Source organism: Streptomyces sp. NPDC048473 (genome assembly GCF_043200155.1).
Lineage (GTDB): Bacteria > Actinomycetota > Actinomycetes > Streptomycetales > Streptomycetaceae > Streptomyces.
In genome coordinates this window covers 1-57,671 of the sequence record NZ_JBICXE010000007.1, presented here as the reverse complement: position 1 = coordinate 57,671, position 57,671 = coordinate 1, and the positions used below count along the sequence as shown (strand labels likewise).

Here is a 57,671-nt window from a genome sequence, read left to right as displayed (position 1 = left end):
CCGCGATGATCGCCTGGACACCGATCATGAGCCCGCCGCCGCCGATGCCCTGGACGGCACGGAAGGCGATCAGTTCATCCATGGTGCGGGACCAGCCGGCCAGCGCGGAGCCGACGACGAAGACGACGATCGCGAACTGGAAGACGCCCTTGCGGCCGAAGAGGTCGCCGAGCTTCCCGTAGATCGGCAGGCCGATGGTGGAGGCGAGGAGGTACGCGGTGACGGCCCAGGACATCTTCTCCAGGCCGTGCAGCTCACCGACGATCTTCGGCAGTGCGGTGGCGACGATCATCTGGTCGAGCGCCGCGAGCAGAAGCGTGAGCATCAGCCCGAGGAAGACCAGCCGGATGCGGCGGGGGCTGGTATCCGGTACGGGGGCCGCCTCCTCTGCGACGGGAAGCGGCGAAGACGGTGGAATCGGCAGCCTGGTCGCCGCCTCGGCGGCCCCCGCACCGCTCGGCTCGTCCTCCAACAGAGTGATCCCACCCACCACGTGCCGCTCCCCTCGTCGCATCTGCGCCGCCCATTTCTCGCATTGCGCGATAAGGGAGGGCAAACGCCACGGGGGGCGCTGACGGCGCACTCAGGGGGCTTAGTCCCCGGTGGGAGCCACTACGGCGCACAACCGACGGGCCGAGAAAACCACCCGAACCGGTGAGGCCGGTCAAGAGAGCGTGGAGCTACTTCTCGACCTCGGTGGCGAGGTTCTGCAGCAGCTCGTCATAGATCCGCCCAAGTCCCTTGGGCGCAAAGGTCTTCTCGAAGAATCCGCCGATGCCGCCTGCTCCGTTCCAGACGGTCGACACGACCGCCTTCGACTTGCCCTCACCGGCCGGAGTGACGGTCCAGGTGGTGACCATCGAGGAGTTGCGGTCCTTCTCCACGAGCTGGCCGTCGGTGGGCTCGGTGACCTCCAGCAGGCAGTCGCGCACCCGCTTGCTCGTGGCCTGGAGCCTCCAGTGGACGAGGGTGCCCTCGCCGTCACCGCCCTCGCGCACCTCGTATTCGCTGAAGTGTCCGGGCAGCACCTTGCCCCGGGTCTCCTTGTAGTCGGCCAGCGCGTCGAACACCGTCTCCGCGTCCGCTGCGATGACTCGCTCTGTCGTGGCCTCGACCTGCGCCATGGCTGTTCCTCCAGCACTCGGTTGTTCGGGGGTGTGCTGAGCCAACCACCTCCGGGACGCCGCTCAAAATCCGGGGCGGGACGAAGGGGAGAAAACGATCAAGGGAACAAGTGTTCTATTCTCTGTCCAGTGCTACCGAGGAGGCGTCCATGCGCTGGGACAATCTGGTCGAGAACACCCGAGAGGCCGGGACCGGCGCGCTCTTCGCCGCGGACGCGGTGACCACGCGCACCTTTGACACCCCCGAATTCCGGGGGATCACCTTCCATGAGATCCGGGCCCGTTCGATCGTGAACCGGGTGCCGGGCGCATCGCGGATGCCGTTCGAGTGGACGGTCAATCCGTACCGGGGCTGTACGCACGCCTGCGTCTACTGCTTCGCCCGCAAGACCCACAGCTATCTGGACCTCGACACCGGAATCGGCTTCGACTCCCAGATCGTCGTCAAGATCAACGCCCCGGAGCTGCTGCGCAGCCAGCTCGCGTCCAGCCGCTGGCACGGCGCACATATCGCGATGGGGACCAATGTCGACTGTTATCAGCGTGCAGAAGGCCGCTACCGGTTGATGCCCGGCATCATCTCGGCCCTGCGCGATCACGCGAACCCGTTCTCGATCCTGACCAAGGGGACGCTGATCCTGCGCGATCTGGAGCTGCTGCGGCAGGCGGCCGAGGTCACCGATGTCGGCATCTCCGTCTCGGTCGGCTTCGTCGACGACGGGCTGTGGCGCACCGTGGAGCCCGGCACGCCCTCCCCCGAGCGCCGCCTCGACGCCGTGCGCACCCTGAGCGAGCACGGCATCGACTGCGGCGTGCTGATGGCGCCCGTCATTCCGTTCCTCGGCGACCACCCGGACCAGTTGCGCGCCACGGTCCGGGCGATCGCCGCCGCCGGGGCGACCTCGGTGACGCCGCTCGTCCTCCATCTGCGGCCCGGCGCCAGGGAGTGGTACATGCAGTGGCTCGGGCAGCACCACCCCCATCTGGTGCGGCGGTACGAGCGGTTGTACGCCGAAGGGGCCTATGCGCCCAAGTGGTACCAGCGGCGCATCACGCGATACGTCCACGAGCTGGCGACCGAGTTCGGCATCGGCCCCTCGCACCACGGCCCGGCCCGCCGGCTGCCCATGCGCCAGCAGCAGCGGTCACCGGTCGACGACCCCGCGGCCACCCAGCTGACCCTGCTCTGACCCGGCAGATCCCGAGGCGAAGGGCTCGACGCATCCGAGGCGAAGGGCTCAACGGATCCAAGGCGGAGGGCTCAGCTCATCCAACACGGGCAAATGGGTCAACTCTCAACAGAACATGTCCTACCGGGCGTGAATGTGGGGAGCATGCGGCGGGGGCTGCGCCACGCGCAGCCGAGTTTCCCCCACCACGGGAGGCCATATGACGAATCGTCCAGGAATTCTGTTTGCCGTCGGTGCGACGGTCGCCGGTCTGGTGACCGCCGCACCGTCCCCGGCAACCGCCGACACCGGTGCGCAGCGCACCGCAGCTCAGCTCCGATGGACCGACTGCGGCACCAAGTCGTACCCGACGCTGCAGTGCTCATCGGTCAGTACGCCGCTCGATCATGACGATCCGTCGGGTCGGCGGATCACTCTCGCCCTGTCCCGGATCCCGCACACCGCGAAGACCTTCCAGGGCCCCCTTTTCGTCAACCCGGGCGGCCCCGGGGGCAGCGGCCTCCCGATGGCCGGCTTCGTGGCGTCGTCGCTGCCGAAGACGGTTGCCGCGCAGTACGACGTGATCGGGTTCGACCCGCGCGGCGTCGGCAAGAGCGAGCCGGCGCTGAACTGCGTACCGAAGTACTTCCAGCCGCTGCGCCCCGACTCGGTGCCGGACTCGCTCGAAGTGGAGCAGGCCAACCGGGACCGGGCCCGTTCGTTCGCCAAGGCATGCGGGGAGAAATACCCGGATCTGCTGCCGTACATGGACACCGTCAGCGCCGCCAAGGACCTCGATGTGATCCGGCAGGCGACGGGCTCCCAGCAGCTCAACTACTTCGGGTACTCGTACGGCACCTACCTCGGCGCGGTGTACGCCAAGCTGTTCCCGGAGCGGGTGCGGCGTCTGGTGCTCGACTCGAACGTCGACCCGGACGGCGTCTGGTACGACGACAACATCGGCCAGAACTACGCCTTCGACGCCCGCCACAAGGCGTTCGCCGCCTGGGTGGCGCAGCACGACACCGCGTACCGGCTCGGCAGCGACCCGGCGAAGGTCGAGGGTGCCTGGTACGCGATGCGTGCCGCCGTCAAGGCGCACCCCGCGGGCGGGGAGGTCGGGGCGAGCGAGCTTGAGGACACCTTCCTGCCGGGCGGCTACTACAACGGCTACTGGCCCTATCTGGCCGATGCGTTCGCGGCGTATGTGAACGACCGGGACCAGGACGCGCTCGTGAAGGCGTACAAGAAGTTCGGCGCGGTCAACGCCGAGGGCGACAACGGATACTCGGTCTACTCGGCCGTGCAATGCCGCGACACCCAGTGGCCCCGCCCATGGAACACCTGGCGCAACGACAGCTGGAACGTACGGGCCAAGGCGCCCTTCTTCACCTGGAACAACACCTGGTACAACGCCCCGTGCGCCGACTGGCCGGTGGAGCCGCTGAACCCGGTACGGGTCTCCAACAGCAGCCTGCCGCCGGTGCTGCTCTTCCAGGCCACCGAGGACGCGGCCACGCCGTACGAGGGTGGTGTCACATTGCACCGCAAGCTGCACGGCTCCAGCCTGGTCGTCGAGCAGGGCGGCGGCAATCACGGCGTCACACTGAGCGGCAACGACTGCCTGGACACCTATCTGGCGGACTATCTCGCCAAGGGCACCGTCCCGCGCGGTACGGGCAGCCGGGCCGACGCGGACGCCATCTGCGCCAAGTCCCCCGACCCGGAGCCGCTGACCGCCGAGGCGGCGGCGAAGGCGGCCCGGGGAACGGATTCCGGCACCAGGGGCAGCATCCTGCACCGTCTGCTCGGCTTCCGCAGCTGACAGCCCACGGCCCCGGCCGGATTCACGTACGGGCCATCCTGACGCATGCATCAGGATGGCCCGTATGACGCCACGGACCACGCCCGCCCACACCCCCGATGTGCTCATACGGGACATGACCGTCGACGACTGCGAGGCGGTCGCGAGAGTCCGGGTGCGCGGCTGGCAGGCCGCGTACGCCGGACTGATGCCGCAGTCGCATCTGGACGCCATGGACATCGCCGAGGAAGCGGAACGGCGCCGTGAATTCTTCGCCGAGGGCAACCCGGTCGTGAATGTGGTGGCCGAACGGGCGGACCTCGGTGTGATCGGCTGGGCCTGCTACGGCCCGTACCGCGAGAACGGCAGGCGGACGGCGCGGCGCGGCGAGCTGTACGCGATCCATGTGCTGCCCGAGCGGATCGGGACCGGGGCGGGCCTCGCCCTGATGACCCAGATGCTCACCCGCGCCACCGCGGACGGCTTCCCGGACCTGGCGCTCTGGGTGCTGAAGGAGAACGCCCCCGCCCGCCGCTTCTACGAACGCGCGGGTTTCCTCCCCGACGGCGCAGAGGAGTCCTTCGATGTGGACGGCGTGCTCGTGCCCGAGATGCGGTACGTACGCGTCCTCGGCACCCCTTGAGCGCGTACGTGCCGGACCGGCGGGCAGGGATCCGCGCTCTCAGGCCCCCCGCAACCGGCTGAGCGCATCCTGTGCCGCGCCGCCCAGTCTCGGGTGCGGCAGCGCCGCTTCCAGGAGCGGGCGGGCCTGTTCGTCCCCGAGCTGCCCGAGCCCTTCCACACAGGCGAGCGCCACCCGCCAGTGCGGATCCTCCGGGGCCAGCAGCCGCTCCAGGGTGCTCATCAGCGCCGGTACGGACTCCGGGGCCCGAAGCGCGGTGAGCAGCCGCACCGGATGCAGGGCGTACGCGGTGCGCAGGGTGTTCGTTGCCAGGGCGGCGGCGGCCCGGGGCGTGCGGGGGTCGCCGAGGCGTACCAGGGCGTGGGCGGCACAGACGCAGCGCTCCGGGTCGCGGTGGTTGAGCAGCAGGACCAGCGCTTCGAAGGCCCGTCGGTCACCGCCGCAGCCGAGCCGGAACGCGGCGATCTCTCTTGCCCAGAGCGGTCGTTCGCGTTCGACGAGGACGCGGGCCAGTTCCTCGTCGTCGTCGGTGGTGAGCAGTCTGCGGTACGCCGCCGACTCCCCAGCCTCGTCCGCCAGCCGGTCCGTCAGCGACCGGAACTCCTCGTCCATGACCGTCAGCGTATCGGCGATGACAGTGAGTGTGAGCCGGACCACAGCAACTCGGGGCTGGCGCGCTCGTTACCCACCGGTTAAGCTCATGTGAGCGGGACACACTCCCCGCCGGCTCCGGTGGCCTGGTGACGCAGCCACCCGGAGTGCTTGTCGGTTCGGCAGCTTTGCGAGACGTGACTCCGGGACAGAGTCCGTCGCCCCTTTCCCGGTCCGGGCGTGCTCATCGCGCCTCGGCCTTGAGCACCACGACACGCAATTTCCGCACGCCCTGCGCCAGTTCGCCCTTTCAGCGCGCGCCGTGCTCCTCACAGTCGTCACTCATTCTCTGGAGTCCCGTGATGGACACCCCGCTCAGCACCATCGCCGTCGTCGGTCTCGGCACCATGGGCACCGGCATTGCCGAGGTCCTGGCCCGCGCCGGCCACGAGGTCATCGGTATCGACATCAGCGACGCGGCCGCCCGTCAGGCCGTCGCCGCCCTGGAAGCCGCAACCGCCCGCGCAGTGCGGCGCGAGCGGATCACGGAGGAGGAGCGGAGCGACGTCCTCGCCCGGTTCCGTACCTTCGGTGACCTCCAGGCCGCCGCGGAGGCGGAGCTGGTCATCGAGGTCGTGCCCGAGTCTTACGAGATCAAGCAGCAGCTCTTCCGGGAGCTCGACGCGGTCGTCTCCCCCACCGCGATCCTGGCGACCGGCACCAACGCCCTGTCGGTCACCCGGCTCGCCGCCGAATCGCTGCACCCCGAGCGCGTGCTCGGCCTGCACTTCTTCAACCCGGCGCCGGCGATGAAACTGGTCGAGGTGGTCTCCTCGGTGCTGACCGCGCCGCCGGCCGTAGAGGCGGTCACCGCGCTCGCCCGCAGCCTGGGCAAGGAGCCGGTCGCGGTCGGCGACCGGCCGGGATTCGTCGCCGACGGGCTGCTGTTCGGGTACCTCAACCAGGCCGCCGCGATGTACGAGGCGCGCTACGCCTCCCGTGAGGACATCGACGCGGCGATGAAGCTGGGCTGCGGCCTGCCGATGGGCCCGCTCGCCCTGCTCGACCTGATCGGGATCGACACCGCCCGTACCGTCCTGGAGGCGATGTACTCCGCGTCGCACGACCGGCTGCACGCCCCGGCCCCCATCCTCAGGCAGCTCAGCGAGGCGGGGCTGACCGGCCGCAAGTCGGGCCGCGGCTTCTACACGTACGAGGGGTCCGGCAGCCAGACCGTGGTGCCGGACGCGCTGACCCCGCAGGAGAGCGCGTCGGCGGCCGGCGGGCGCACGGTGCGGTCGGTGGGGGTCGCGGGCTCCGGGACGATGGCCTCGGGGATCGCCGAGGTCTTCGCGAAGGCCGGCTACGACGTGGTGCTCGCCGCCCGCAGCCAGGAGAAGGCGGACATCGCGAAGGGCCGGATCGCCAAGTCCCTGGAGCGTTCCGTCACCAAGGGACGGCTGACGGCCGGGGCGCGGGACGAGACCCTGGCCCGGATCACCGCGGCCGGTTCGCTGGACGCCTTCGCCGATGTCGATCTCGCGGTCGAGGCGGTCGCCGAGGACCTGCTGGTCAAGCAGCAGCTGTTCGGGACGATGGACAAGGTCTGCAAGCCGGGTGCGGTGCTCGCGACCACCACCTCGTCGCTGCCGGTCGTGGCGATCGCGCGGGCCACCTCTCGTCCGCAGGACGTCATCGGGATGCACTTCTTCAACCCGGCGCCCGCGATGAAGCTGGTCGAGGTGGTCCGTACGGTGCTCACCGACGACGATGTCCACGCCACCGTCCGCGAGGTGTGCGTCAAGGTCCGCAAGCACCCGGTGGACTGCGGGGACCGGGCCGGCTTCATCGTGAACGCGCTGCTGTTCCCCTACCTCAACAACGCGATCAAGATGGTCGAGGAGCACTACGCGACCCTCGACGACATCGACGCCGCGATGAGGCTGGGCGGCGGCTACCCGATGGGCCCGTTCGAGCTCCTCGACGTCGTCGGGCTCGATGTCTCGCTCGCCATCGAGAAGGTGCTGCACGGCGAGTTCCGCGACCCGGGCCTGGCCCCGGCGCCGCTGCTGGAGCATCTGGTGGCCGCCGGCTGCCTCGGTCGCAAGACGGGGCGCGGCTTCCGCGAATATGCCCGGCGCTGATCCGGGAGCCGGGTGGGGAGGGCTGCTCGATCCTTCGGACGGCCCTCCCCCACAGGCGCATTCCCCTGCACCGATGCAGTACGTTCACACCATGTCCCAGCCCGCCAGGTCCCCCCGTGTCTCCGCCGCGTCCGACACCCAGGAGAGTGCCGCAGGCACCCGCGCCGCCGCCCAGCGGCTCAAAATGCGCCGCGAACTGGCCGCCGCGGCAATGGAACTCTTCGCCACGAAGGGGTACGAGGCGACGACGGTCGACGAGATCGCGGGCGCCGCGGGCGTCGCCCGGCGGACCTTCTTCCGGCACTTCCGCTCCAAGGAAGAGGCGATCTTCCCGGACCACGACGACACCCTCGTCAGGGCCGAGGCCGTCCTCAATGCCGCCCCCGCGCACGAGCACCCGCTCGACACCGTCTGCCGCGGCATCAAGGAAGTCATGAAGATGTACGCGGCAAAGCCCGCGGTCTCCGTGGCCCGCTACAAGCTGACCCGTGAGGTCCCCACACTGCGCGAGGCCGAGATCGCCTCGGTGGCCCGCTACGAGCGGCTGTTCACGCGCTATCTGCTGGGCCATTTCGACGAGCGCGACCACCATGTCGGCAATGACGACCCGCTGCTCGCGGAGGTCGCGGCATCCGCCGTCGTCACCGCGCACAACCATGTGCTGCGCCGCTGGCTGCGGGCGGGCGGCGAGGGCGATGTGGAGGCACAGCTCGACCACGCCTTCTCGATCGTCCGCGACACGTTCGGGACCGGCATCGGCGCGGGCCGGATCGCCGGCACCGAACCGGCCAAGCAGCCGGCCGCTTCGGTGGCCTCCCAGGGCGAGGTACTGGTCACGGTGGCGCGGACGGACGCGCCGCTCGACGAAGTGATGCGCACGATCCAGCAGGCGCTCAAGAACCGCTGAACGGGGGTGTGTCGGCCGGGGCCGCCCGGCCGGCTGTCCCTGTGCCCGCTCGCCTGAGGGGCCCGGTTCCCGGCCCGCTCCGGAAACCTGGTTGCCGCGCCCGCGCCCCGGTGCTGTGGTGTGCGGATGAATCATGATCGCGACACACTTCTGACCCTCTTCGACCGCGAGATGCGCGAGCACGCCCGCCCCGACGGCCCCGGTGTCCGGGTCGAGCGCACCGGTGATGTCGTACGGCAGGTCGGCGCGGCCGACGACTGGAACGGCGTCGTCTGGTCGGCCCCGCACCTGGATCCCGTACGGGCGGACGCCGCGATCGCGGCACAGGTGGCGCACTACACGGCGCTCGGGCACGACGAGTTCGAGTGGAAGCTGTACGCGCACGACCGGCCGGCCGATCTGGCGGAGCGGCTCCTGGCGGCCGGCTTCGAGGCGGAGGAGCCCGAAACCCTGCTCGTCGCCCCGGTGGCGGACCTCTCGACGACGGTGGAGCTCCCCGAGGGTGTCCGGCTGTGTACCGTGAGTGACGCGGACGGTGTGGAGCTGATGGCCCGCGCCCATGAGCAGGCGTTCGGTTCGGACTGGTCGCGGCTGCGGCATCAGGTGCTGACCAGGCTGACCGAGGCCCCGGACGGCTTCGTCGGCGTCCTCGCCATGGTGGGCGACGAGCCGGTGAGCTCGGCCAGGATGGAGCTGTACCCGGGTACGGGCTTCGCGGGGCTCTGGGGCGGCGGAACGGTCGAGGCGTGGCGCGGGAGGGGCATCTACCGGGCACTGGTCGCCTTCCGGGCCCGGATCGCGGCGGAGCGCGGCTACGGCTACGTTCAGGTCGACGCCTCCGACCAGAGCAGCCCGATCCTTCAGCGACTCGGATTCCTGGCCCTGAGCACCACGACTCCGTACGTGTACCGGCCCTCTCACTGACCGGGCGACCCTCAGGACAGATCCACGCGAAACACCCCTCAGGTTGCTCATGCGTGCCCTGCGGGTGACAAGTGAGAGAAATTGTTGGCACCGAGTGCCTTGCCAGGTGTCACGGAGTGCCATACGTTGAAGTTGTCCGGGCGGCCGGCGTGCTGAGACCTCACGTACGCCGGCTGTCCCCGCAAGCAATATGCCTGCGCGCCCGGACGCCTGCGTCACAGGCAAACCCTTCTGCTCCACAGAGCAAGCCGAAGCTTTACCAGCCGAACCGACGGCAGCACCTCCACACCACACTGCTCCCCTCTGCTTGCAGGGACCCTCAAGCGTTCCCTCAGCGCCCCCATCTGCCGGAGGCACACCGTGAAGGAAATCCTGGACGCGATCCAATCGCAGGACAGCACAGCCGCAGACTTCGCGGCCCTGTCCATCCCTGAGTCGTACCGCGCGGTGACCGTGCACAAGGACGAGACGGAGATGTTCGCCGGGCTCGACACCCGCGACAAGGACCCCCGCAAGTCGCTGCACCTCGACGACGTCCCGGTGCCCGAGCTCGGGCCCGGTGAGGCACTGGTCGCCGTCATGGCCAGCTCGGTGAATTACAACTCGGTCTGGACCTCGATCTTCGAGCCGATGTCCACCTTCGGCTTCCTCGAGCGCTACGGAAGGCTCAGCGAGCTCACCAAGCGCCACGACCTGCCGTACCACGTCATCGGCTCCGACCTGGCGGGCGTCGTCCTGCGCACCGGCCCCGGCGTCAACGCCTGGCACCCCGGCGACGAGGTCGTCGCACACTGCCTCTCGGTCGAACTGGAGTCCTCGGACGGCCACAACGACACGATGCTCGACCCCGAGCAGCGGATCTGGGGCTTCGAGACCAACTTCGGCGGCCTCGCCGAGATCGCGCTCGTCAAGTCCAACCAGCTGATGCCGAAGCCGCAGCACCTCAGCTGGGAGGAGGCCGCCGCTCCGGGCCTGGTCAACTCCACCGCGTACCGCCAGCTCGTCTCGCGCAACGGCGCGGGCATGAAGCAGGGCGACAACGTGCTGATCTGGGGCGCCAGCGGCGGACTCGGTTCATACGCCACGCAGTTCGCCCTGGCGGGTGGCGCCAACCCGATCTGTGTCGTCTCCAGCGACCAGAAGGCGGACATCTGCCGGAAGATGGGCGCCGAGGCGATCATCGACCGCAACGCCGAGGGCTACAAGTTCTGGAAGGACGAGCACAACCAGGACCCGCGCGAGTGGAAGCGGTTCGGCAAGCGCATCCGTGAACTCACCGGCGGCGAGGACGTGGACATCGTCTTCGAGCACCCGGGCCGCGAGACGTTCGGCGCCTCGGTCTACGTGACACGCAAGGGCGGCACGATCGTCACCTGCGCCTCGACGTCCGGCTACAACCACGAATACGACAACCGCTACCTGTGGATGTCGCTGAAGAAGATCGTGGGCTCGCACTTCGCCAACTACCGCGAGGCGTGGGAGGCCAACCGCCTGGTGGCCAAGGGCAAGATCCACCCGACGCTGTCGAAGGTCTACTCCCTGGAGGAGACCGGCCAGGCCGCGTACGACGTGCACCGCAACCTCCACCAGGGCAAGGTCGGCGTGCTGGCGCTGGCGCCGCGCGAGGGTCTGGGCGTGCGCAACGAGGAGCTGCGCGAGCAGCACATCGACGCCATCAACCGCTTCCGGAACGTCTGAGGTTCACCAATGAGCGAACGTCAGAAGGACCGCCCCTGGCTCATGCGGACGTACGCCGGTCACTCGACCGCCGAGGCGTCCAACGAGCTCTACCGGCGCAACCTCGCCAAGGGGCAGACGGGCCTGTCGGTCGCCTTCGACCTGCCGACGCAGACCGGGTACGACCCCGACCACATCCTCGCCCGCGGCGAGGTCGGCCGGGTCGGCGTGCCCGTGTCGCACCTCGGTGACATGCGCCGGCTGTTCCAGGACATCCCCCTGGACCAGATGAACACCTCGATGACGATCAACGCCACCGCGATGTGGCTGCTGGCGCTCTACCAGGTGGTCGCCGAGGAACAGGGCGCCGACGCCACCAGGCTCCAGGGCACGACGCAGAACGACATCGTCAAGGAGTACCTCTCGCGCGGGACGCATGTCTTCCCGCCCGGTCCCTCGCTGCGGCTGACCACCGACATGATCACGTACACGGTCGGCCACATCCCGAAGTGGAACCCGATCAACATCTGCAGCTACCACCTGCAGGAGGCGGGAGCCACTCCGGTCCAGGAGATCGCGTACGCCATGTCGACGGCGATCGCCGTGCTCGACGCGGTCCGTGACTCCGGGCAGGTGCCCGAGGAGAAGTTCGGTGATGTGGTCGCCCGGATCTCCTTCTTCGTGAACGCGGGCGTCCGCTTCATCGAGGAGATGTGCAAGATGCGCGCCTTCGGCCGCATCTGGGACCAGGTCACCCGCGAGCGGTACGGCATCACCGATGCCAAGCAGCGCCGCTTCCGCTACGGCGTCCAGGTCAACTCGCTCGGCCTGACCGAGGCGCAGCCGGAGAACAACGTCCAGCGCATCGTCCTGGAGATGCTGGCCGTCACCCTCTCCAAGGACGCCCGCGCCCGGGCCGTCCAGCTGCCGGCCTGGAACGAGGCGCTGGGTCTCCCCCGGCCCTGGGACCAGCAGTGGTCGCTCCGTATCCAGCAGGTCCTCGCGCACGAGAGCGATCTGCTGGAGTACGAGGACATCTTCGCCGGATCGCATGTCATCGAGGCCAAGGTGGACGAGCTGGTCACCGAGTCGCTCGCCGAGATCGACCGGATCCAGCAGATGGGCGGCGCCATGGCGGCCGTCGAGTCCGGCTATCTGAAGTCCGAGCTGGTCTCCTCGCACGCCGCCCGCCGGGCCCGGATCGAGGGCGGCGAGGAGAAGATCGTCGGCGTCAACATCTATGAGACGACGGAACCGAACCCGCTCACCGCGGACCTCGACGGGGCGATCATGACGGTCGACCCCGCCAATGAGGCCAGGGTCGTCGCCGCCCTCCAGGAGTGGCGCGACAACCGCGACGAGGCCCGTGCCACCGACGCGCTGGCCGCGCTGAAGAAGGCCGCCGCGGGCACCGAGAACATGATGGAAGCGACCGTGGAGTGCGCCCGTGCGGGTGTCACCACCGGCGAGTGGTCCTGGGCGCTGCGCGATGTCTTCGGCGAGTTCCGGGCTCCGACCGGCGTCTCGTCCGCCCCGGTCGCGGTGACCGCGGAGGCCGGCACACCGCTCGCCCTGGTCCGCGAGAAGGTCGCCCGCACCGCGGCCGACCTGGGCGCCGGACGGCTGCGGCTGCTGGTCGGCAAGCCCGGCCTGGACGGGCACTCCAACGGCGCCGAGCAGATCGCCGTACGGGCCCGTGACGCCGGTTTCGAGGTCGTCTACCAGGGGATCAGGCTGACCCCCGAACAGATCGTCTCGGCCGCCCTCGCCGAGGACGTGCACTGCGTCGGTCTGTCGATCCTGTCCGGCTCGCACGCCGAACTCGTACCGGACGTGCTGAACCGGTTGCGCGAGGCCGGCGCCAACGACATACCGGTCATCGCGGGCGGGATCATTCCGCCCGCCGACGCCACCGCGCTGATCGAGGCGGGCGTCGCCGCCGTGTTCACCCCGAAGGATTTCGGTATCACGGAGATCATCGGCCGTATCGTCGACGAGATCCGGAAAGCGAACAAGCTCGACCCTCTGGAGGTCCCCGCATGACCCAGCCCGTGAACCGTCTGCGTCCGCGCCGTTCCTGTCTGGCAGTGCCCGGCTCGAACCCGCGGTTCCTGGAGAAGGCCCAGGGCCTCCCGGCCGACCAGGTCTTCCTCGACCTGGAGGACGCCTGCGCGCCGCTCGCCAAAGAGGGCGCCCGTCACCACATCGTCGACGCGCTGAACAACGGCGACTGGACGGGCAAGACCCGGGTCGTGCGGGTCAACGACTGGACGACCCACTGGACGTACCGCGATGTCATCACGGTCGTCGAGGGCGCCGGCCAGAACCTCGACTGCATCATGCTGCCGAAGGTCCAGGACGCCCAGCAGGTCGTCGCCCTCGACCTGCTGCTCACCCAGATCGAGAAGACGATGGGCTTCGAGGTCGGGAAGATCGGCATCGAGGCGCAGATCGAGAACGCCAAGGGCCTGGTGAACATCGACGACATCGCCGCCGCCTCGCCCCGCCTGGAGACGCTGATCTTCGGCCCGGCCGACTTCATGGCGTCGATCAACATGAAGACCCTGGTCGTCGGTCAGCAGCCGCCCGGGTACGGCGCGGACGCGTACCACTACATCCTGATGCGCATTCTGATGGCGGCGCGTACGCACGACCTCCAGGCGATCGACGGTCCCTTCCTGCAGATCCGTGACGTGGACGCGTACCGCGAGGTCGCGGGCCGTGCGGCGGCGCTGGGCTTCGACGGCAAGTGGGTGCTGCACCCCGGTCAGGTCGACGCGGCCAACGAGGTGTTCTCGCCCTCGCAGGACGACTACGACCACGCCGAGCTGATCCTCGACGCGTACGACTGGTGCACCTCGGAGGAGGGCGGCAAGAAGGGCTCGGCGATGCTCGGCGACGAGATGATCGACGAGGCGAGCCGCAAGATGGCGCTCGTCATCGCGGGCAAGGGCCGCGCAGCCGGTATGCAGCGCACCTCCAAGTTCGAAGTGCCGGAGGCCTGACCATGCAGTTCGGACGCACGTATGAGGAGTTCGAGGTCGGTGCGGTCTACAAGCACTGGCCCGGAAAGACGGTCACCGAGTACGACGACCACCTTTTCTGCCTGCTGACCATGAATCATCACCCGCTCCATATGGACAGCAACTACGCGGAGAAGACGACCGACTTCGGAAAGAACGTTGTCGTCGGCAATTACATCTACTCGCTACTGCTCGGCATGTCGGTTCCGGATGTCTCCGGAAAGGCTATTGCCAATCTGGAGGTCGAGTCTCTGAAGCATGTCGCGCCGACCTTCCACGGCGACACGATCTACGGCGAGACGACCGTTCTCGACAAGACTCCGTCAAAGTCCAAGAACGACCGCGGAATCGTTTACGTGGAGACCAAGGGCTACAAGCAGGACGGCACGCTGGTCTGCGTGTTCCGTCGCAAGGTGATGGTCCCCACCGAGACGTACATCAAGGAGCGCGGCGGGGAGCAGCCCGGCCGACCCGAGCTGAACCAGCCTTCGCAGAAGAACGTGGAGAAGTAGCCATGACGCGACTTGCCCAGACTGCCGGTCTCAACGATGTCCAGCAGGAAATTCTCTCCACGGTCCGGGATTTCGTCGACAAGGAGATCATTCCGGTCGCGACCCAGCTGGAACACCGTGACGAGTACCCGACCGAGATCGTCGAGGGACTCAAGGAGCTCGGCCTGTTCGGGCTGATGATTCCCGAGGAGTACGGGGGTCTGGGTGAGTCGCTTCTCACATACGCGCTGTGTGTGGAGGAAATTGCCCGCGGCTGGATGAGCGTGTCGGGAATCATCAATACGCACTTCATCGTGGCGTACATGCTCAAGCAGCACGGCACCCAGGAACAGAAGGACACGTTCCTGCCGCGGATGGCGCTGGGCGAGGTCCGGGGCGCGTTCTCGATGTCCGAGCCGGCACTGGGCTCCGATGTCGCGGCGATCACCTCCAAGGGCGTCAAGGACGGCGATGAGTACGTCCTGAACGGCCAGAAGATGTGGCTGACGAACGGTGGCACGTCCTCGCTCGTCGCCGTGCTGTGCCGGAGTGACGAAGGCCACCCCGAGGGGACCGCCCCGCACAAGTCGATGACGACGTTCCTGGTGGAGAAGGAGCCCGGCTTCGGCGAGGTCCTGCCCGGCCTCACCATCCCCGGCAAAATCGACAAAATGGGCTACAAGGGCGTCGACACGACCGAACTCATCATGGACGGGCTACGAATTCCGGCCAATCGGGTACTGGGCGGCACCACCGGCCGAGGGTTTTACCAAATGATGGACGGCGTCGAGGTCGGCCGGGTAAATGTCGCAGCGCGTGGCTGCGGCGTCGCGCAGCGTGCATTCGAGCTGGGTATTTCGTACGCCCAGCAGCGTCATACCTTCGGAAAGCCGATCGCTCAGCACCAGGCGATCCAGTTCAAGCTGGCCGAAATGGCCACCAAGGTCGAGGCCGCCCATGCGATGATGGTAAATGCAGCGCGCAAAAAGGACTCCGGGGAACGAAACGACCTGGAGGCAGGGATGGCGAAGTACCTCGCCTCCGAGTACTGCAAGGAAGTCGTCGAGGACGCCTTCCGGATCCACGGCGGTTACGGCTTCTCCAAGGAGTACGAGATCGAGCGCCTCTACCGGGAGGCCCCGATGCTGCTGATCGGTGAAGGTACCGCCGAGATCCAGAAAATGATCATTGGGCGCCGACTCCTCGAGGAGTACCGGTTGCAGGGTTGATTGTCCCTTTCAAGGCGATTTAGCCGCGAAGAAGATCACATCCTGTCACCCTCAGGCGGTGCCTTCAAGCCGTCCGACTCGGCTGCTGGCTTGCCCAGTTGCGGCTCGCAACCGATAACATCGCCGGAAAAGCCGCCGTCCCCCGTTGCCAGCGCGGCATCATCCGCTACGAAGGTCATCCATGCCCGACAGCCAAACCTCTGCACCACGCGGCGGAGTCCGCCTTGCGCGCGGAGCTTCGCCGTGGCTCCTCCCGACCGTCGCCACCGCGGCACTCAGCCTCACCCGGGCCCGCAAGTCCGGACGCTGGGCCGCGGTGGCTGTGCCCACCACCGCGCTCGCGGCGGGCATGCTGTGGTTCTTCCGCGACCCCGAGCGTGAGATCACCCAGGGCCGGGTCATTTCGCCGGCCGACGGCGTGGTGCAGAGCATCATGCCGTGGAAGGACGGGCGCACCCGCGTCGCGATCTTCATGAGCCCGCTGAATGTCCATGTCAACCGTGCGCCTCTGGCCGGCACGGTGACCTCGGTCGAGCACATCCCCGGTGGGTTCGTTCCGGCGTTCAACAAGGAGAGCGAGAACAACGAGCGCGTTGTCTGGCACTTCGACACCGAGCTCGGTGACATCGAGATGGTGCAAATCGCCGGTGCGGTCGCCCGTCGCATCGTCCCTTACATCCCGCAGGGCACGAAGGTGGAGCAGGGCGAGCGCATCGGTCTGATCCGCTTCGGCTCCCGGGTCGACATCTACCTTCCGGAAGGTATCGATGTCGCGGTCGAGGTCGGCCAGGCCACCACCGCGGGGGTGACTCGAATTGACCGTGATTGATCCTGACACGCAGGCCGGCTGGGTGCCGGAGGCGGAGTCCGAGGAGGACGCCGGCGAGGACATGCCGCTCTCTATGCGGCTGTCGATAGCGGACACCCTCACTCTCGGCAACGCCACGTGCGGTTTCATGGCGGTGTACTTCACCACCACCGGAATCCTCATCCCGCACCTCACGGGCAGCGACGAGAGCGGCATGGCCCGGCACTCCGCGGCCACCGCTGTGATCCTCATGCTCATGGCAGCGGTGTTCGACCTCTTCGACGGGCTCGTGGCACGCAAGCTGCGCTCCTCGCCGATGGGTGCCGAGCTGGACAACCTCTCGGACCTCATCAGCTTCGGGCTCGCCCCGGCGTACTTCGTCCTCGTGTACGGCATGGTCGCGGACGACGCACACCAGCGGGTTTCGGCGCTGGCGGCGATCGTGGTGCTGCTGGCGGTGGTGCTCCGACTTGCCAGATTCTCCTGCGTGACCATGAAGGACGGCATGTTCCAGGGCATGCCGAGCCCCTTCGGAGCGCTCACGGTCGTCTCGATCGTCCTCCTGGAGCTGCCCTTCGTACCGACGCTGCTCGCGATCGTCGGAGTGGCGTGGCTGATGGTCAGCCGGGTCGAGTACCCGAAACCGCGAGGCGTCCTCGCGGTGGCGATGCTCAGCTGGATCGTGGCCGCGATGGGGCTCCTCGCCGCGTGGGCGTTCGACGCCCCCGGCGGTCAGCTGCTCCTCCAGACCGGCTGTGCGCTGCAGGTGGTCCTGGGAGCAGTCATCCCGCTCTTCGCGACGGCACGGCGGGTGAACACCTTCCGCGACAACCGGCGTGAGGCACGGGCGGCACAGCTGCCGTAGCGGTACAGAAGATACGCAAGAGGGCCCCGGGTGCTCCCCAGCACCCGGGGCCCTCTTGCATGTGGCGGAGGGCCGGCAGCACGGGAACGCTGTTGCCGGCCCTCGCTTCAGGACGGCGGCGGCCGGCTGACGCCTTCGCACGAGGACGGCACGGCCCGGCTGTGGCCTCCTTGGACTGGCGCAGCTCGATGAACGCCATTGTCCCGGTGCTCCCGCCCGCTCCCCACCGCCCGCCCGTCAGCCGGGTACGAGCACGGCGGCCCCGTTCACCCGGTCGGCCGCCAGATCGGCCAGTGCCTGGTCGGCCCTGCTCAGCGGGTAGGTGCTCACCGTGACCCGGATGCCCACGCGCCCGGCCAGAGCAAGGAAATCGCGGCCGTCCTCGCGGGTGTTGGAGGTGACGCTGCGCAGATTGCGCTCCTGGAACAGATGGCGCTGGTAGTTCAGCACGGGAATGTCCGACAGATGGATTCCGGCGATGGCAAGCGTGCCGGACCTGTCCAGTGCCTCCATCGCCACGGGCACCAGGTCGCCGACGGGTGCGAACAGGATCGCCGAGTCCAGGGGCTCCGGCGGACGGTCGTGGGCACCGCCCGCCGACGCGGCGCCGAGGTCCAGAGCGAGCTCGCGCGCCTGTGCCGAGCGGGTCAGTACATGAACGGTGGCGCCCTCGGCGAGGGCCACCTGGGCAGCCAGATGGGCCGACGCGCCGAAGCCGTAGATTCCCAGCCGCCCGCCCTCCGGCAGCGCACTGCGCCGGAGCGACCTGTATCCGATGATCCCCGCGCAGAGGAGTGGTGCGAGCCGGACGGCGTCCTGGTCCTCCGGGAGCCGGTAGGCGAACGCCTCCGGTACCAGCGCCGTGTCGGCGAAGCCGCCGTCCGCGTCCCACCCCGTATAGGTGGACCACGGGCAGAGGTTCTCCCGGCCGCCCAGGCAGTACCGGCAGCTCCCGCACGTTCCGCGCAGCCAGGCCCCACCCACCCGGTCGCCGATACGGAAGAGGCCGGTCCCCTCGCCGACAGCCGCCACCCGGCCGACGATCTCATGGCCGGGGACCGTGGAGGGGCGGCGCGGCAGGAGATCGCCCTCGGCCAGATGGAGATCCGTGCGGCAGACACCGCACGCTTCCACGTTCAGCAGAAGCTCCCCGGGACCGGGAGCAGGCACCCTGCGGCGCACGCGCACCAAGGGCCCGGTGCCGATCGGACCGGGGGTCCGGACAGCCCAGCCGCTCTGTTCAGCCGGGGCAGACTCAAAGACAGCCACAGGTCCAGCCTGCGGCGGCACAGTCGGCGAGGCAACCGGCCCCGTTGTCTGCATACGAGTGAACGGCCACAGCTCGACGTTGTCTTCGACCGTGTTCACGCGGGCGCTCCTGCATGTGGCGGCAGGAGGGCTAAGGTTTCAACAAGGGCGCACCAAAAAACGCCCAGGGACGTCATGCACCGACACCACAGCGCACCGGACAGTACCCAGGAGCTCCTGGTCACCCTTGGGCGTCTGGTCGATCAGGCGTTGGAGAACATCAGGCTCCAGCGAGCCCGGGCGGAGCTGGGCATGGCGCTCCAGCGGCACATGCTCCCGGCCGAACTGCCCGACTTCCCGGGCATCCGGATCGCGGCCCGGTACTCGCCCTCGCAGGACGGTCTGGCGGTCGGCGGTGACTTCTACGACGCGTTCTCGATGAGGGACGGGATGGCGGGGATCGCCATCGGTGATGTGCAGGGGCACGGGGTGGAGGCGGCCGCCTTCATGGGTGAGGCCCGTGCCAGTCTCAGGGCCCTCGCCAGCGTCACGGTCGACCCCGGCAAGGTGCTGGCCTGCGCCAACGATCTGCTGATCTCACTGGGCTGTGACCTGTTCACGACCTGTTGCCTGCTGAGCGTCGTCCCGGAGAGCGGTGAGCTCTGCATCGCCCGGGCCGGACATGTCCCGATCGTCTGGGGCACCGACGGCGGCGACTCCGGCATCTCCCTGGACGCCGGCGGGGTGCCCCTGGGGATACTGCCCGGCCAGCAGTACCCCGTCACCCATCGGCGGCTGAAGCAACCCGGGTATCTGGTCCTGGTGACCGACGGGGTCGTGGAAGGACCGGCCTATGCGATGGACGAGGGGCTGGCTGCGGTGTCCGCGCTGGTCGGTACGGCGGACGGGGCCGACCCCGGCGATCTGGCCTCGCGCGTGATCCAGGTGGCGGACCTGACCGGCCATGTGGACGACGCCGCTGTCCTCGTCGTCCGCTACGACGGTGTGCCGGGCGGCGGTTAGCGGGACGTATCTCGTCCGTCGGCCACGGTGGCTGCCCGGGCTCCGGCCCGGCAGGGACGTACCTCGTTCGTCCGCCCATCGGCGTGGCGTCGCGTGCCTGACCGATCGCGACGCCTCGACGTGGTGTCTGATGCTGTGGTGGTGGACAGCGCACAGCTCCGGCAGCACACGGCCACGGTCCTGACGTCCCTGGCGGTGGCCGTCTGCTACTTCGCGACGGCCCGTCTGGGGCTGCTCCAGCAGCTGGTGCGCGGCCAGGTCACGCCGCTGTGGCCCCCGACCGGGATCGCGGTCGCGGCGCTGCTCGTGTTCGGTGTGCGGATCTGGCCGGGAATCGCGCTCGGCGCCCTCGTCGTCAATATTTTCATCGGGCCTTCCGCTCTGCCCGTACTGATCATCGCGGCCGGAAACACGATCGCCCCGGTCTGCTCCTACCTGATGCTGCGCCGTGCCGGCTTCCACGACGGCCTGGACCGCTTGCGTGACGCGCTGGCGCTGGTCTTCCTCGGTGCGCTGGGCGGCATGCTGATCAGCGCGACCGTGGGCACCGGCATCCTGGTCCTGGCGGGGGCGCTCCCGGCCGGTGACTTCCGGCCGACCTGGTCGGTCTGGTGGACGGGCGACGCCATGGGCGTCATGGTCGTCACGCCGTTCCTGCTCGTCGTCCGAAGGGTCCGATGGCCGCACGGTGTCGGCCTGCCCAGGTGGGCCGAGGCGGTGGCGCTGGTGGCGTGCACGGTGACGGTCACCCTCCTGGCCACCGACACCCCCAACGCTTCCCTGCTCTTCCTCGTGTTCCCGTTCCTGATCTGGGCCGCCTTCCGCTTCGAGCGGGCCGGCGCCGCGTGCTGCGCACTGGGCGTGTCCATTTTCGCGATCCTCGCCGCCGGACGGATGACCGGCCCCTTCGCCCATCACGGCCTCCTCACCAACATGATCACGCTCCAGGCATTCAACGGATCCATTTCACTCACAGCTCTGCTCCTCGCGGCGGTCGTCACCGAACGGAACCGCACATACCAAGAAATCAGGCGACTCTGTGCGCAACTCTCCGAGAAGGTGTCGCGGCGGGACACCTGACTCACTCCATCGGTCGTGCGAAGAGTGCGCGGACCTGCGATCCGAAGCAGGCTGATGGGCGAACGGCACCGCGACGAAGGCAACCGGACGCCGAGACTCGGGCGGACGGGCGCCATAAGAGGTGGAGCCATGCCCCATGTGTCCGCGAATGTCCATGTATCCCGCCCCGCCGACGAGATCTTCTCGTTTCTCCGGGATCCGCGGAATCTGGCCGTGTGGTCATCGAGCATAGATCAAGTGATCGAGGGCCCGATCAGCACGGAACTCGGCGACGAGTACACCTGCAAGTTCCCGGGCAGGCGACGGGTGCACCGCCTCACGTGCACCGCGAGCACACCTGTCGAGTACCTGGCCTTCCGCGGTGCGCGCATGTGGACCCCGCTGGGCCGCCACTCCCCGGAACTCGAGTTCCGGCTGAGTCCGAGCCGACGGGGAACGATGGTCAACGTATCGGTCAAGCCCCATCTGGACGGCGGCATGATCATCCTTGCCCCGTTCGTGACGATGGCGTGGCGTCGTGATCTGCCGGTGGAGCTGCGGTGCCTGGCGGAGCTGCTCACCGACGGGCACCGTCCCGATGCGGACACGAGTGGCGGTCAGGGGGCGGCGCCCTCTGTGGGGTGACGCGGGGTACGTGCGGCGGGGCGGGGGTGCGGTTCCGCTGCGCGGGGCCGTCCTCCACCCGCGCCTTCCCGAAACCGGGGCGCTGCCCCGGACCCCGCTCCTCAAGCGCCGGAGGGGCTGGGGCAGCCGGACGGGCTGGGGATTTGCGCCCGTCCGGCTGTCGAGGTCCGCAACCGCGACGGGCTACAGCAGGAAGTCGCGCGCGATCGCCTCGGACGCCCGTTCCAGTAGTGGTCCCGCCTGGGCCATGGAGACCGCAGGGTCCGGTTCCAGGTCCGTGAGGGCGTACGCGCGGCCGATGCCCGCGCCGGTCAGGGCTTCCGGCGGCAGGGCGAGGCGGCCGCAGACCGCCACGACCTCGACGCCTGCGGCGCGGGCCGCCGCGGCCACGCCTGCCGGGGCCTTGCCGTGGAGGGTCTGCTCGTCGAGCGAACCCTCTCCGGTGATCACCAGGGTGGCGCGTGCCAGTGCGGGGGCGAAGCCGAGGACGTCGAGCATGACCTCGATGCCGGGGCGGAACCGGGCGCCGAGGGCGACCAGCGCCCCGTAGCCGATGCCGCCCGCCGCGCCTGCTCCGGGCAGCCGGGCGTGGTCCGGGCCCAGGATGGACGCGTAGTGGTCGAGCGCGGCATCGAGGGTCGCGATGTCCTCCTCGGTTGCGCCCTTCTGCCGGCCGTAGACCTCAGGCGCACCCTTCGGGCCCGTCAGCGGGTTGTCCACGTCACTGGCGAGGATCAGGTCCACGTCGGCCATCCGCGGGTCGAGGCCGGACAGGTCCGCCTCGGCCAGATCGGCGAGGCCGCCACCACCGGGGCCGACGGGCTTGCCGTCCGCGTCCAGGAAGCGGGCTCCGAGCGCCGTCAGCATGCCCGCGCCGCCGTCCGTGGTCGCGCTGCCGCCGACGCCGAACACGATCGTCCGGGCACCCGCGCCGAGCGCCGCGGCCAGCAGTTCGCCGGAGCCGTACGTCGTGGCCGTGAGCGGGGCGAACACCCCTGCGGGGAGGTGCTGGAGGCCCGAGGCCTCGGCCATCTCCACCACCGCCGTGGTGTCGCGCAGCGCGTACGCCGCGGTCACCGGCTCCCCCAGAGGCCCCGTCACCCGCACCTCGCGGCGCTCGAACCCGGCGGCCACCGCCGCCGCCACCGTGCCGTCGCCGCCGTCCGCCACGGGCAGGGTCTCGACCTGCACCCCGGGGACGACGCACCGCAGCCCGGCCGTCACCCGCTCCGCGACCTGCACGGCCGTGAGCGAACCCTTGAACTTGTCCGCCGCGACGAGCACGCGTGCGGTCTTCATCACTGCTCCGTCCGCCACCTTGAATCCCTTACTTTCGAACAGGCAGTCGCGCCGCCCCCGACCCTATCCGCAGCGGATACCCGCTGCCCAGAGCCGTCGTCGCACCTGCCCCGCCCCTACTACGCTGCCCGCGTGACCACCACTGACTACGCCACCTACATCGCGGGACTCCCCCGGGTTCTCGCCGCCGCGGCCACCGTGTTCCGGGACGTCCATGGGCGAGTGCTGCTCGTCGAGCCCAACTACCGGGAGGGCTGGGCACTGCCCGGCGGTTAGGCAAAGCATCCACAGATGTCTCAGGACGCCAGCTCGCCCAGGACGAGGAGCAGCAGCGTCTCACCGGCCGCGTGCCTGCCTACGCGGCGGACCACGTGTCCCGCAACCCGTTCCTGACCGTCATGCGGCTCCTCGGGCATCGCCGTCCTGAATCGACCATGCGATACCTGACCTACAAGAGAAAGACGAACCTGCTCGTCGCCCGGGCGGTGAAGGACTGGAACGATCAGGACCGCACCTACGCAGACCTGGCCGCTCGCCAGGCCGGAGGGTGGGCCGTCTGATGCCGCGCCGCGGAGAACGCCGATCCCGGTCTGCGACGCTACCGCCGCGCCTGCCCGCTCCACGCACCGTCGATCACGTCGGGGTGCGGGAGCTGACTCAGGTGCAGCGCGGTCGCACCGCGACCAGCCGAATCGATCCGGGAGAGTACGCATGCCGGGCGTTGGTCGCTCAACTCGCCGACGTATGGGTCGAGTACCACCACAAAGCAGCGTTGAAGAACAGTGACAGGTACCTGGGAGCGGTTCGCTCGTTCGCGAAGTTCCTCGGCCCGTATCTGACTGCTCTAAACCTGAACCCCGCAGACGCCCGATTCGACACCGATCATATCGACCTCGCCGAAGCCGTCTACGCGTGGGAAAACGACCTCCTCACGCAGTTCCCGGAGAACTCCTCGCAGCCATGGCAACTGTCGCGCTCGCTCCTCGCGTTGGTTCACCACCGGGCTGAGCGCGATGAGCGCGTGCCGGAGAACCTGCGTAAGCGCGCTTCGGCGCCGCCGACCCTGCGCAAGGCCACCGGGGAGCCGCTGGACGAGTTCTCCAACTCTGAACGTCTCGCGCTCAAGGGCGCTGCCCAGGACGATCTGAGAGCTCTTGAGAAGCGTCTTGCCCGGGGAAAAGAGCTCCTGGAGGCCGGGAAAGATCCGCGTGAGTTCGGATGGGAGGAACTGCCGAATCTGGTCTGGGCTGCCCGACACCGTCTGCTGACCATGGATGAACTCCGTGTTCACCTCCCTGCACACGCCAAGCGCTGGCCTCAGGAACTACGGGATGCGCGACCGGCCAACAGCGGTGCGCTCGGCGGCTTCTACGGCCTCTTACGGGGAGTCCATGCCTTGCTCTTTCCGCAGGAGTTGGACCTGCACCCGTTTCGAGTCCTGCTATTGCTGGCCATGCTCGACTGCACCACCGAGGAACTGCATGCGCTGCAGGTTCCTGACCTTGAGTTCAGCGATCAGGGCGTCCGTATTGTCCAGACCAAGAACCGCGCGGATCGCGTTCGCGCCGACTACCACGTTGTCGATCAGCCCCTGGAGAAGGGCGAGGTGCCTGGGGAGCTCGCCTACGAGGGCCGAGGTGATTGGGATGTCCCTGGTCTGCTGCGACGCCTCGTGACGGCCACCGCGCTCACGCGCGAAGTGTTCGGCGGCGTGCCGTGGCTGTTCACCGCGGTCGAATATGCCAAGAATCACAGCACCATGGATGCTCGGTTCGCTCGCTTCGTCGATCCGGGTCGCCGCTTCACGCACTGGATCGCCTCACATGTCGACGCGGACGGTGAGCCCGTCTTGGCCATCTCCGAACCGCACGCGGCACCCCGGCTGCGCAAGACCGCGAAGACCACGCGCGTCGTTGCCCTGGGAGGCACCTTGTCCGACATGGCGGGGGATGATCACAGCATCCAGGTGTTCCAGGGCCACTACGCCCACGGCACCACCGCGCGGGTCCTGGCCGGAGCGGCGATGAACCGCGCTCAGACGCTCGTGTTCGACTGGCTCGCCGACAAGCCGGTTCTGGTCGGCCCGGATGTGCAGTCCCGCCTCGGCGAACCGGAAGTCGCCCAGGCCCTGGGGGTGAGCCCTGAACTGGGTGCCGCCCTGAGCGCCGGTGAGCTCGACATGGGCGTCACCAACTGCAAGAACCCGCACGACTCACCGCACAGCGCCCCCGGCAAGCTCTGCCATGTCGCCCCGGCCATGTGCATGGTCTGCACCAACGCCGTGGTGTTCGTCTCACAACTGCCGCAGCAGTTGCTGTTGTCCGACCACATCGAGCGGATGCGACTGACGCAGCCACCGATGGTCTGGGATGCGGTATGGGGACGCCAAGCCAAGGCGCTGGCCGAAGTGTTCGAGGAATGCGCTGAACACATTCCCACCGCGCGCCAGGCCATCGAAGACCAGGACATCCGCCTGAATCTGTCGTTGGGCATGCGAACGGAGTACGACCGATGACCATCCTCGCCGCAGTGGACAGGCCGGCATCCCGGGCTTTCGCCGACGACGAACTCGTCTACAGCAGTATGCCTGGGCAGCTCCCCGGCGTTCGCGGCCCGGCCTTCGGGCGCATCGACGAGTGGCCCTGCGACTGTCTCAGACGGCCGGCGAACAAGAGTCCGGCACAGTGGAAGTGCGTGTTCCCGCTCGACTCGGTCTGGAACTTGCGCGCACGAGAAGTCGCGTTCAGCATGCTCAATCCCAACCACCAAGCCCTGAGGAACGCGGGCATCTTCCTGCCCAGGCAGAAATGGGCCCCCGCCACGGTCATCAAGGTCTGCTTCAGCATGTCGCAGCTCGGTGCCTGGGCGCTTCGCGAAGGGATGCCGGACAACCTGCACTTCTGGTCGGTTGAGGACTGGCAGGGCTACATCGACCACTGCGCGTCAAGCACGAAACCGGAGTCCGTACGGAGTGCGGTGGGAGCCGTCCGCCACCTGGTCCGCTTCTCCCCCATCCTGACAGGCACCGACCCTCTCGAAGACCCCTGGCCAGGACAGACAGATAGCGACGTGGCCAAGGTCGCCGCCTGTGACGAGCTGGCCACACCCTCGATCGCGCCGGAAGTCTGGTGGCCGCTCCTACGGGCTGCGTGGTCCTATATCGACCGATTCTCCGCGAGCATCCTGGACCAACGCGATCGCGAAGCAGAGCGGGCCGCAACAGCCCCGACGGCTCCAGCCACCCTCAGCGCTGAAGGCATCAACCACCAGCTGGAGTTGTGGCTGACCAACCCGGCCAATCTGGTACCGGTCAGCGACCGCGACGCCAGGTTCAACCCGAAGGGCACCCCCATCTGGAGCTCCTTGAGCCGAGCGGTGACGACAGGGGCCAGCTGCACAGCCTTCGCGACCAAGAACAACAGGCAAGGAATGGAACGTCGACAGAAGGTCCTGCGGATGATCGAAGAGACGGGCCGGATCCGGCCTGTCCGCCCTGCCGACGCCAAGCAGTTCGAGTCAGACTACGCCGGCTACGGGACCCGTCGTCGCTCATCCCAGGCTATGGACGCCGCGCTCCAGAAATGGCTCGCCAATCCAGCGAACCTCGTCCCCGTCCACGCCGAAACGAGTCGGCTCGCTCCCGGTGAGCCGGTGTGGTCAGCACTGGAGGCTCTGATTTACGACACCCCGGAGCGGGTGGATGTCTTCGGTATCGGCAGCAAACAAGGTCGGCGACGACGCGATCTGGTGCTGCAAGCCGCAGTCCGCGAGCGCCGGATCGTGTACTGGGACAAGCAACTGGCCAGGGATCTGCGGATGCTTCGGGCATCCTGCTACATCTTCGTTGCGGCGTTGAGCGCGATGCGGGACAGCGAGATCCAGGAAATCCAGCGCGGCGCGCTCACCCAGCACTACGGGGCTCCGGCTATCAGCTCCCGCAAATCGAAGGGGGATTCCTCCAGGCCGCAGGCCAACTGGTGGATCATCGAACCGGTCGCACAGGCCCTGGCGGTGGCCGAGCGGTTGTCCTGGCACGACACCCATGTCTTCGCCACGATGACGCCGCCGAGCGAGGGCGGACCAGCCGGACGAGGACGAGCCGGTATCTCCGCCGCCGACGACATCGACTTCTTCATCGAGACAGCCAACGCCACCCGGCACCTCACTGGCGTAGAGGAGATCCCTCCCGGGCGGGTACGTCCGCACATGTTCCGCAGGACGATGTCGATCACCGCCAGCCAGCAGCCGGACGGCGATATCGCCCTGGGGATCCAGCTCAAGCACGCCGCGCGTAGGGCGCTGGCCAATCGCCTTACCGGCGCCTACGGCAGACCCGATGCCAAGTGGGCGAAGGAGTTCGACACCGATCTGCAGACCGCAGCAGCGCAAAAGCTGGTGGGGTTGCTCCAGGCCCGCCGGACCGGGGCGACCATCGCGGTCGGCCCCGGTGCCACCCGCTTCCATGCCGGGCTCGACAAGGTCAACGCCGTAATCGAGGCGAACTCGACGCTGCGGGCCCAAGTCGCGGATGAGCGGCTGGAGATTACCCTTCTGCGGGACGAGTTCGCGAACCTCCACCTGGGCACGGTCAACCACTGCCTCTGGAACGCGCCCACCGCTGAGTGCCAGAACCAACTCCCGCCTGCTCAGCGCGGCCAGGCCCCGCTGCTGGGTGCCTGCCAACCGTCCCGTTGCCGCAACTCCGTCCTCACCTTGTCGCACGAGCGGATCTGGCGCATGGAGGAAGCGGACTTGGTGGAGTTCTTGAAGAAGAAGCTCTCCAAGCCGCTGCGCGAGCAAGCCCAGACCCGGCTCGCCGAAGTCCGCTCTGCCACCGCGCAGATCGACAAGCTGAAGGAGAACATCTGATGCCGGTGTCCGCAGCCACCTCCGCGAAACTCAGGGAAGCCATGGCCCGGCTGCTGGCCGGAGAACCTTTGCACTGTGACGGTGCGCTGACCAAGGAGAATCTGGCCCGCGAAGCCCAGGTCAGCCACGCCAGCGTCCACCGAGCCGAGGACATCCTCGCCGAGTGGAACGCCCGCATCCCGCAACCAGTCCTCCGTACGCCCGGCGAGGTTCAGCGCGACGAGACCATCGCTGAGCTGAAGGCAAAACTCAGAAAAGCCAGCCAGAAGGTCACGGAGCTGCAGAGCAAGCTCGATGCCCTGGCCACAGTGACGGCCAACCTCTATCACGAGAACATCGAACTGAAGAAGAAGCAGAACACTCGGCAACAGGGTCGCCTCACCGCCCTCAGCGGCGACATCGATTCTCGCCGCTGGCCCGATCGCGCCTGACAGTCCCAGGAGCGCCGACCAGTCGCTCCCAGGAGGGGACGGGGTTGAGATTTACTGGTGGGCTCTCGTATTCACTGTCGCCGGTTCTCCGCGGAGCTCAGTTCGGCGGTCACCGCCAGTGATCTCGGTCGGCAGTGGGGCCCCAGGGGACCAGAGCCAGCGCGTGCTCGGAGCCGGAATAAACCAATCGCCCCCACGTCGATGCTCCCGTAGGGTGCGCGGATTGTCGTGACAGAGAGGCGGTTCGGAACGTGGCACCCAGGTCAGTGACGCGGGAGCAGTTGGCGGGTGCGGCGCGGGCCGCGCTGGGCGGCGGGCGGCGGCTGGAGGCGGTCGAGCGAATCGCGGGCGGCAGCAAGAAGGGCGTGTACCGCCTGGTACTGGACGATACGACGACGGCGATCGCCTACCTGTGGGACGACGCCGAGAATTACTGGCCGGCGGCCGAGGGCGACGACGACCTCACCGACCCGTTCTCGCCCGGCCTCAGGCTCGATCTGTTCGAGGCTGCGCACGCGCGGCTGGACGCACTCGGCGTCCGCGTTCCGGCGATCCGTCTCGTTGATCGCGACGGCGCCCACTGCCCGGCCGACCTTGCGATCGTCGAGGACCTCCCGGGCGAGAGCCTGGAGGAGTTGCTCGCGCGCGACCGGCGCGCGGCTGCTGCGGTCATGGCCCGGCTCGCGGAGTCGCTGGAGGCGATGCAGGGCCACCGGGCACCGGCGTACGGCAAGGTGGCCGTGGTCGACGGAGGAGGAACGTCGCGCGGTACGTCGTGCGAGGGGGTGGTTCTCGATCGTGCGCTGCGGGACCTCGCCGAGGCGGCCTCGCGCGATCCGCGGATCGCGGGCGCCCGCGACCAGCTGGAGGAGCGGCTGCTGGGCCTGGCGGCGGCGGTGCGGCCGCGCGCGGAGTACGCGGTCGTGCACGGTGAACTGGGGCCCGACCACGTGCTGGTGGACGCGGACGGGAAACCCGTGGCGATCGACATCGAGGGATTGATGTACTTCGATGTCGAGTGGGAGCACGTGTTTCTACAGATCCGCCTGCACGATGCCTATCGGCCGCTGGGGGTGGCCGGGTTGGACGAGGACCGGCTCGCGCTCTACATGCTGGCACAGCGACTCTCGCTGACGGCGGGGCCGCTGCGGCTGCTCGACGGGGACTTCCCTGACCGGGCCTTCATGGCGGGCATTGCCGAGTACAACCTGAAGCAGGCGCTGGAACTGGTCCACGCCTGAATTCCCGGGTGTCTCAATCCTCGGACGTCAGCCCCTCCGCCCCAGGGCCTCGACGCCGTCTGTGCCGGACTCTCCCTCCCCCGGGTTACTTCTCACCTGTTCGCCGCCCGCTACCGCCCATCCCTGCTTTAGCGATGGGCAGTAGCGCTGCGGGTCCGACCCCGCTCTCCATCCGTACGGGGGCCGCGATCGACTGAGTACTGCGACGTCCTGCGGACCAACGAGGCCTTTGACGCTCTGCGGCGCTGAGACACCCAGGCTCCCCCGCAGTAACTACGACTTCGTTCCTTGGGGAAACGCGATGAGACATCTGGGGTACTGAGACATGCGAACTGTTCATAACGGCGGAACGATCGAGTCGGACGAGGGCGAGAGCCCTCGGCAGGCCGCGCGACGCGAGACGACCGAGGAGATCGGTCTCGATCTGGAGCCGGGACGGCTGCTGGCGATCGACTGGGCACGCGGCCCGAAGCGGCCGCCGATCGCCGCGTATCTGTACGACGGCGGAGTGCTGGACGAGGCGGATCTGAAGGCGATCCGGCTTCAGGAGGAGGAGCTCCTGTCCTGGGAACTGGTCGAGCGCGACGATCTCGGCCGCTATCTGCAGGGCGGACTCGCGCTGCGCCTGCGGGCGGCACTGGATGTGCTCGATTCCGGCGGCGGCGCAGTGGAGCTGGAGGACGGCCGCCCGGTGGCCGGCTGACGTACGCACCCGCTCGCGTCCCGCGCGCATCACCCGTCACGTATAGCCCGTATTCCCGTTGCGTCCCGTTGTCTTGACAGGCCGTCAGCTGATAGTCCGGTCGACGGCTGCCGGACACCCGAGTTCATGTGTCATTTGTCCGCAGTGCACGCTCGACCGGCATCATCCGAACTCCACGACAGCGGAGGGATCATGCGTACGCACACGGGACACCTCGGCGGGCTGCTGGCCACGATCGTCGCAGCGTTCGCCTGTACGGCAGTTGTCGCCACGGCATCGACCGCGGCCGCAAAACCGGCGGCGGCCCCGGCCGCACACCGCAACGTGCCGCTGTCGGTCGACGGCGGCGCCTGGCAGTCGGGGCATGTCCAGGGCATGGCCATCGACCGCCACAAGGGCTTCATGTACTTCTCGATGACCAACCTGCTGGTCAAGACCGACCTCAAGGGCAACCCGGTCGGCTCGGTCACCGGATTCACCGGCCACCTCGGCGATCTGGACTTCAACGAGAAGGACGGCAGGGTCTACGGCTCGCTGGAGTACAAGGAGGCGAAGTCCTTCTACATCGCGATCCTCGACGTCGACCGCATCACCCGGATGGACATGGACGCCCAGTCCACGGGTGTCGTCTCGACCGTCTACCTCAAGGAGGTGGTGAAGGACTTCACCGCCGATATGAACGGCGACGGCGTCTTCGACGGCGACACGGGTGATACGCCCGATCACCGCTACGGCTGCAGCGGCATCGACGGCGTCGCGTTCGGCCCGGCGTTCGGCGACCGGCGCGGCAAGCGCGGTGAGCAGAAGCTGACAGTCGCGTACGGCGTGTACGCCAACGCGGGCCGCGCGGACAACGACCACCAGGTGCTGCTCCAGTACGACGTCACACGGTGGAAGAAGTACGAGCGCCCGCTGACCGAGTCGGCCCCGCACACCAGCGGCCCCGCACACGTCGACGGCAAGTTCTTCGCGTACACCGGAAACACCACCTACGGCGTGCAGAACCTGGAGTACGACGGGTACAGCGGCAACTGGCTGATGGCCGTCTACAAGGGCACCAAGCCGGGCTTCCCCCATTACTCGGTCTTCGCGCTGGACGGTGCGAGGAAGCCGGTACGCGGTCCCGTCCGCGGTCAGCAGAGGCCCGAGCGCGGTCTGCTGCTCCCCCTGCTGCGTGAGGGGGCGCACGATGCGGCGACCGGCACGTACGGGTGGCCGGTGCCGGGGCAGTACGGACAGTACGGGCTGATCTCGCTCGACGACGGGCGGTTCTATGTCGCACAGAGCGGCACGGTCCAGGACGGCGGCGTCACCAAGCAGACCGCCCGCGCCGTGCTGAACACCTGGACGGGCCGGACCCCGTCACCGTTCAGCCCTGTGGGTCCTGCGGCTTGACGTCCGCCTCCGGTTCCGCATCGAGACCTACGGCGACCTCGGCCATGGGGCCGGACCCCGGCACCGGGTGAAATGGTCTCGCGGGTGGCAGCCGGCGCTGCGTACGCTCGTGCCATGACTCTCGTCGCGATCCTCAGCGGCGCCGGTATCTCCACGGACTCCGGCATCCCCGACTACCGCGGTCCCAACGGGCTTTGGCGCAAGGATCCGGAGGCCGAGAAGCTTGTCACGTACGACTTCTACATGGCCGATCCGGAGATCCGCCGCCGCTCCTGGCAGATGCGCCGCACCAGCGCGACCTGGGGCGCGGAGCCGAACGCGGCCCACCGAGCGGTGGCGGAGCTGGAGCGGTCCGGCGCCCCGGTGCGGGTGATCACACAGAACGTCGACGGCCTGCATCAGCTCGCCGGTCTGCCCGCCCGCAAGGTCCTCGAACTGCACGGGACCGCGCGCGAGACGGTCTGCACCCGCTGCCATGCCCGCTCCCCGATGGCCGAGGCACTGGCCCGGGTCGAGGCGGGCGAGGCCGACCCGCCGTGCACCGTCTGCGGCGGCATCCTGAAGTCGGCGACGATCATGTTCGGTGAACGGCTCGATCCGGTGGTGCTGGGCCAGGCGATGTCGATCGCCAAGGCATGCGAGGTGTTCATCGCGGTCGGTACGACGCTGCAGGTGCAGCCCGCCGCCTCGCTGGCCGGTATCGCGGTGGACAACGGGGCGCGGCTGATCGTGGTGAACGCGGAGCCCACGCCGTACGACGAACTGGCCGACGAGACCATCCGCGAGCCCATCGGCACGGCGTTTCCCGCACTGCTGAAGCGACTGGCCGCGGACCCGGACACGAGCACGGGCTCCGGTACCGACTCGCGGGGCTGAGTGCTCGGTTCGGCCGAAATCGCTCATCCCTGCCGCAGCGGCGCCGATCGAGCCGGGGAATGTCAGAGGGGGGCTGTACGGTCCGCCGCATGGCCGAACCTTCCTCCCTCCACACCACCCGGGCCTCGTACGACACCGTCGCCGTCGACTACGCCGCCCTGCTGGCCGCAGAGCTGGCGAACAAGCCCTACGACCGCGCCATGCCGGCCGCCTTCACCGATCTCGTGACGGCGGGCGGCGGACGGGTGGGCGATCTCGGCTGCGGACCCGGTCGGGTGACGGCCCATCTGCGCGATCTCGGGCTGACCGCGTTCGGCATCGATCTTCACCGGGCATGGTTGCGGTGGCCCGCCGTGCACACCCGGACCTCACGTTCGACGAGGGGTCGACGACCGACCTGGATCTGGCGGACGACATCCTGGCCGGTGCCCTCGCCCGGTACTCCCTCGTCCACACCCCGCCGGAGCAACTCCCGGATATTTTCGCCGAGTTCCATCGCGTGCCGGCCCCCGGCGGCCATCTGCTGATGGCCTTCAAGGTCGGCGACGAGTGCGTGCGCCTGGAGCGGACGTACGGTCACACAGTGGCGCTCGACGTCTACCGGTTCCCGCCCGACGATGTGGCCGAACTGCTCGTGAAGGCCGGGTTCCGCGTGCAGGCCCGGCTGGTGCGTGAGGCGGACGCGAAGGAGAACACTCCGCAGGCATTCCTGCCGGCGGTCAAGCCCGTGGCACCGTAGCGGCGCGGCCGACGGTGTGGTGGACACGGACCGGGGCCGGTGCGCCCCTGACCCCGCCGGACAGGCTCTAGTGATCGAGTTCCTGCTGTATGCGGCGCGAGGGGCGGAACGTGTACAGGTCGAGGATCTCTGGCGGGTCCACCAGCCCCGGGCCGCCCGCCTCGACCCAGGCGGCGATGTCCGTCACGGCATCCGGGTCGTTGACGAGCCCGAGCCAGACAGGGCGGCCGCCCGCCCTGCGCCCCTGTGCCGACGGCTGTACGACGATGACGTTGGCCTGCTCACAGGCGTCCAGGCACTCCACGGCGCGGACCGTCGCGGCCTCGCCGAGCGAGCGGCGCAGCTCGGCGAGCTGACCGGCGTGGTCCACGTCCGGGATCTTCGGTGTCCCGCAGCAGCAGCCGCGGCAGACGCTGACGGTGGGCCGGGGCGTGCCCTGGGCCGGGTCGGCCTTGCGAGTGCGGCGGCTCATGCGGGGACGCCTCCGGTGCCGGCGGGGATGATCACCGTGGGACTGTACCGATCTCTGCCCCCGGATCGAACATCTGCGCTCCCCCGTCGGCCGGTGGGGTATGGTTGATGACTGCGAAGGGGAGTAGCCCCGCAAACCGGTCGTCGACACACTGGAGCCCTCGGGTTCCCGGTGGCCGGGCCCGTAGATGGTTACGGGCGGGCGAGACCTTCGGTCAGGTATGACACGCCCGCGCCCCGTGGGCGCTGACGTCATGCCGGGCCGAGTGGTCCTCCGAAAAGCCCGAGTGGCACTTCGCGAAGGCCCGGGGCCCGGCTCTTACAGAAAGCCACCCGGAATGCACCTCGACCCCCTGGCGATCCTCACCGCCTTCGGGCTGATCTTCCTCGCGGAGCTCCCCGACAAGACGATGTTCGCGTCGCTTGCCATGGGCACCCGTATGCGACCGCTGTATGTCTGGTTCGGTACGTCGTCCGCGTTCATCGTGCACGTCGCCATCGCCGTCGGGGCGGGCAGCCTGATCGGGCTGCTGCCCGACTGGATCGTCAAGCTCGTCTCGGCGTCCCTCTTCGCGTTCGGGGCGTTCATGCTGTTGCGCAACGGCGGCGTCGATGACGGGGAAGAGGGCGGCACCAAGACGGTGACCGGCTTCTGGCCGGTCTACTCGACCGCGTTCATGGCGGTCTTCATCAGCGAGTGGGGCGATCTCACCCAGATCACCACGGCCAATCTGGCCGCGAGCAACGGCACCTGGTCCACGGCGATCGGGTCCGCGGCCGCGCTGATGTCGGTCTCGGCGCTGGCGCTGCTCGCGGGGCGGTTCATCGCGAAGCGGGTGCCTCTCAAGACGGTTCAGCGCATCGGCGGGATCTGCATGCTGGGGCTGGCGATCTGGACCCTCGTCGAGATCTTCATCGGCTGAGGTCTGCGGCGCTGCGGCGCTGATTCGGCTTCTTCGTGCGTGGATTCCGGACGGGCTCGGACCTGGTGTTCCGAGCCCGTCTTCGCGTTTCTTCGCGCGGGGAGGGCGTCAGAAGAGTGCCGGGGTGTCGTCCTGCGTGCCGTTCTCGAAGGCCAGCAGCCGCTGCTTGCGGTCGAGCCCGCCACCGTAGCCGGTGAGGCTGCCGGAGGCGCCGATGACGCGGTGGCACGGGACGATGATGCCCACCGGGTTCTTGCCGTTGGCGAGGCCCACCGCGCGTGAGGCGCCCGGTTTGCCGAGGAGTTCGGCCAGTTCGCCGTACGAGCGGGTCTCGCCGTACGGAATCAGCTGGAGCTGCGCCCAGACGCTGCGCTGGAACGGGGTGCCGTCCAGATGCAGCGGCAGGTCGAACTCGCGCAGTTCACCGGCGAAGTATGCGTCGAGCTGACGGATTGTCTCCGTGAAGGGACGTGGGTCGGGGTCACCGAAAGTCTCCTCGGGCGGGCGGTGCCGCTGCTCCGTCATATAGAGGCCTGCGAGGACGCCGCCGGTGGCGACGAGGGTGAGCGGACCGTACGGGCTGTCGACGACCGTGTGCTGCCGGGTCGCCTCACGCGTATGCGTCGCGGTCATGGGTGAACTTCCCAACTTGCTTATGCGGGCAGGTGGTTGATGGGGTGATCATCCACGGTCCAAAGGTACTGGACCGCGTACGCCCGCCAGGGGCGCCAGGCTGCCGCGCGGGCGGTGAGCGCTGCGGGTGTCGACGGGAGGCCGAGTTCCTCGGCCGCGCGGCGAATGCCGAGGTCGGTGGGGAGGAAGGCGTCCGGGTCGCCGAGCGCCCGCATCGCGATCACCTCGACGGTCCAGGGGCCGAAGCCGGGAAGGGCGGTCAGTTCGGCCCGCGCCTTCTCCCAGTCGGTGTCGGTGCCGAGTCGCAGTGTGCCGTCGGCGAGTGCGCCGACGAGTGTGGTGAGCGTGGTGCGGCGGCTGCGCGGCAGGGCGAGCTGTTCGGGGTCGAGCCCGGACAGGGCCTCGGGGGTCGGGAAGAGGTGGGTGAGGCCGCCCTCCGGGTCGTCGACGGGGAGGCCGTGGGCGGTGACCAGACGGGCGGCGTGGGTGCGGGCGGCCGCGGTCGAGACCTGCTGGCCGAGCACCGCCCGTACGGCGAATTCCGCACCGTCGACGGTACGCGGCACCCGTCGGCCCGGGGCTTTGTCGACCAGGGGGGCGAGCAGTGGATCGGCGCGCAGTTGGTCGTCGACGGCCACGGGATCGGCGTCCAGGTCGAGCAGCCAGCGGCAGCGGCTGATCGCGAGGGTGAGATCGCGTGGATCGGTGAGGGAGAGCCGGCAGGCGATGTGGTCGGGGTGCGGGGTGAGGGCGACGATTCCGTGTCCGTACCGGAGGGTGAGCGTGCGGCGGTAGGCGCCGTCGCGCCACTCCTCGACGCCGGGGACCGCGGTCGCGGCGAGGTGGCCGAAGACGTTGGTGGGGTTGAGCGGGGCCCGGTACGGCAGTCGCAGCGCCATCACGCCCGGAGTGGGCGACGGTGCCGCGGACCGGGCGGCGCGGCTGCGCAGCTCGCCCGGGGCGAGTGCGAAGACCTCACGGACGGTGTCGTTGAAGGTACGGATCGAGGAGAACCCGGCGGCGAACGCGACCTCGGCCATGGGGATTCCGGTCGTCTCGATGAGCAGCCGTGCGGTCTGGGCACGCTGCGCACGGGCCAGGGCAAGTGGGCCGGCGCCCAGCTCGGCGAGCAGCTGGCGCTCGATCTGCCGGGCGGAGTAGCCCAGCCGGGCGGCGAGACCGGGGACGCCCTCGCGGTCGACGACTCCGTCCCGGATCAGCCGCATCGCACGGGCGACGGAGTCGGCACGGGCGTTCCACTCCGGGGAGCCGGGGCTGGTGTCGGGGCGGCACCGCTTGCAGGCCCGGAATCCGGCCTGCTGGCAGGCGGCGGCGCTGGGGTAGAAGGTCATGTTCTCGACCTTGGGCGGCACGACGGGGCAGCTGGGGCGGCAGTAGATCCGGGTGGTCAGGACCGCCGTGAAGAACCAGCCGTCGAAGCGGGCGTCCTTGGACTGGACGGCCCGCACGCAGCGCTCGGTGTCGGTGTGCATGACTCAAGCATCGGTCACGGGACACCTGGGGGCTGGCGAAAATCCGACATCAGCCTTGCACTGCCAGGACCTCTTCGGATTCAGCAGGTGGTTTCGGGGCAGCAGATCTTCCTGCCGCTGCGCTCCGGCCAGACGCGCGACAGCCTCGACGCACTCGACACCGCGCCCTGATCACCTCTCGCCCGTAGCCCCGGTCCGGGCGGTCGCGAACGCCCGGACCGGGGCTGCACGACCGTGGACCCCGCCCGTGACGTACCACTTCGCGGTCGGCCGCCCCTTCCACGCTTGGTCATAGGCGCACGATGACCAGGGCGGTGTCGTCGGTGGCGCCGCCGGGCGGGAGGAGGTCGGCCAGCAGCGCGTCGGCGAGGGTTTCGGGGTCGGCTGCGTGGTGGCGGGCCAGGGAGCCGGCGAGCCGTGCGAGGCCGGTGTCGATGTCTTCGCAGCGGCGTTCGACCAGGCCGTCGGTGTACAGCACGAGGACGGCACCCTCGGTGAAGGGCGCGGCGGCCTGGAGCCGGGGGGCGTGTTCGGGGCGGGCGCCGAGTGGGGGGTCGGTGGCCCGGTCCAGGAACTCGACGGTGCCGTCCACCTGCAGGAGGGCCGGTGGAAGATGGCCGGCGCAGCTGTAGGTGATGACGTGGGTGCCCCAGTCGATGTACGTCGTGGCCACTGTGGTGTTCTCGGCGCCGGCGACGGAGCGGGCATACAGCCCGAGAACCTCCAGGGCCCGGGCGGGGCCGTCGACGGCGTGGGAGGCGGCGCTGAGCGCGCTGCGCAGTTGTCCCATGACGCCGGCCGCGGACAGGCCCTTGCCGACAACGTCGCCGACGGCGACCGCGATGCGGTCGCCGGGCAGGTCGACCATGTCGTACCAGTCGCCGCACACGTTCAGCGCGTCGACGGCGGGCCGGTAGCGTACAGCCGCCCGGTAGTGCCCGACCGGACGGGGAGCGGGCAGCATCGCCTCTTGCAGGCTCAGCGCGACTTCGCGGGCGCGGATGAGTTCGGTGACCTCCTCCACCCGGTGCAGCAACAGCGCCACCTGCCCGTTTGAACCGAAGACGGGGATGTCGATCAGGCTCCAGTACCGCTCGTCCCCTACCCGGGGCCGGTCGGGGTCCCCCACGTCGTAGCGCTGCAACGCCACGTCACGCTCACCGGTTTCCGCCACCCGGAGCAGTGACGCCTGAAGGGTACGCAGGACGGCCGCGGTGGGGTCGTTCGGGTCCTCGGGGAAGTCGTCGGACAGGTAGTGGCCGACCACTTGCTCGCGGGTGCGGCCCCGAATGCGCAAGAACTGCTCGTTGGCGTCCGCGTAGACCAGCTGCGGGGTCAGCAGCGCCACCGCCCCGGGGAGGGCCTGGAACACCGCCGCGTAGTCGATTTCCGGTTCCGTCACGTCTTTCCCGCCTCGACGCCGCCGATGGTGTGCCCTTCACGATAGGAGCGGGGAGCCAGGGCACCGGTGCTCCTCCTGCCGTGGCGCCGAGCAGGTCACACGGGCGGCCCTCGGCAGCCGGCAGCAGCGGCTGGGGGAGCCCGTTCGTCGACCTCGGCAGGGCATATCGAGACAGCCAGGAGCTGCAGCCGACCGGGATGCTCGGAGTGGCCAAATATCGGGTTATGGCCGCGCCACCGCGAAGTCTCAGCTCGACCCTGTACTGCCGGATCATTTCGGCTGGGACTGCCCCGTCCATGAGAGCCGAGACGTAAGAAGAGGTGCTGTTCCCCGGCCTGACCAGGCCCTGCAGCTCCGGCGTTGCAGAGGGCTACGTAGCCAGTCGGTCGCGCGCACTGTGTCGCGGCTGTCAGGGGAGCTGGCCGAGCAGTTCCTGACGGTGCGCGGTGGCCCACTGGGCGAGATGGACAGGTTCACGGCCGAGCAGGTCCTGGACCGTGCTGGTGGTGACCGCGGAGTAGTCCATGCGGCCCTCGTAGGTCTGTCGCGCCCAGATCAGCGTGCTGGCCGCGTACGCGGCGTCCATGTCGGCAGGCACGGTGTTCAGCCCTGCATCAATCATGCGCTGCAGATCGTCCGGGGTCAGGACCAGCGAGGGGATCTCCCGCCCGAGGGCGGCGGAGAGGACCTCGGCCACCTCGGCGCCGTTGAGGAGATCGGCGGACAGGTAGTACTCCTTGCCCGCGTGCGCCTCGGGGCCTTCGGCCAGGATCTTGGCCACGACCGCTGCGATGTCGTCGCCGGCGATCCAGCCGACCTGCTTGTCGCCCATCGGCCACACCATCCGGCCGTCGCGCAGCCGGTTGATGCCCAGCAGATTCTCCATGAACACGTGCGGATGCACGTTCGCCCAGGCCAGCTTGGAGCCGGCGATGTAGCGCTCCACCAGTTCGTGCCACGCGAAGTGCGGGTCGGTGGAGCGCTTGTCGCTGAACACGCCCAGGTGCACCAGGAAGCCGACGCCGGCGTCCTCGGCGGCGTCCACCAGGGTCTTGGCCTGGTGGTTCATCGCCGAGGTGTAGCCAGTCATCAGGAATACCCGGTCGATGCCCTCCAACGCGCCGGGGAAGGTGTCGGGGTCATCGAGATCGAGGCGAACCGCTTCCTTCCCCTCCTTGATCCACTGCTCGACGGTCGCCCTGCTGCGTGAAGCGCGCACCGCGACCGCCTGGCCGGGTGTCGCCTCCAGCGTCTTCACGACCGCCGCGCCGGTACGGCCGGTGGCCCCGAGGACCTTCCTCGAAGAGGGGTACGGCGGAAGCTCGGTGAACCGCATCGCCGCGAGCGCCGGCGTGTCCATCACCACGCTGTACCGGCATTTCGACAGCAAGGACGATCTCTTCGTAGCCGTCATCCAGGAGGCCTGCGACACCTCTGCGCAGACCGCGGCCCCGGAATGGCTGAACCTGCCGCCCCTGGAAGGCCTGACAGAAGCGGGCTGCGAGCTTCTCCAACACATCCTGTCCGATCAGCAGTTGGCACTGTTCAGGGTGGTGACCCGGGACGCGCAGCGCTTCCCCGAGCTCGGCCGCCGCTACCAACAGGAGATTCTCGGAGACCGCATAGCCCTGTTCACGCGACACCTGTCCCACTGGCCGGCGGAAATGCGCTCCAAGGTCAGCGACTCCACACGCGCCGCGCACGTCTTCTCAGCCCTCCTCCAGGCGGAGATCGTGGACACCGCATTGCTCGGCGGACCGGTCCCCGACACGGCCACCATCCGAACGCGTGCCCGCGAATCCGCGAACGACCTGCTGGCCCTCGCCGAGGCCGGGCGGCTATGACCGCGCTTCCGTGACGGCTACGGCTACGGCTACGGCTACGGCTGGAGGAGAACGCAGGCGCCGAGCAGGGTGAATGAGGCTCGGCCGTACATCTGACGCTGAGCCCCCAGGGGGGAGAGGTCCCCGGTCGGTTGCTGAGCATCAGCCGTTGGGGTAGGCACGCCCGAGCAGCTTTCCCCGCAGCACCGACCACCGGGCGGCCATGTCATGGACCAGGTAGAGGTCCCGGCTCCTGGTCAATCAGCGCCCATCCCCCAAGGGGGTGGACAGGCACGCGCCTTTGAACGTGCAACCCGCTCCCGGGAACCGGCAGGGAAGCGGGCCGGGACCACGCTGTGCCGCAGCCCGCGTCCGCGGGCTCGTGGCGCAGGGACTCGACCGGCACCGGACACCGCCGGCCGCGGACTCCGCCTGCAAGAGGCGGCACCGGGAATCGCTCCGGATCCGTCACCGACCCGCAATCGCGACACCGAGCAGGGTCACCGAGAGCAGCACGACGAGGGCACCCCCGGCGATGAATACGCGTTCAGGACCCAAGCGTTCCCGCCCGTGGACGATGACGTTTCGCGGATCGGCCGGATCGTAGGAGACACATACGTTGTCGCCGTCATTGATCGGCTGTCGCCGGCTGGCGGGTACGGGACAGACCACTTCCATCACCCGGTCGTCCTCCGTCACGAACTGGAGCAGTGGGCGCGGCGGGGCCGACTCGTCACAGCCCTCTCCCGGGCGTCGTTTGACCAGCGCCTGAACACGCACGCCCGACCCGCTCACTCGCCGTGCCTGACGCAAGCCATAGGCCCCCGCAAGGACGGCGATCATGCCGCCGAACGCGGCGATCCCTGCAAGTACGGCCACGGCCCCCGCGTCCACGCCACTTCCCCACTCCGGTGTATGTCCCTGCCTCGGCCGCCGTCGGGTCGGCGCCCCCGCATTGTGGTCACATCAGCCCGGCCAGATCGTGGTTGAGTTCGACGACGTTGACGCGTTCCTGACCCAGGAAACCCAGAACACGTCCCTGGACATGCCGGGCGACCAGCGTCCTGACCCTGGCGGGGGCGAGGTGGCGGGCCTTCGCCACGCGGTCGGCCTGTTCGTAGGCGTACGCCGGGGAGATCGCCGGGTCGAGCCCGGAGCCGCCGGCGGTGACGGCGTCCGCGGGGACGGACGAGGACGGGACCCCGTCGAAGGCGGCGACGGCGGCGCGGCGGTCGTTGACGGTCCTGATCAGATCGGTGTTGTTCGGGCCCAGGTTGGAGGCGCCGGAGTTCATGGGGTCGTAGCCGCCTGCGGACGGACGGGGCTGGAACCACTTGGGGTCGGGGCGCAGCGGCTCCTGCGCGTCGTGGGGATTCTTCTTCGGCAGGGCGAAGTTCTGGCCGATCAGGCTCGAGGCCACCGGCGTGCCGTCGGTCGTCAGCATGGAGCCGTCGGCCTGACGGGAGAGGCCGGCCTGGGCGATGCCGGTGACGAGCAGTGGATAGGCGATGCCGGTGATCACAGTGCATGCCAGCAGCATCCGCAAAGCCACCAGATGGTGCTGAAGTACAGGGGGAAGGACAGTGCGCACTGTGTGGGATCACCTTCTTCTCTCGTCGGGCCGTCTGTCAGCGCAGGCCGGGGATGAACTGGATGAAGAGGTCGAGCAGCTTGATGCCCACGAAGGGCAGTACCAGCCCGCCGAGCCCGTACATCCAGATGTTGCGGCTGAGCAGTTTCGCGGCGGAGGACGGCCGGTAGCGCACGCCGCGCAGCGCGAGCGGGATCAGCGCGATGATGATCAGGGCGTTGAAAACGATTGCGGAAGTGATCGCCGAGGTCGGGCTGTGCAGGCGCATGATGTTCAGCTTGTCCAGGCCGGGATAGACGCTCGCGAACATCGCGGGGATGATCGCGAAGTACTTCGCGACATCGTTGGCGATGGAGAACGTCGTCAGCGCACCACGGGTGATCAGCAGCTGCTTGCCGATCTCGACGATCTCGATGAGCTTGGTCGGGTTGGAGTCGAGGTCCACCATGTTCCCGGCCTCCTTCGCGGCCGAGGTACCGGTGTTCATCGCCACCCCGACATCCGCCTGGGCCAGCGCCGGGGCGTCGTTGGTGCCGTCACCGGTCATCGCGACGAGCTTGCCGCCCGCCTGCTCCCGCTTGATGAGGGCCATCTTGTCCTCGGGCGTGGCCTCGGCCAGGAAGTCGTCCACCCCCGCCTCCTGGGCGATGGCGCGCGCGGTCAGCGGGTTGTCACCCGTGATCATGACGGTACGGATGCCCATGCGACGCAGCTCGTCGAACCGCTCCCGCATACCCTCCTTGACAACGTCCTTGAGGTGGATGACGCCCAGGACGCGGGCGGTCCGCGTACCGCCGTGCCGGGACACCTCGCCGACGACCAGCGGGGTGCCGCCGCTCGCCGAGATGCCGTCGACGATGCCGCCGACCTCGGCCGTGGGGTGGCCGCCGTTGTCACGGACCCAGCGCATCACTGCCGTCGCCGCGCCCTTGCGCAGGGACCGGTTCTCCTGAGGATCGTTGAGGTCGACACCGCTCATCCTGCTCTGCGCGGTGAAGGGTACGAACTGTGCCCGGTCCAGTTCTCCTTCACTACGGCCACGGAGCGCGTACTGCTGCTTGGCGAGGACGACGATCGACCGGCCCTCGGGTGTCTCGTCAGCGATCGACGACAGCTGGGAGGCATCGGCGAGTTCCTCGACGCCCACCCCGTCCACCGGCAGGAATTCGGCGGCCTGGCGGTTGCCGAGGGTGATGGTGCCGGTCTTGTCGAGCAGGAGCGTGTTGACGTCACCCGCGGCCTCCACCGCGCGCCCGGACATCGCGAGCACGTTGCGCTGCACGAGCCGGTCCATGCCCGCGATGCCGATCGCCGACAGCAACGCGCCGATCGTCGTCGGGATCAAGGCCACGACGAGGGCGACAAGGATGACAATGGTCTGCTCGGCCCCCGCGAAGATGGCGAAGGGTTGCAGGGTCACCACCGCGATCATGAAGACGATCGTGAGGGATGCCAGCAGAATGTTGAGCGCGATCTCGTTCGGCGTCTTCTGCCGCGCGGCCCCCTCCACGAGTGCGATCATCCGGTCGATGAAGGTCTCCCCCGGCTTCGAGGTGATTTTCACGACGATCCGGTCCGAGAGCACCTTCGTACCGCCCGTGACCGCCGACCGGTCGCCGCCCGACTCTCGGATCACCGGCGCCGACTCGCCCGTGATGGCCGATTCGTCGACGCTCGCGATGCCCTCGACCACATCGCCGTCGCCGGGGATGGTCTGCCCGGCCTCGACGACGACGTGATCGCCCAGACGGAGGTCGACGCCCGGAACTTCCTCCTCTGCGGCGTCGGTCGCACCCGGCCGCCAGCCGGTGAGACGGCGGGCCATCGCCATCGTCTTGGCGCGGCGCAGAGTCTCCGCCTGGGCCTTGCCACGGCCCTCGGCCACGGCTTCGGCGAGATTGGCGAAGACGGACGTCAGCCAGAGCCACCCCGTGATCACCCAGGCGAAGACGCTGGGCGCTTTGATGGCCGACAGCGTGGTCAGGACCGCCCCGACCTCCACCACGAACATGACGGGGTTGTGGAGCATCACGCGCGGATCCAGCTTGCGCAGTGCATCGGGGAAGGACGTCAGAAGCTGCTTGGGATCGAGCAGTCCGCCCGAGATCCGGTGCTGCTGACGCTCGGCACCGGGTGGGGTGGGAGCGGGAGCGGCGGTCGTGGACATCAGTGCAGACCCTCCGCGAGCGGCCCGAGCGCGAGCGCGGGGAAGTACGTCAGACCGACAACGATGAGGACCACCCCGGTCAACAGCCCGACGAACTGCGGCCGGTGGGTGGGCAGGGTGCCCGCGGTGACCGGAACGGGCTGCTGCGCGGCGAGTGAGCCGGCGAGTGCCAGGACGAACACCATCGGCAGGAACCGGCTGACGAGCATGACCACGCCGAGCGCGGTGTTGTACCAGACGGTATTCACGCTCAGACCGGCAAATGCCGAGCCGTTGTTGTTCGCGGCCGACGCGAAGGCGTACAGGACTTCGGAGAAGCCGTGCGGCCCGGAATTGAGCATGGCGGCTCTCTCACCCGGGAATGCCATCGCCAGCCCCGCACCGACCAGCACGAGCGTGGGCGTGGTCAGGATGTAGAGCGAGGCGAACTTCATCTCCCGGCCCCGGAGCTTCTTGCCCAGGTACTCGGGTGTACGGCCGACCATCAGTCCGGCGACGAAGACCGCGACGATCGCCAGGATCAGGATCCCGTAGAGCCCGGAGCCAGTGCCGCCGGGCGCGATCTCCCCCAGCATCATGTTGAAGATCGTCATTCCGCCGCCGCCCGGCGTGTACGAGTCGTGGAAGGAGTTGACCGCTCCGCACGAGGTGAGGGTGGTGGACACGGCGAACAGAGCCGAGGCCCAGATCCCGAACCGCGTCTCCTTGCCCTCCATCATTCCGCCGGCCGCGTGACCGGCGATGCTGCTGACGCTGTGCAGCTCGTTGGCGGTCACGATGGCGACCGATGCGCCCCAGATCAATGCCATCACGGCGACGATCGCATAGCCCTGACGGTTGTCACCGACCATCGTCCCGAAGGTCCGCGGCAGCGAGAACGAGATGACCAGTATCAGGTAGATCTCGATCAGGTTGGTGAAGGCGTTGGGGTTCTCGAAGGGGTGTGCGGAGTTCGCGTTGTAGAAACCACCGCCGTTGGTGCCCAGTTGCTTGATGACCTCCTGGGAGGCGACCGGGCCCCCGGTCAGGCGCTGATGCCCGCCCGCGATGGTGGTGATGTCGTGGACTCCGTGGAAATTCTGAACGGCACCGGCGGCCACCAGAACGATCGCGAAGACGAACGCAAGGGGCAGCAGAACGCGAAGCACGATCCGTGTCAGGTCCACCCAGAAGTTCCCGACGCGCTCGGTCTTCTTCCTGGTGAAGCCGCGGATCAGTGCGGCGACCACGGCAATGCCCACGGCCGCGGAGACGAAGTTCTGCACCGCGAGACCCGCCATCTGGACCAAATGGCCCATGGTCGACTCGCCGGAATACGACTGCCAGTTGGTGTTGGTGACAAAGGATGCCGCCGTGTTGAACGACTGGTCCGCGGTGACCGGCTTCATCCCCAGGGACAACAGGAGATGGTTCTGCAGGCGCAGGAACGCGTACAGGAACAGTACCGACACCGCGGAGAAGGCCAGGATGCTGCGCAGGTAGACCGACCACTTCTGGTCGGCGTCGCCGTTCACTCCGCCGGCCCGGTAGATCAGGCGTTCAGCCCGCCAATGGTGATCGGTGGTCAGGACGCGGGCCATGTAGCCGCCCAGCGGGCGAAACGAGAGGCATAGCGCGACCACCAGGGCGAGCACCTGGAGCCAGCCCGCGAGGGTGTCGTTCATCCGGGCTCTCTCCTAGAACTTCTCAGGGAAGATCAGGCAGACGACCAGGTAGATCACGAGGCATGCGGCAACGATCAGGCCGACGATGTTTTCCACGCTCACAGGCGTCCGACCCCCTTGGCGGCCAGGCCGATGAGGGCGAACACCACGACCGTGAGGCCGATGAACACGACGTCCAACATGCGAGGCACCTCGCAGAGGCATCAGAGGCGGGACTGTTCGCCCCGGCTGGAATATGGTGCAGCGATTCATTTCTGACGCTATATCAGTTGACGTCGGGAGTGCCCTGACGCTCCGCCGGCCGATCGGGTGACGGTGGAGCGCAGGGATTCACTCGGCGCGGCCGGATGTTGCGCTGCCGCCGGGCGCAGCGCTCGGAAGAGTGAGCGTCATCGAGAAGGCGGCCCCGGCCCCCTCAGTGGTCGTCTCCAGGGCGCCGTCCATGGCCTCGGCCAGGTCACGCGACAGCCGCAGGGGCAGACTGTCAGCCCTGGTATCCGGTACCCGGGAGGCGATTGTGCTCGATTCCGGGCCCCGGTCCGGCATCCCGTCCTCCACCCGGATCGCCAGGCGGTCACCCCGGACCTCGGCTGTGACGACGGGGGGCCGGTCCGGCGGGCTGTGACGCAGTGCGTCGACCCCGAGGGCGGTCAGGGCACGGGTGAGGAGCGCAGCGTCGGCGATCACGTCGGGCAGCTGTTCCGGCAGGCGCAGAACGATCGAGTGGCCGCCGGGCCCGAGGTCGTCCATGGCAGCGCCCAGCACCTCGTTGAGGTCGACCGGGCGGAGGTACAGATCGAGTGCCCCGGCATGCAGGCGGCTCAGATCGTCGAGATCGGTGACCAATTGCGCCGCACGGTGCACGGCCGCGCGGGCGGCGTCCAGCAGCTGCGCCTCTTCCGGGGCCCGCTCGCCGGCGCGTCGACGCCGCAGGCGCAGGAGAGCCTCTTCGGCGGTGTGCAGCGGAGCACGCAGGTCGCGGCCTGCTGCGAGAAGCAGAAATGCGCGGGTGCGTTCGGCGTCGGCGAGGGCGTCCGTGCCACCGGAACGCCCGGCGATCCGCCCCCGGACATGGGCCAGCCCCAGTTCGGCGGCGCATGCAGCGAGGACGCGTCGGTCCTGCGTACTCAGTCCTGAGCCGCGAGCGGCCAGCGTGAGATTGTCGTCGACCGGGCTTTCCACATCCGCCTCGTAGGGCCTTTCCGGCGGCCGTTCCCCGGCGCTGGCGACCACGTACCAGCGGGGCACAGGAGATGCTTCCGGATCCCTTTCGAGCAGGCTGATCGCGGCCAGGCCGAAATACTCCCGGATCTGCTCGATGAGTGCCGGCAGATCCTGGCCACGCATCATGGCGGCGGCCAAGCGGCTCAACGCCCTCGCCTCCGACGTCGCGCGCACGGCCTGGTGCGTACGCTGCGCAGCCGCTCCCGCAGCAGTGCCGACGAGGGCGGCCGTGGCGATGAAGACCACGAGCGCGATGATCTCGTCGGGGCGCTCCATGGCCAGCGAGTGCACTGGCGCCGTGAGGTAGTAATCGGCGAGCAGTGCCGCGGCAAAGGCGGCGAACAGGGCGGGGTAGAGACCGCCGACCAGGGCCACCACGACGACAGCGAGCAGATAGATCACCAAGTCGCTGGAGAGGCCGAGGTGGCCCCGCAGCGCGGTCAGCAGGAGCGTCAGTACGGGCAGCAGCACCACAGCACCGGCCAATGCCGACCAGTAACGTCTCGGGCCCGTGCCACGGCTCGGATGCGGAAGCCTCGGCGCAGCAGAGCGGGCTGCCTCCTCATGCGTGACGATGTGCACGTCGACGGGGCCGGACCCCTTGATGGTCCGCTCTCCCACCCCTGCCCTCAAAAAGGAGGCGAGCCGGCCGTGCCGGCTCGCGCCCAGCACGATCTGGGTGACGTTCTCCGCCTCGGCGAACTGGAGCAAGGCATCGACAACGTCCTCGCCCGTGGTCTGGTGGTAGCTGCCGCCGAGCGACTCCAGAAGCGTGCGCTGGGTGTCCAGTTCCGCCGGGTCGACGCCGGCGAGTCCGTCCTCCGGGACCACGTGGAGGGCCAGCAACTCGGTGCCGGGGGTTCGCGCGCTGATCCGCGCGGCGCGGCGGATGAGGGTCTCGCCCTCCGGGCCACCGTTCAGGGCCACCAGGATCCGCTCCCGGGTCTCCCAGGGGGCGGAGATGCCGTGTTCGGCCCGGTAGCGCTGCAGCCCCTCCTCCACTCGATCGGCGAGCCACAGCAGGGCAAGTTCGCGCAGTGCGGTGAGGTTGCCGACCCGGAAGTAGTGGGTGAGGGCGGATTCGATGCGGTCCGGCGGGTAGATGTCGCCGTGCACCATGCGGCGGCGCAGGACCTCGGGCGGCAGGTCGACCAGTTCGATCTGGCCGGCGCGACGCGCCACCTCGTCGGGCAGGGTCTCGCGCTGCCTGACCCCGGTGATCTGCCGGACCGTGTCATTAAGGGATTCCAGGTGCTGGACGTTGAGCGTGGTGACGACATCGATTCCGGCCTCCAGGAGCTCCTCGACGTCCTGCCACCGCTTGGCATTGCGGGCACCCGGAACGTTGGAGTGGGCCAGCTCGTCGACCAGCGCGGCCTGGGGACGGCGGGACAGCACCGCATCAAGATCCATCTCGGTGAAGGCCGCACCGCGATGGGCCAGGGTGCGCCGGGGGATCGTCTCCAGACCGTCGGCCATGGCCGCGGTCGGGCGACGCCCATGCGGCTCGACGAAGCCCACGACGACATCCGCGCCCCGTGAACGCAGCCGCTGCCCTTCTGCGAGCATGGCGTACGTCTTCCCGACCCCGGGGGCGGCCCCGAGGTAGATCCGCAACCGTCCACGTGCCACCGGCGCACTCCTGCCAGGTCGCCCCCATGTCGTGCTCGCGCCCTTCCATGGTGCGCCCCTTCCTGGCCGCTTCACTCGACGACACCGGCCCCGAGCCCGCAAGGGCACCCTCGGGGTGTATCGGGTCCGGCTGTCGATGCATCAGCGCCCGGTGCCGCTGGAATACGGGCAAAGCTGGTTGGGCGGATCGGGACGGCCCGTGCGGTTCCGCGAGAGTCCGTCGCTCCGACCACACCCCGGGACCGCCTCCTCACCCGAGCAGCACACTCCAGTCGGAGCATTCAGCCCATATGTGACGCGAAGGCCTCGTACGCCGGCCCGTCGAACAGCACGAACCGGACCTCCTCCACCGTCGTCTCCGTCTCCCGCACCGTCCGCACGGCAATGCGGGCGGCGTCGTCCATGGGCCAGCCGTAGATACCGGTGGAAATGGCAGGGAAGGCGATGGTACGTGCCCCCAACTCCGCAGCCACACGCAGCGATTCGTGGCAGCAGGAGGCGAGGAGCGCGGACCGGTCCTCGGCGCTGCTCCACACCGGGCCCACGGTCTCAAGCATTGACCCACAGTTCACGCAGCCAGTGCTACTGCCCGAGTCCCCATGTCGAGAGGGAACGTGGCGACCTCCCCTGCGTAAGTCTTCAACTCCGCCGTACGACCATCCGAGGCGATGACAACCGAGACGGTGTCGGGCGCGGGCCGGCCGTGAGATCCGTCGAAGCGAAGCTCGGTCAGTTGCAGAGGAGCCGGGAAGACTTCGCCATACCCAAATCTCACCCCACCCACGCCGACATAGACCTTGGCCCCCCAACTGATCATCTTTTCGCGCCGCTCAACTGGCGTCGCAGCGTCCCACCAGTCGGCGTATGTCAGCGCCGGACACTGACATCCCATGCCTGGACATCCGTCGAGATGAGCCTGAACATCCACCCATCGCTTCACAGGCTTGGCGTCCGACGCCCTGGTCAGAGCCTCGCGTTCCCGTCGCTACCTCGCCAAGGTGGGCGGCGTACTTCACGGCCGACAGGCGACCTGCCTTGAACTCGGACTCAAGCTGCGTCATGCGACCGTCGAGGATCGCGACCCGTATCGTCTTCGAATCGTCCGCAACCGTCTTCTGTTCTTGAACGGGGAGATGGCCGACCTGGAACTTGAACGCCGCTTCAATCAGCGCATACAGCTCCTCCGCTGGCCAAGTATGGCCTTCACATCGACCCAGCCCTTTGGACGGCCGTCCGTTGCATCTGATGCGTGTCGTCTTGCTTCGCGAACGAGCAGTGCCATCGCCTCCCTTCATCCAGTACAAGGCGTGCGGCCACTGCGCTGCACCGGAACCATCGCAGAATACGAAGCCACGAATCGGAGACGGATTCCTTGGTCCCTGCGTCTTTCTCACCAGGGCGATAACCTGCTGCAGCTGCAGCCATTCGACCTCTGTGAGGACGGGCTCCCCGAGCATGATGGGAGAACCGTCGGCCGCTGGGTGCCATCTCCAGTCTGCCCAATGTTTCCTACCGAAAGACGTACAACCCCCAAAGCCCTTCGAGGGTAAGCCGAAGAATCCGTCATACATCACCTTCCCTGATCCCTGCCATGACACCTGTCCAGCGGGTTCCGTGACATCACAGATGACCGCCCGCCTGGATACGAGATACCTATTCCTCTATGCATGAAGCTGTGCAGCCGCCACAAGGAGTTCCCTCAATCGGCTACCGTCACGAAGGTGTACTACTCCCACCACTTCTCTGACTTCGGCAGGCACAGCCGAATCACCTTCCGCATCCGACCTCCGGACTTTGAAGGTGAAGGCCACTCCGGGCGAGGTCTCGCAGCGTCCAACCGCCTCTGCTCCTCCAGCAACTTCTGTCCTATTCATCCAGGCACCTAACCATCAACATTGGTCACGAACTCCGTCAATGGTCGCAACGATCGCCGGTTTGGCTAACCGGCGAACGTCGTCTATGTTGCACTCCCCTCGACACGGTGCCGGTTACGGCACGCAAAAGATAGGGCGCTACGTGCCCGATGCTCGTGCGCTCCGCTACCAACAGGTCCTTCTCGCACAGGTGCTGGCGTTTCGCCGTGACAGCGCATTCTTCTGTACGCTTGCGCTGCGATAGCACGGCATGCCAACTTGGGCTTTCCGGTCACACGGGCGAGCGTGCTGCGTTTGACGCGATAGCTCCGCTGCACTAGGCCGTGTTTTGAAAGTGGGCATCGTGCCTCGTCCCGCGCCGTGATGATCTCGCGGTGTGGGGCGAGGAGGTCTTTCTGACGAGCAGTGAGCGGTGCTGCTCGTCAATGTGTCGACGGGGTCGCACAGTGCGCTTGCGGGCTTGTTCTTCCCGGCGGACATGACGATCCCCCAGGTCGCCTTCTTCTACGGCACGGGTGACAGCGCGGCGTTCGGCGTCGGTACGGTGGATGTCGCGTCCGACCAGGCCCGTACCCTCACGTGTCTGCCGACGAGACATCCGTGACGGCCGGTTCACCGTGCCCCGGCGGCCCCAGGCCGGCAGCAGACATCGTCGCCCGTCGCCCTCCTGAGGGCACCACTGTCACCTTCCTTCCCCGCTCCGCCGCAGCGCCTTGCTCATACGGTCTGCGCCGGGCCCGGCCGTTTCCGGTCCCCTTCCCATCACCTGCGTGGCCCCGTGAGGGGGCGGTGCGGTACGGCGATCCCCGGGCGTGCTTGCCGGCGGCCGGCGGTGCGGACCCGGCGAACGATCACGATGACCGTGTCGTAGTCGAGTTCGGCCAGAACCCGGAGGGCGTCCGCGTCTGCAGCGACCGGTGCGACAGGCGTGGGCGCTTCGCTCGCCACCTCGCCACCCCGCCCGCGATGCGCTCAGAGGCCGTTGCACGAGGGTTTGGCGGAGGACGAGTTCGCCATTCCACCACGATCTTGCCTAAAACCCTTCTAAGATCGCGGGCAAGGCGGTTCTCCGCATCTCTATGTACTCCCTCACGAGCAGGGCAACAGGCCCTTCTGAACGCTGAGAGCAGGGGATGGAATCCACAAATGAACAAGCGAAGGGAGCCGCGCCCGAGCCGCGTCGGCGGCGGCCGGGCGTGCTCGGTCGCCGCACCGTTGGCTGCGTGGTCGCGCTCGCCTTGGGAATCGGTAGTGGCTCGTTAGCCATGGCGCCTGCGGCGTACTCGCAGGCGGACGACGGGTCGGTGACGGTCCGGGTGATCCGGGCCGTGGACACCGACGGCGTGTGGACGCCCGCGCTGGAACCGGGCATCGCAGGCGTCAAGGTGACCCTCACCGACGACGCCGGGGCGGGTATCGAGGGGGTTACGGCGGCCGACGGCACCGTGACGCTGACTCCGGCGGCGGGCAAGACCACCAACGGCAAGTACCGGGTGCAGGTGGTGAATCCGAAGCCGGGTGTGCTGTTCCCGGCCTTCGCCTCGCGCCAGGGACTGGACGGTGCGCCCAACCAGTTAAGCAGCAATGAGGAGTTCGTCGACCTCTCCGCCGGGAAGAGCGTGGCGTACACCACCGGGCTGTGGAGTCCGGGTGACTACTGCCAGAAGAACGCACCGCTGATGACGACCTGTCAGCCTGCCACGCGCGAGGGCGGGGCTCAGCGCACGCTGGTCTCCTTCCCGTACGACGCACGCGGCCAGGACGGCGTCGACGTCAACGTCACAGACATCGCCACCAACGCCGACACCGGCACGCTGTTCGGCATCGCGTGGAACAAGGCCGACAAGCGGGTGTTCTCCTCGGCGGTGGCCAAGCGTTCCACGGACTACGGTCCGGGTGGCGCCGGGGGGATCTACGTGACCGACCTCACGCAGAAGAAAACCACACTGTTCACCGTCGTCCCGGACGCGGGGACGACGGCGCACGGGTCGGGTACCGATGACGCCTTCCTTGCCGTACCGGGCAAGGAGAGCCTGGGCGGCATCAAGATCACCGATGACGACAAGGACCTGTTCGTCGTCAACCTCAACAACCGCAAGCTCTACCGCTACGACGCCACGGCGGCGACCGCTTCGGCGCCGAAGGCCGTCTACGCCACCCCGGACCCGGGCTGTCCGGCGGCCGGGGACTGGCGCCCCTTCGGCCTCGGCCTGCAGGACGGCGTCGGCTACCTCGGCGGCGTGTGCTCCGGCGAGTCCACCGGGAAGCTCTCGGACCTGCGCGCGGTGGTCATGCCCTTCGACCTCGCCACCGGAGCGTTCCGCAAGGCGGTGCTGGACCAGCCGCTGGACTACCCGCGTCAGTCCACCGTTGGCAGTGGCCCATGCGACGGCGCGGGCTGGTTCCCCTGGACCAACACCTTCCCGACCTCCCAGAACGGACAGGCCTGCCAGAGCTATCTGGCCCAACCCGAACCGGAGTTGGGCGAGATCGGATTCGAGGCCGACGGCTCCATGCTGCTGGCCTTCCGCGACCGCTTCGGCGACCGCGCCCCGGCCGGTCCCACGCCCAACACACCCGCCAACGTCCTGTCAGGCGGTGACCTGGACAAGGCATGCCTGGCGGGCGGGGTGTACGTGATGGACACCAACAACGGCTGCGGGCTTTCCCCCCGGGGAACGCGCTTCTTCGACAACAGCCGGATGGGCTCCCACCACAACGCGGCCTTCGCGGGCATGGCGCTCTCCAAGGTCGAGAACACCATCGCGACCTCCGGCTTCGACCCCAACAGCACCGCCTTCGGGTACGGCACCTCCTTCGTCCAGCGCGACGGCAAGCAGGACCCGAAGGGCGGCCTGCGCCTCAACCCGCCTGAGGTCGTGGCCCCGTTCGGCAAGGGCGCCTCGATGGGTGACCTGGAGGTGCTCTGCGACCAGGCCCCGCTGCAGATCGGCAACCGGGTCTGGTACGACCCCGAGCGCAAGGGCATCCAGAACCCGGGCCAGCGCCCGGTCGTGGGCGCGACCGTCCACCTCTACGACGAGTCGGGCAAGCAGGTCGGTACGACCAAGACGTCAGAGCGTGGGGAGTACTACTTCGACGACTCCAACGTCACCGGCGGCCTCAAACCGACGACCAAGTACACCATCCGGCTCGACAACCCGGCCGACTACGCCAAGGGTGGCCCGCTCTACCAGTGGGTGCCCACCGACGCAGATGTCGGCGACAACCATTTCATCGACTCCAAGGGCATCGTCCCGTCCGGCGCGAAGTACCCGGAACGGGCGCTGACCACCGGCGGGCCGGGAGAGAACGACCACACCTACGACTTCGGCTTCCGACAACAGGAGGGCGTGCTGCGCCTGGTCAAACACGACCAGGACGAAAAACCGCTGGCCGGGGCGAAGTTCCAGCTGTGGAAGGAGACAAACGGCGCTGAGGGCGCGCAGACCACCGGGACGACGCCGGATACGCAGGTCGGCAAGGCCTGCACGACCAAGGCCGACGGTATCTGCCAGGGCAGCGGCGCGCCGGGGACGTACTACTGGCAGGAAGTCAGCCCACCGGCGGGATACGCGGTACCGGACGAGACGGTGTTCGGGCCGCTGGTGCTGACCTCCGACAACCTCGACGCCGGGGTCTCGGTGACAGCGGTCAACCGGCGGCTGCCCGCCGCCACGCCGACACCAACACCGACGACGCCGGTACCGAAAACACCGGGCACACCGCACGCACCGGGCCCCGAGCCCGGCTCGCACCTGGCGGGCACGGGCACGAGCCAGGTCGTTCTGATGGCCCTGGCCGGCGCCGCCGCGCTCACCACCCTCGGCACGGCGCTGTTCGTGCTGATGCGCAGGCGAAGGGCGCTGCACCGCTAGCCCCCGAGCAGGGCAGCCGGCCTCGGTGAACCTCCGGGCCGGGTCGGGGGGGGGGGGGGCCCCCCCCGGGGGCCCCCCCCCCCCCCCCGACTGTGTGACCAGCCGATGAGAGAAAGCGACTGCATGGCTCGGAAGTTGAGGATGAGCGGCCGTACGCCGCGCCGGACCCTCTGGTTCAGAACACTGATCGCGATCGCGGCGTGCGGCGCCGCAGTGGGCGGCCTGGCCGCCTACCGGACCCTTTCCGACGACACCACCGAGCGGCCGGTGACGATGGAGGAGGCGTCCAGGCTGGCGCTGTCGCGGTTGAATCTGTACCAGGCCAGTCCCGTGGCGGTGACCCTCACTGTCACCGAGGGCGCCGGGGTGGTGGTGCGGGTCAGCGGGGTCGTGGACTACCGAACCCATCGGGCCGTGGGAAGTTACCAGGTCACCGGTTCCACCGGGGCCTCCGGATCCTCCAGGTCCTCTGGAGCCACCGGGCCCACCGCCGGGCAGCTCGACCATGGCCTGATCGTCTGGGACACCGGCGGCCTCGGCCTGGCCCCCGCGCCTGAGGGAGACAACAGCCCGCCCTGGCAGCAGGCCGAGCACATCCCGCGCTCGGACTGGTCCGCGCGCTCCTACACGACCGATCCCCTGGACGCCGGGCTCCAGTTGCTGATCGAGCTCGGCGCGGACCGCCCCGACAACCCGCTGTTGCTCGCACAGTCCGGAGCTCGCTGGCTGGAGCGTGATCGCATCGACGGCCGCAGCTACGACCGGTTCGCCGGGCCGCGCGCCCAGGGCGCCACGCCCAGTGCGGGGCCCGACGGCGGACGGTCGCCGCTGACGTACTGGGTCGACGGTGACGGCGGCCTGCGGCGGGTGACGATGCGGATGTCGGGCCTGGGGACTCCGACCACCGTGGAGTTCTCCGGACGCGACGGCCGCGCGAAGCTCCCCGAGGCGCCGTGGATCACCGGCTGACATCTCCGTGCCCATGCGCCCCGGCTACCACGGTTGCCGACGACCCTCGTCAACTCACCCTCCAGGGCGGCATGGTGAACGAGGGCGGAGTTCACCGGAGCACCGTGCTCAGCGCGAGCGCGGCACGGCGTCCGCGTCCTTCGGGAGCGGGTACGCGGCCGTGTCGACGGCCCCCGCCAGGCCGGTCGCCGGGCTGCCCGGGGCCGTCGGGTCCGGCATGGACGGCTGGGCGGGCGGGGCCGGCACCTGGCTGAACGGGACGCCGGGCGGCGCCTGCACCGGCGCCGTCCGCCCGCTGGGTAGCGTGCCCCGACCGCGGGTGCCGCAGCCCGCGCGGCCCTCCAGGCCGTCCGGGCTCTGGATGGCGGGACGGTTGTCCGCGAAACAGTTGCTGGGATCGGCTGAGGCCAGCACGAGGTCGGTGCCGTTGCCGGTGGCGCGGTTGCCCTCGACGCGATTGCCGCTCGCCGGATGCCCCGGCGGGTCGGTGACGACCACCCCGGCCGCCCGGTTGCCCCGGACCAGATTGCGCTGGATGCGGTTCCCGGTGCCACCGCCGATGCCGATGCCGATGCCGAAGCCCCCGTCAGCCTGCTCGGGCGTGTCGGCGGCGTTGTTGTCGGCGACCACGTTGCCCGCGATCACCGCGCCGTGCTGCGGGGCGAGGGCCTCCAGGTCATTGGAGTTGACCGTGACGCCCACCCGGTTGCGGGCGACACGGTTACCCAGCACCGACAGGCCGTCCGAGGCATTGGTCAGTTCGATGCCGACCGCGTTGCGCTCCACGGTGTTGCCACGGACGACGGTGTTGCAGGGCTTGCACTGGCCGACGTAGATGCCGGAGTCGGCGTGCCCGGAGGCGTAGGAGTCCTCGATCACGCCGTCGCGCGCGTCAAAGGCGTAGATGCCGTACAGGCCGTTGTTGTACGCCGTCACCCGGGTCGCGCGGAAGCCCCGGACGGCAGGGAAGCGGGAGGTGTCCAGCGGGTCGTAGGCGGAGCCGCCGGCACCGCGCTGCTGCAACCGCTCGTCGGTGACGCCGGTGAACAGCACGCCGTTGGCGAGGTAGCCGTGCACGGTGAGGTTCTCGACCACCGAGCCGGCGCCGGTCACGGTGATGCCGTTGGCCAGACGCACACCGCCATCGAAGACCACCGCGTTGCGGTCCGTTCCGCGCAGCACCACGCGGGGCTTGGTGACGCGCACGCTCTCCCTGTACACGCCCGGGCCGACCAGCACCGTCTCCCCCTCACGTGCGGCGTCCACCGCCTGCTGCACCGCGGGGAAGTCCTGCGGAACGCGCAGCACGCTCCCCGCCGGATGCCGCGCATCGGCCGACGTCGACCCCGTACCGGAGCACCCGGTGGCCGCCATCGCGACCGAGACGACCAGCACCGACAGACGCAGCGCCGCCCGGAACACCGCCGCCGGGACTACCGAACGCGCCAACAGGCCTTCTCCAGACAGGATTTGCATGGCAGTTGTTTTATCGTCTCCAATAGGCGTATGCCCACCGAACAGGGAAATGCGCAGGATTCATCCCGACCCGCGGCAACCCGTATCGGGCGGCGCCGGGCACTGCTCGCCGGCGGAGCGGTGCTCGCCGCCGGGATCGGCGCGGCGGCCGACGAACTGGCGAGAGACGACCGGACAACCGTCCGTGCCACCACTGGCGCCCCGCCGGCCGAGACCGCGATTCCCTTCCACGGCGCCCGACAGGCGGGTGTCACAGTGCCCCAGCAACCGGCGACGCACCTGCTCTCCTTCGACCTCCCGCAGACCTCCGCCGCCACCGACCGGAAGACCCTGCGCAGCGTCCTCGACGCGCTGACCCGCACGCTCGCCACCGCTGCCTCCGACGCCCCGCCGGACCCGCGACTCCAGGGCGGCGGCGCGACCCGGCTCACCTCCCTGGTCGGCATCGGCCCTGCCCTCGCCGCCCGCCTCGGCCTCAACGTCCCCGCTTCCCTTGGCGAGTTGCCGCCCTTCCCCGGCGACCGTCTCGACCCGCACCGCAGCAACGGCGATCTTCTGGTCCAACTATGCGCAGCCGATCGCTGGACCCTCACCATCGTCGCCGAACTCGCCGGCACGGCCGCGCACGCCGCCGGGGCCGTGCCGCGCTGGACCCAGTCCGGCTTCCTGCCCCACACGACCCCGGGCACCACCCCTCGCAACCTGTTCGGCTCCAAGGACGGCATCGCCAACCCCGATCACGCGGCGGCCGAGCAGTGGGTCTGGGGCCCACCCGGAGCCCACCAGAACGGCACCGTTCTGGTCTACCGCAGGATCCACATGGACGTCACCGGCTTCGCGGCCCTCCCCGAGGGCCAGCGCGACCGGGTGATAGGCCGCGGCGCCCGCGACGGCGTCCCCCTCAGCGGCACCGCCGAGCATGACGAGCCGGACATCTACGCCAAGAACCCCGACGGTTCCTACGTCATCCCCGCCACCGCCCACGTGCGTCTCGCCAGCCCCCGCTTCGACGGCGGCGCCCGTATGCTCCGCCGCAGCTACAGCTACGACGACGGCCCGACCGACCGCGGCCTTCTCTTCTGCGCCTTCATGCGCGACCCCGCCCAGTTCACCCGCGTCCAGAACCGCCTGGCCGCCCGCGACGCCCTCACCCCCTTCCTCCAACACCGGGCCTCGGCCGTGGCCTACGTCCTGCCCGGCACCGCACCCGCCGGTACTCTCGGCGAACAGCTCTGGACATGAAGTCCGCCTCGCTCCCTCCTACCCACCGACTCCAGGGTGCATTTCGAAAGTGGATCTTTGTGATGCGTTGCCTTACTCAGGAGGTAATCGTCTCGCCCGGGCTGTGCGGGCTAGGGCGCGTATCGGGTTGTGATCAATCTGCCGGATTCGGCTTCGTGGCGGGGTCTGATCAGGTAAATCTTCATGCGTGACGCGAGTGCAACTGACAGACGTAGAGTGGGAGTTCATCGAGCCGTACCTTCCAATCGGCGGGTTCGGCCCGTACCCCGGGCGACTGCGGCA

46 protein-coding genes and 4 pseudogenes (1 of these 50 running past the window's edge) are annotated in these 57,671 nt (G+C 68.8%); 32 read left to right on the top strand and 18 right to left on the bottom strand.

Annotated features, from left to right (window positions below; all coding sequences use genetic code 11):
* Positions 1-493 carry the 5' portion of an MFS transporter gene (locus tag ACGFU7_RS14710; RefSeq protein ID WP_393695703.1) on the bottom strand. 1,949 nt of this gene lie to the left of the window's left edge, so 493 of the gene's 2,442 nt are visible here — the first part of the coding sequence; the start codon lies at positions 491-493; its stop codon lies off the left edge, out of view.
* A gap of 187 nt (positions 494-680) precedes the next feature.
* Complete coding sequence (locus tag ACGFU7_RS14705; RefSeq protein WP_393695701.1) at positions 681-1,124, bottom strand: SRPBCC family protein; 444 nt, start codon at positions 1,122-1,124, stop codon at positions 681-683.
* 149 nt (positions 1,125-1,273) lie between these two features.
* Here ACGFU7_RS14705 and ACGFU7_RS14700 point away from each other — a divergent pair, with 149 nt between their 5' ends.
* From ACGFU7_RS14700 to ACGFU7_RS14690, 3 genes are all read left to right on the top strand, one after another.
* On the top strand, positions 1,274-2,314 hold the full coding sequence (locus ACGFU7_RS14700; RefSeq protein ID WP_393695699.1) for an Rv2578c family radical SAM protein: 1,041 nt from the start codon (positions 1,274-1,276) through the stop codon (positions 2,312-2,314).
* 199 nt (positions 2,315-2,513) lie between these two features.
* Positions 2,514-4,118: an alpha/beta hydrolase gene (locus tag ACGFU7_RS14695; RefSeq protein WP_393695698.1), complete on the top strand. Its 1,605-nt coding sequence runs from the start codon at positions 2,514-2,516 to the stop codon at positions 4,116-4,118.
* A gap of 64 nt (positions 4,119-4,182) precedes the next feature.
* Positions 4,183-4,740 carry a GNAT family N-acetyltransferase gene (locus ACGFU7_RS14690; protein ID WP_393695696.1) on the top strand — a complete coding sequence of 186 codons (558 nt, stop codon included), beginning with the start codon at positions 4,183-4,185 and terminating at the stop codon, positions 4,738-4,740.
* Between the two features lie 39 nt (positions 4,741-4,779).
* On the opposite strand, the gene ACGFU7_RS14685 is transcribed toward ACGFU7_RS14690, so the two are convergent.
* A complete protein-coding gene (locus tag ACGFU7_RS14685; RefSeq protein ID WP_393695694.1) occupies positions 4,780-5,352 on the bottom strand; it encodes an adenylosuccinate lyase in 573 nt (190 codons plus the stop codon).
* Positions 5,353-5,693: 341 nt separating this feature from the next.
* On the opposite strand from ACGFU7_RS14685, the gene ACGFU7_RS14680 reads away from it, so the two are divergent.
* From ACGFU7_RS14680 to pssA, 10 genes are all read left to right on the top strand, one after another.
* Positions 5,694-7,475 (top strand): 3-hydroxyacyl-CoA dehydrogenase family protein, encoded by a 1,782-nt coding sequence (locus ACGFU7_RS14680; RefSeq protein ID WP_393695692.1) that lies wholly within the window; start codon positions 5,694-5,696, stop codon positions 7,473-7,475.
* A gap of 91 nt (positions 7,476-7,566) precedes the next feature.
* Positions 7,567-8,382, top strand: a complete 816-nt coding sequence (locus ACGFU7_RS14675) for a TetR family transcriptional regulator (protein WP_393695691.1) — start codon at positions 7,567-7,569, stop codon at positions 8,380-8,382.
* Positions 8,383-8,508: 126 nt separating this feature from the next.
* Positions 8,509-9,306: a GNAT family N-acetyltransferase gene (locus tag ACGFU7_RS14670; protein WP_393695689.1), complete on the top strand. Its 798-nt coding sequence runs from the start codon at positions 8,509-8,511 to the stop codon at positions 9,304-9,306.
* A 360-nt stretch (positions 9,307-9,666) separates the two neighbouring features.
* Entirely contained in the window at positions 9,667-11,004 is a 1,338-nt protein-coding gene (ccrA, locus tag ACGFU7_RS14665; protein WP_393695687.1) for a crotonyl-CoA carboxylase/reductase, read from the top strand.
* A 9-nt stretch (positions 11,005-11,013) separates the two neighbouring features.
* Positions 11,014-13,026, top strand: a complete 2,013-nt coding sequence (locus tag ACGFU7_RS14660; protein WP_393695685.1) for a protein meaA — start codon at positions 11,014-11,016, stop codon at positions 13,024-13,026.
* A complete protein-coding gene (locus tag ACGFU7_RS14655) occupies positions 13,023-13,988 on the top strand; it encodes an HpcH/HpaI aldolase/citrate lyase family protein (RefSeq protein WP_393695683.1) in 966 nt (321 codons plus the stop codon). The genes ACGFU7_RS14660 and ACGFU7_RS14655 overlap by 4 nt, the downstream gene beginning before the upstream one ends.
* Before the next feature lie 2 nt (positions 13,989-13,990).
* Positions 13,991-14,518 (top strand): MaoC family dehydratase, encoded by a 528-nt coding sequence (locus tag ACGFU7_RS14650; protein WP_393695681.1) that lies wholly within the window; start codon positions 13,991-13,993, stop codon positions 14,516-14,518.
* 2 nt (positions 14,519-14,520) lie between these two features.
* Positions 14,521-15,726 carry an acyl-CoA dehydrogenase family protein gene (locus tag ACGFU7_RS14645; protein ID WP_393695679.1) on the top strand — a complete coding sequence of 402 codons (1,206 nt, stop codon included), beginning with the start codon at positions 14,521-14,523 and terminating at the stop codon, positions 15,724-15,726.
* A 181-nt stretch (positions 15,727-15,907) separates the two neighbouring features.
* The gene (locus ACGFU7_RS14640; RefSeq protein ID WP_093894850.1) at positions 15,908-16,555 is read left to right on the top strand and encodes a phosphatidylserine decarboxylase; all 648 of its coding nucleotides are present in this window, start codon (positions 15,908-15,910) and stop codon (positions 16,553-16,555) included.
* A gap of 22 nt (positions 16,556-16,577) precedes the next feature.
* A complete protein-coding gene (pssA, locus tag ACGFU7_RS14635; RefSeq protein WP_393696158.1) occupies positions 16,578-17,399 on the top strand; it encodes a CDP-diacylglycerol--serine O-phosphatidyltransferase in 822 nt (273 codons plus the stop codon).
* A gap of 237 nt (positions 17,400-17,636) precedes the next feature.
* Here the strand turns inward: pssA and ACGFU7_RS14630 are convergent, their stop codons facing one another.
* On the bottom strand, positions 17,637-18,668 hold the full coding sequence (locus ACGFU7_RS14630) for a zinc-binding alcohol dehydrogenase family protein (RefSeq protein WP_393695677.1): 1,032 nt from the start codon (positions 18,666-18,668) through the stop codon (positions 17,637-17,639).
* 174 nt (positions 18,669-18,842) lie between these two features.
* Here ACGFU7_RS14630 and ACGFU7_RS14625 point away from each other — a divergent pair, with 174 nt between their 5' ends.
* From ACGFU7_RS14625 to ACGFU7_RS14615, 3 genes are all read left to right on the top strand, one after another.
* Complete coding sequence (locus ACGFU7_RS14625; protein WP_393695675.1) at positions 18,843-19,670, top strand: PP2C family protein-serine/threonine phosphatase; 828 nt, start codon at positions 18,843-18,845, stop codon at positions 19,668-19,670.
* A gap of 138 nt (positions 19,671-19,808) precedes the next feature.
* Complete coding sequence (locus tag ACGFU7_RS14620) at positions 19,809-20,750, top strand: MASE1 domain-containing protein (protein WP_393695673.1); 942 nt, start codon at positions 19,809-19,811, stop codon at positions 20,748-20,750.
* Between the two features lie 129 nt (positions 20,751-20,879).
* The gene (locus ACGFU7_RS14615; protein WP_393695671.1) at positions 20,880-21,374 is read left to right on the top strand and encodes an SRPBCC family protein; all 495 of its coding nucleotides are present in this window, start codon (positions 20,880-20,882) and stop codon (positions 21,372-21,374) included.
* Positions 21,375-21,557: 183 nt separating this feature from the next.
* Here the strand turns inward: ACGFU7_RS14615 and ACGFU7_RS14610 are convergent, their stop codons facing one another.
* Complete coding sequence (locus ACGFU7_RS14610; RefSeq protein ID WP_393695669.1) at positions 21,558-22,673, bottom strand: glycerate kinase; 1,116 nt, start codon at positions 22,671-22,673, stop codon at positions 21,558-21,560.
* Positions 22,674-22,805: 132 nt separating this feature from the next.
* On the opposite strand from ACGFU7_RS14610, the pseudogene ACGFU7_RS14605 reads away from it, so the two are divergent.
* The 10 genes and pseudogenes from ACGFU7_RS14605 to ACGFU7_RS14560 form a co-directional block, all read left to right on the top strand.
* Positions 22,806-22,946, top strand: a pseudogene (locus ACGFU7_RS14605) (NUDIX hydrolase); the annotation flags it as partial.
* Between the two features lie 161 nt (positions 22,947-23,107).
* Positions 23,108-23,233 (top strand): hypothetical protein, encoded by a 126-nt coding sequence (locus ACGFU7_RS14600; protein ID WP_393695667.1) that lies wholly within the window; start codon positions 23,108-23,110, stop codon positions 23,231-23,233.
* A gap of 83 nt (positions 23,234-23,316) precedes the next feature.
* Positions 23,317-25,188 carry a hypothetical protein gene (locus ACGFU7_RS14595; RefSeq protein ID WP_393695665.1) on the top strand — a complete coding sequence of 624 codons (1,872 nt, stop codon included), beginning with the start codon at positions 23,317-23,319 and terminating at the stop codon, positions 25,186-25,188.
* The gene (locus ACGFU7_RS14590; RefSeq protein WP_393695663.1) at positions 25,185-27,542 is read left to right on the top strand and encodes a hypothetical protein; all 2,358 of its coding nucleotides are present in this window, start codon (positions 25,185-25,187) and stop codon (positions 27,540-27,542) included. Before ACGFU7_RS14595 ends, ACGFU7_RS14590 begins: the two co-directional genes overlap by 4 nt.
* On the top strand, positions 27,542-27,973 hold the full coding sequence (locus tag ACGFU7_RS14585; protein WP_393695661.1) for a hypothetical protein: 432 nt from the start codon (positions 27,542-27,544) through the stop codon (positions 27,971-27,973). Before ACGFU7_RS14590 ends, ACGFU7_RS14585 begins: the two co-directional genes overlap by 1 nt.
* A gap of 266 nt (positions 27,974-28,239) precedes the next feature.
* Positions 28,240-29,214: a phosphotransferase family protein gene (locus ACGFU7_RS14580; protein WP_393695659.1), complete on the top strand. Its 975-nt coding sequence runs from the start codon at positions 28,240-28,242 to the stop codon at positions 29,212-29,214.
* 343 nt (positions 29,215-29,557) lie between these two features.
* Positions 29,558-29,917 (top strand): annotated as a pseudogene (locus ACGFU7_RS14575) (NUDIX domain-containing protein); the annotation flags it as partial.
* A gap of 192 nt (positions 29,918-30,109) precedes the next feature.
* Positions 30,110-31,312: a hypothetical protein gene (locus tag ACGFU7_RS14570; protein ID WP_393695657.1), complete on the top strand. Its 1,203-nt coding sequence runs from the start codon at positions 30,110-30,112 to the stop codon at positions 31,310-31,312.
* Positions 31,313-31,426: 114 nt separating this feature from the next.
* Complete coding sequence (locus ACGFU7_RS14565; protein ID WP_393695655.1) at positions 31,427-32,188, top strand: NAD-dependent deacetylase; 762 nt, start codon at positions 31,427-31,429, stop codon at positions 32,186-32,188.
* 89 nt (positions 32,189-32,277) lie between these two features.
* Positions 32,278-32,927 (top strand): annotated as a pseudogene (locus ACGFU7_RS14560) (class I SAM-dependent methyltransferase).
* Positions 32,928-32,994: 67 nt separating this feature from the next.
* Here the strand turns inward: ACGFU7_RS14560 and ACGFU7_RS14555 are convergent.
* Positions 32,995-33,399 carry a (2Fe-2S) ferredoxin domain-containing protein gene (locus ACGFU7_RS14555; RefSeq protein WP_383960300.1) on the bottom strand — a complete coding sequence of 135 codons (405 nt, stop codon included), beginning with the start codon at positions 33,397-33,399 and terminating at the stop codon, positions 32,995-32,997.
* A 337-nt stretch (positions 33,400-33,736) separates the two neighbouring features.
* Here ACGFU7_RS14555 and ACGFU7_RS14550 point away from each other — a divergent pair, with 337 nt between their 5' ends.
* Positions 33,737-34,321 (top strand): TMEM165/GDT1 family protein, encoded by a 585-nt coding sequence (locus tag ACGFU7_RS14550; protein ID WP_393695653.1) that lies wholly within the window; start codon positions 33,737-33,739, stop codon positions 34,319-34,321.
* Between the two features lie 108 nt (positions 34,322-34,429).
* Here ACGFU7_RS14550 and ACGFU7_RS14545 read toward each other — a convergent pair whose 3' ends face one another.
* The 4 genes from ACGFU7_RS14545 to ACGFU7_RS14530 form a co-directional block, all read right to left on the bottom strand.
* A complete protein-coding gene (locus tag ACGFU7_RS14545; protein WP_393695651.1) occupies positions 34,430-34,954 on the bottom strand; it encodes a methylated-DNA--[protein]-cysteine S-methyltransferase in 525 nt (174 codons plus the stop codon).
* A 20-nt stretch (positions 34,955-34,974) separates the two neighbouring features.
* The gene (locus ACGFU7_RS14540) at positions 34,975-36,447 is read right to left on the bottom strand and encodes an AlkA N-terminal domain-containing protein (protein ID WP_393695649.1); all 1,473 of its coding nucleotides are present in this window, start codon (positions 36,445-36,447) and stop codon (positions 34,975-34,977) included.
* 289 nt (positions 36,448-36,736) lie between these two features.
* Positions 36,737-37,849: a PP2C family protein-serine/threonine phosphatase gene (locus ACGFU7_RS14535; RefSeq protein WP_393695648.1), complete on the bottom strand. Its 1,113-nt coding sequence runs from the start codon at positions 37,847-37,849 to the stop codon at positions 36,737-36,739.
* A gap of 409 nt (positions 37,850-38,258) precedes the next feature.
* Positions 38,259-39,209: an NmrA family NAD(P)-binding protein gene (locus tag ACGFU7_RS14530; RefSeq protein WP_393695647.1), complete on the bottom strand. Its 951-nt coding sequence runs from the start codon at positions 39,207-39,209 to the stop codon at positions 38,259-38,261.
* On the opposite strand from ACGFU7_RS14530, the gene ACGFU7_RS14525 reads away from it, so the two are divergent.
* A complete protein-coding gene (locus ACGFU7_RS14525; RefSeq protein WP_393695645.1) occupies positions 39,175-39,693 on the top strand; it encodes a TetR/AcrR family transcriptional regulator in 519 nt (172 codons plus the stop codon). The genes ACGFU7_RS14530 and ACGFU7_RS14525 overlap by 35 nt on opposite strands.
* 447 nt (positions 39,694-40,140) lie before the next feature.
* Here the strand turns inward: ACGFU7_RS14525 and ACGFU7_RS14520 are convergent, their stop codons facing one another.
* From ACGFU7_RS14520 to ACGFU7_RS14490, 7 genes and pseudogenes are all read right to left on the bottom strand, one after another.
* Positions 40,141-40,551, bottom strand: coding sequence for a DUF3592 domain-containing protein (locus ACGFU7_RS14520; RefSeq protein ID WP_393695643.1), 411 nt, complete (start codon positions 40,549-40,551; stop codon positions 40,141-40,143).
* Positions 40,552-40,633: 82 nt separating this feature from the next.
* Entirely contained in the window at positions 40,634-41,263 is a 630-nt protein-coding gene (gene kdpC, locus ACGFU7_RS14515; RefSeq protein ID WP_393695641.1) for a potassium-transporting ATPase subunit KdpC, read from the bottom strand.
* A gap of 37 nt (positions 41,264-41,300) precedes the next feature.
* Complete coding sequence (kdpB, locus tag ACGFU7_RS14510) at positions 41,301-43,430, bottom strand: potassium-transporting ATPase subunit KdpB (protein ID WP_393695639.1); 2,130 nt, start codon at positions 43,428-43,430, stop codon at positions 41,301-41,303.
* Positions 43,430-45,094 (bottom strand): potassium-transporting ATPase subunit KdpA, encoded by a 1,665-nt coding sequence (gene kdpA, locus ACGFU7_RS14505; RefSeq protein ID WP_393695637.1) that lies wholly within the window; start codon positions 45,092-45,094, stop codon positions 43,430-43,432. Before kdpA ends, kdpB begins: the two co-directional genes overlap by 1 nt.
* A gap of 12 nt (positions 45,095-45,106) precedes the next feature.
* On the bottom strand, positions 45,107-45,196 hold the full coding sequence (kdpF, locus tag ACGFU7_RS14500; RefSeq protein ID WP_351346772.1) for a K(+)-transporting ATPase subunit F: 90 nt from the start codon (positions 45,194-45,196) through the stop codon (positions 45,107-45,109).
* A gap of 228 nt (positions 45,197-45,424) precedes the next feature.
* The gene (locus tag ACGFU7_RS14495) at positions 45,425-47,950 is read right to left on the bottom strand and encodes a DUF4118 domain-containing protein (RefSeq protein WP_393695635.1); all 2,526 of its coding nucleotides are present in this window, start codon (positions 47,948-47,950) and stop codon (positions 45,425-45,427) included.
* A 281-nt stretch (positions 47,951-48,231) separates the two neighbouring features.
* Positions 48,232-48,600: pseudogene (locus tag ACGFU7_RS14490) on the bottom strand (macro domain-containing protein); the annotation flags it as partial.
* Between the two features lie 1,702 nt (positions 48,601-50,302).
* Between ACGFU7_RS14490 and ACGFU7_RS14485 the strand changes: the two are divergent.
* The 3 genes from ACGFU7_RS14485 (at position 50,303) to ACGFU7_RS14475 (ending at position 54,671) form a co-directional block, all read left to right on the top strand.
* Positions 50,303-50,428: a hypothetical protein gene (locus ACGFU7_RS14485; RefSeq protein WP_393695633.1), complete on the top strand. Its 126-nt coding sequence runs from the start codon at positions 50,303-50,305 to the stop codon at positions 50,426-50,428.
* A gap of 661 nt (positions 50,429-51,089) precedes the next feature.
* Positions 51,090-53,702: an SdrD B-like domain-containing protein gene (locus ACGFU7_RS14480; protein ID WP_393695631.1), complete on the top strand. Its 2,613-nt coding sequence runs from the start codon at positions 51,090-51,092 to the stop codon at positions 53,700-53,702.
* A 123-nt stretch (positions 53,703-53,825) separates the two neighbouring features.
* Entirely contained in the window at positions 53,826-54,671 is an 846-nt protein-coding gene (locus ACGFU7_RS14475; RefSeq protein WP_393695630.1) for a hypothetical protein, read from the top strand.
* A 108-nt stretch (positions 54,672-54,779) separates the two neighbouring features.
* Here the strand turns inward: ACGFU7_RS14475 and ACGFU7_RS14470 are convergent, their stop codons facing one another.
* Entirely contained in the window at positions 54,780-56,120 is a 1,341-nt protein-coding gene (locus ACGFU7_RS14470) for a right-handed parallel beta-helix repeat-containing protein (RefSeq protein ID WP_393695628.1), read from the bottom strand.
* A 57-nt stretch (positions 56,121-56,177) separates the two neighbouring features.
* Between ACGFU7_RS14470 and ACGFU7_RS14465 the strand changes: the two genes are divergently transcribed.
* Positions 56,178-57,389 (top strand): Dyp-type peroxidase, encoded by a 1,212-nt coding sequence (locus tag ACGFU7_RS14465; RefSeq protein WP_393695626.1) that lies wholly within the window; start codon positions 56,178-56,180, stop codon positions 57,387-57,389.
* Positions 57,390-57,671: the final 282 nt, after the last annotated feature.

What these genes read in the sequence shown, in the direction of transcription:
- kdpB (WP_393695639.1), bottom strand. Translation starts at nt 43,430, where the DNA reads ATGTCCACGACCGCCGCTCCCGCTCCCACCCCACCCGGTGCCGAGCGT.
- ACGFU7_RS14680 (WP_393695692.1), top strand. Translation starts at nt 5,694, where the DNA reads ATGGACACCCCGCTCAGCACCATCGCCGTCGTCGGTCTCGGCACCATG.
- ACGFU7_RS14625 (WP_393695675.1), top strand. Translation starts at nt 18,843, where the DNA reads ATGCACCGACACCACAGCGCACCGGACAGTACCCAGGAGCTCCTGGTC.
- ACGFU7_RS14600 (WP_393695667.1), top strand. Translation starts at nt 23,108, where the DNA reads ATGCGATACCTGACCTACAAGAGAAAGACGAACCTGCTCGTCGCCCGG.
- ACGFU7_RS14705 (WP_393695701.1), bottom strand. Translation starts at nt 1,124, where the DNA reads ATGGCGCAGGTCGAGGCCACGACAGAGCGAGTCATCGCAGCGGACGCG.
- ACGFU7_RS14480 (WP_393695631.1), top strand. Translation starts at nt 51,090, where the DNA reads ATGGCGCCTGCGGCGTACTCGCAGGCGGACGACGGGTCGGTGACGGTC.
- ACGFU7_RS14590 (WP_393695663.1), top strand. Translation starts at nt 25,185, where the DNA reads ATGACCATCCTCGCCGCAGTGGACAGGCCGGCATCCCGGGCTTTCGCC.
- ACGFU7_RS14670 (WP_393695689.1), top strand. Translation starts at nt 8,509, where the DNA reads ATGAATCATGATCGCGACACACTTCTGACCCTCTTCGACCGCGAGATG.
- ACGFU7_RS14530 (WP_393695647.1), bottom strand. Translation starts at nt 39,209, where the DNA reads ATGGACACGCCGGCGCTCGCGGCGATGCGGTTCACCGAGCTTCCGCCG.
- ACGFU7_RS14485 (WP_393695633.1), top strand. Translation starts at nt 50,303, where the DNA reads ATGACGATCCCCCAGGTCGCCTTCTTCTACGGCACGGGTGACAGCGCG.
- ACGFU7_RS14555 (WP_383960300.1), bottom strand. Translation starts at nt 33,399, where the DNA reads ATGAGCCGCCGCACTCGCAAGGCCGACCCGGCCCAGGGCACGCCCCGG.
- ACGFU7_RS14475 (WP_393695630.1), top strand. Translation starts at nt 53,826, where the DNA reads ATGGCTCGGAAGTTGAGGATGAGCGGCCGTACGCCGCGCCGGACCCTC.
- ACGFU7_RS14655 (WP_393695683.1), top strand. Translation starts at nt 13,023, where the DNA reads ATGACCCAGCCCGTGAACCGTCTGCGTCCGCGCCGTTCCTGTCTGGCA.
- ACGFU7_RS14675 (WP_393695691.1), top strand. Translation starts at nt 7,567, where the DNA reads ATGTCCCAGCCCGCCAGGTCCCCCCGTGTCTCCGCCGCGTCCGACACC.
- ACGFU7_RS14700 (WP_393695699.1), top strand. Translation starts at nt 1,274, where the DNA reads ATGCGCTGGGACAATCTGGTCGAGAACACCCGAGAGGCCGGGACCGGC.
- ACGFU7_RS14660 (WP_393695685.1), top strand. Translation starts at nt 11,014, where the DNA reads ATGAGCGAACGTCAGAAGGACCGCCCCTGGCTCATGCGGACGTACGCC.
- ACGFU7_RS14640 (WP_093894850.1), top strand. Translation starts at nt 15,908, where the DNA reads ATGCCCGACAGCCAAACCTCTGCACCACGCGGCGGAGTCCGCCTTGCG.
- kdpA (WP_393695637.1), bottom strand. Translation starts at nt 45,094, where the DNA reads ATGAACGACACCCTCGCGGGCTGGCTCCAGGTGCTCGCCCTGGTGGTC.
- ACGFU7_RS14585 (WP_393695661.1), top strand. Translation starts at nt 27,542, where the DNA reads ATGCCGGTGTCCGCAGCCACCTCCGCGAAACTCAGGGAAGCCATGGCC.
- ACGFU7_RS14465 (WP_393695626.1), top strand. Translation starts at nt 56,178, where the DNA reads ATGCCCACCGAACAGGGAAATGCGCAGGATTCATCCCGACCCGCGGCA.
- ACGFU7_RS14565 (WP_393695655.1), top strand. Translation starts at nt 31,427, where the DNA reads ATGACTCTCGTCGCGATCCTCAGCGGCGCCGGTATCTCCACGGACTCC.
- ACGFU7_RS14650 (WP_393695681.1), top strand. Translation starts at nt 13,991, where the DNA reads ATGCAGTTCGGACGCACGTATGAGGAGTTCGAGGTCGGTGCGGTCTAC.
- ACGFU7_RS14645 (WP_393695679.1), top strand. Translation starts at nt 14,521, where the DNA reads ATGACGCGACTTGCCCAGACTGCCGGTCTCAACGATGTCCAGCAGGAA.
- ACGFU7_RS14685 (WP_393695694.1), bottom strand. Translation starts at nt 5,352, where the DNA reads ATGGACGAGGAGTTCCGGTCGCTGACGGACCGGCTGGCGGACGAGGCT.
- ACGFU7_RS14610 (WP_393695669.1), bottom strand. Translation starts at nt 22,673, where the DNA reads ATGAAGACCGCACGCGTGCTCGTCGCGGCGGACAAGTTCAAGGGTTCG.
- ACGFU7_RS14570 (WP_393695657.1), top strand. Translation starts at nt 30,110, where the DNA reads ATGCGTACGCACACGGGACACCTCGGCGGGCTGCTGGCCACGATCGTC.
- ACGFU7_RS14615 (WP_393695671.1), top strand. Translation starts at nt 20,880, where the DNA reads ATGCCCCATGTGTCCGCGAATGTCCATGTATCCCGCCCCGCCGACGAG.
- ACGFU7_RS14545 (WP_393695651.1), bottom strand. Translation starts at nt 34,954, where the DNA reads ATGACCGCGACGCATACGCGTGAGGCGACCCGGCAGCACACGGTCGTC.
- ACGFU7_RS14690 (WP_393695696.1), top strand. Translation starts at nt 4,183, where the DNA reads ATGACGCCACGGACCACGCCCGCCCACACCCCCGATGTGCTCATACGG.
- ACGFU7_RS14695 (WP_393695698.1), top strand. Translation starts at nt 2,514, where the DNA reads ATGACGAATCGTCCAGGAATTCTGTTTGCCGTCGGTGCGACGGTCGCC.
- ACGFU7_RS14550 (WP_393695653.1), top strand. Translation starts at nt 33,737, where the DNA reads ATGCACCTCGACCCCCTGGCGATCCTCACCGCCTTCGGGCTGATCTTC.
- ACGFU7_RS14540 (WP_393695649.1), bottom strand. Translation starts at nt 36,447, where the DNA reads ATGCACACCGACACCGAGCGCTGCGTGCGGGCCGTCCAGTCCAAGGAC.